The organism is Pseudomonas sp. Pseusp15 (genome assembly GCF_059492165.1).
On the sequence record NZ_CP168523.1, the window covers coordinates 2,920,662 to 2,978,332 of the forward strand.

The 57,671-nt window shown below is 58.5% G+C and carries 48 protein-coding genes, 1 tRNA gene and 2 pseudogenes; 25 read left to right on the plus strand and 26 right to left on the minus strand.

Annotated features, from left to right (window positions below):
* Positions 1–266 precede the first annotated feature (266 nt).
* Together ACEN8R_RS13000 and ACEN8R_RS13005 are read left to right on the plus strand one after the other, a co-directional pair.
* Positions 267–1,925 (plus strand): nitrite/sulfite reductase, encoded by a 1,659-nt coding sequence (locus ACEN8R_RS13000; RefSeq protein ID WP_495624947.1) that lies wholly within the window; start codon positions 267–269, stop codon positions 1,923–1,925.
* Positions 1,909–2,403, plus strand: a complete 495-nt coding sequence (locus ACEN8R_RS13005) for a DUF934 domain-containing protein (protein WP_018927639.1) — start codon at positions 1,909–1,911, stop codon at positions 2,401–2,403. The genes ACEN8R_RS13000 and ACEN8R_RS13005 overlap by 17 nt, the downstream gene beginning before the upstream one ends.
* 42 nt (positions 2,404–2,445) lie before the next feature.
* Here the strand turns inward: ACEN8R_RS13005 and ACEN8R_RS13010 are convergent, their stop codons facing one another.
* Together ACEN8R_RS13010 and sohB are read right to left on the minus strand one after the other, a co-directional pair.
* Positions 2,446–6,276 carry a leucine-rich repeat domain-containing protein gene (locus tag ACEN8R_RS13010; RefSeq protein ID WP_495624948.1) on the minus strand — a complete coding sequence of 1,277 codons (3,831 nt, stop codon included), beginning with the start codon at positions 6,274–6,276 and terminating at the stop codon, positions 2,446–2,448.
* Positions 6,277–6,465: 189 nt separating this feature from the next.
* A complete protein-coding gene (gene sohB / locus ACEN8R_RS13015) occupies positions 6,466–7,488 on the minus strand; it encodes a protease SohB (protein ID WP_018927637.1) in 1,023 nt (340 codons plus the stop codon).
* A 330-nt stretch (positions 7,489–7,818) separates the two neighbouring features.
* On the opposite strand from sohB, the gene ACEN8R_RS13020 reads away from it, so the two are divergent.
* The 7 genes from ACEN8R_RS13020 to ACEN8R_RS13050 all read left to right on the plus strand — a co-directional run bounded on the left by ACEN8R_RS13020 (position 7,819) and on the right by ACEN8R_RS13050 (position 16,344).
* Complete coding sequence (locus tag ACEN8R_RS13020; protein WP_495624949.1) at positions 7,819–8,529, plus strand: histidine phosphatase family protein; 711 nt, start codon at positions 7,819–7,821, stop codon at positions 8,527–8,529.
* A 64-nt stretch (positions 8,530–8,593) separates the two neighbouring features.
* Positions 8,594–8,908 (plus strand): SCP2 sterol-binding domain-containing protein, encoded by a 315-nt coding sequence (locus tag ACEN8R_RS13025; protein ID WP_007941766.1) that lies wholly within the window; start codon positions 8,594–8,596, stop codon positions 8,906–8,908.
* Positions 8,909–9,213: 305 nt separating this feature from the next.
* A complete protein-coding gene (locus tag ACEN8R_RS13030; protein WP_495625014.1) occupies positions 9,214–11,061 on the plus strand; it encodes an amidohydrolase in 1,848 nt (615 codons plus the stop codon).
* 198 nt (positions 11,062–11,259) lie between these two features.
* Positions 11,260–12,978: a hydrogenase maturation protein gene (locus tag ACEN8R_RS13035; RefSeq protein ID WP_495624950.1), complete on the plus strand. Its 1,719-nt coding sequence runs from the start codon at positions 11,260–11,262 to the stop codon at positions 12,976–12,978.
* Between the two features lie 157 nt (positions 12,979–13,135).
* Positions 13,136–13,999 carry a LysR family transcriptional regulator gene (locus ACEN8R_RS13040; protein ID WP_007941771.1) on the plus strand — a complete coding sequence of 288 codons (864 nt, stop codon included), beginning with the start codon at positions 13,136–13,138 and terminating at the stop codon, positions 13,997–13,999.
* Positions 14,000–14,113: 114 nt separating this feature from the next.
* A complete protein-coding gene (locus ACEN8R_RS13045; RefSeq protein ID WP_495624951.1) occupies positions 14,114–15,259 on the plus strand; it encodes an SRPBCC family protein in 1,146 nt (381 codons plus the stop codon).
* Complete coding sequence (locus ACEN8R_RS13050) at positions 15,256–16,344, plus strand: SMP-30/gluconolactonase/LRE family protein (RefSeq protein ID WP_495624952.1); 1,089 nt, start codon at positions 15,256–15,258, stop codon at positions 16,342–16,344. Before ACEN8R_RS13045 ends, ACEN8R_RS13050 begins: the two co-directional genes overlap by 4 nt.
* Positions 16,345–16,480: 136 nt before the next feature.
* On the opposite strand, the gene ACEN8R_RS13055 is transcribed toward ACEN8R_RS13050, so the two are convergent.
* The gene (locus ACEN8R_RS13055; protein WP_018927630.1) at positions 16,481–16,723 is read right to left on the minus strand and encodes a DUF465 domain-containing protein; all 243 of its coding nucleotides are present in this window, start codon (positions 16,721–16,723) and stop codon (positions 16,481–16,483) included.
* 217 nt (positions 16,724–16,940) lie between these two features.
* Between ACEN8R_RS13055 and ACEN8R_RS13060 the strand changes: the two genes are divergently transcribed.
* A complete protein-coding gene (locus ACEN8R_RS13060) occupies positions 16,941–17,462 on the plus strand; it encodes a DUF4142 domain-containing protein (protein ID WP_018927629.1) in 522 nt (173 codons plus the stop codon).
* 94 nt (positions 17,463–17,556) lie between these two features.
* Here ACEN8R_RS13060 and ACEN8R_RS13065 read toward each other — a convergent pair whose 3' ends face one another.
* The 6 genes from ACEN8R_RS13065 to ACEN8R_RS13090 all read right to left on the minus strand — a co-directional run bounded on the left by ACEN8R_RS13065 (position 17,557) and on the right by ACEN8R_RS13090 (position 26,536).
* A complete protein-coding gene (locus ACEN8R_RS13065; protein ID WP_032833956.1) occupies positions 17,557–19,668 on the minus strand; it encodes a hybrid sensor histidine kinase/response regulator in 2,112 nt (703 codons plus the stop codon).
* A 180-nt stretch (positions 19,669–19,848) separates the two neighbouring features.
* Positions 19,849–22,947, minus strand: coding sequence for an error-prone DNA polymerase (locus ACEN8R_RS13070; RefSeq protein ID WP_209435075.1), 3,099 nt, complete (start codon positions 22,945–22,947; stop codon positions 19,849–19,851).
* Complete coding sequence (locus ACEN8R_RS13075) at positions 22,923–24,338, minus strand: Y-family DNA polymerase (protein ID WP_018927626.1); 1,416 nt, start codon at positions 24,336–24,338, stop codon at positions 22,923–22,925. The genes ACEN8R_RS13070 and ACEN8R_RS13075 overlap by 25 nt, the downstream gene beginning before the upstream one ends.
* A gap of 7 nt (positions 24,339–24,345) precedes the next feature.
* A complete protein-coding gene (imuA, locus tag ACEN8R_RS13080; protein WP_018927625.1) occupies positions 24,346–24,963 on the minus strand; it encodes a translesion DNA synthesis-associated protein ImuA in 618 nt (205 codons plus the stop codon).
* Positions 24,963–25,580: a transcriptional repressor LexA gene (lexA, locus tag ACEN8R_RS13085; protein WP_018927624.1), complete on the minus strand. Its 618-nt coding sequence runs from the start codon at positions 25,578–25,580 to the stop codon at positions 24,963–24,965. The genes imuA and lexA overlap by 1 nt, the downstream gene beginning before the upstream one ends.
* A 38-nt stretch (positions 25,581–25,618) precedes the next feature.
* Positions 25,619–26,536, minus strand: a complete 918-nt coding sequence (locus ACEN8R_RS13090; protein ID WP_018927623.1) for a LysR family transcriptional regulator — start codon at positions 26,534–26,536, stop codon at positions 25,619–25,621.
* A 103-nt stretch (positions 26,537–26,639) separates the two neighbouring features.
* On the opposite strand from ACEN8R_RS13090, the gene ACEN8R_RS13095 reads away from it, so the two are divergent.
* Positions 26,640–28,382 (plus strand): amidohydrolase, encoded by a 1,743-nt coding sequence (locus ACEN8R_RS13095; RefSeq protein ID WP_018927622.1) that lies wholly within the window; start codon positions 26,640–26,642, stop codon positions 28,380–28,382.
* Between the two features lie 104 nt (positions 28,383–28,486).
* Entirely contained in the window at positions 28,487–29,224 is a 738-nt protein-coding gene (locus tag ACEN8R_RS13100; protein WP_018927621.1) for a TorF family putative porin, read from the plus strand.
* A 135-nt stretch (positions 29,225–29,359) separates the two neighbouring features.
* Here the strand turns inward: ACEN8R_RS13100 and ACEN8R_RS13105 are convergent, their stop codons facing one another.
* Complete coding sequence (locus ACEN8R_RS13105) at positions 29,360–30,247, minus strand: Dyp-type peroxidase (RefSeq protein ID WP_018927620.1); 888 nt, start codon at positions 30,245–30,247, stop codon at positions 29,360–29,362.
* A 215-nt stretch (positions 30,248–30,462) separates the two neighbouring features.
* Between ACEN8R_RS13105 and ACEN8R_RS13110 the strand changes: the two genes are divergently transcribed.
* A complete protein-coding gene (locus tag ACEN8R_RS13110) occupies positions 30,463–32,088 on the plus strand; it encodes an NADP-dependent glyceraldehyde-3-phosphate dehydrogenase (RefSeq protein ID WP_018927619.1) in 1,626 nt (541 codons plus the stop codon).
* A gap of 86 nt (positions 32,089–32,174) precedes the next feature.
* A complete protein-coding gene (locus ACEN8R_RS13115) occupies positions 32,175–33,194 on the plus strand; it encodes an FUSC family protein (RefSeq protein WP_019578458.1) in 1,020 nt (339 codons plus the stop codon).
* 8 nt (positions 33,195–33,202) lie between these two features.
* Here the strand turns inward: ACEN8R_RS13115 and ACEN8R_RS13120 are convergent, their stop codons facing one another.
* The gene (locus tag ACEN8R_RS13120; RefSeq protein ID WP_495624953.1) at positions 33,203–34,096 is read right to left on the minus strand and encodes a DMT family transporter; all 894 of its coding nucleotides are present in this window, start codon (positions 34,094–34,096) and stop codon (positions 33,203–33,205) included.
* Between the two features lie 135 nt (positions 34,097–34,231).
* Between ACEN8R_RS13120 and ACEN8R_RS13125 the strand changes: the two genes are divergently transcribed.
* The gene (locus tag ACEN8R_RS13125) at positions 34,232–34,669 is read left to right on the plus strand and encodes an Lrp/AsnC family transcriptional regulator (RefSeq protein ID WP_007941786.1); all 438 of its coding nucleotides are present in this window, start codon (positions 34,232–34,234) and stop codon (positions 34,667–34,669) included.
* 88 nt (positions 34,670–34,757) lie between these two features.
* On the opposite strand, the gene ACEN8R_RS13130 is transcribed toward ACEN8R_RS13125, so the two are convergent.
* Complete coding sequence (locus ACEN8R_RS13130; RefSeq protein WP_018927616.1) at positions 34,758–35,429, minus strand: Bax inhibitor-1/YccA family protein; 672 nt, start codon at positions 35,427–35,429, stop codon at positions 34,758–34,760.
* Positions 35,430–35,552: 123 nt separating this feature from the next.
* Here ACEN8R_RS13130 and ACEN8R_RS13135 point away from each other — a divergent pair.
* Positions 35,553–35,640: transfer RNA gene (locus ACEN8R_RS13135), tRNA-Ser, on the plus strand.
* A gap of 205 nt (positions 35,641–35,845) precedes the next feature.
* Positions 35,846–36,047: pseudogene (locus tag ACEN8R_RS13140) on the plus strand (hypothetical protein).
* Positions 36,048–36,140: 93 nt separating this feature from the next.
* Here the strand turns inward: ACEN8R_RS13140 and ACEN8R_RS13145 are convergent.
* The 3 genes from ACEN8R_RS13145 to ACEN8R_RS13155 form a co-directional block, all read right to left on the minus strand.
* Positions 36,141–36,446 carry an NIPSNAP family protein gene (locus ACEN8R_RS13145; protein WP_018927614.1) on the minus strand — a complete coding sequence of 102 codons (306 nt, stop codon included), beginning with the start codon at positions 36,444–36,446 and terminating at the stop codon, positions 36,141–36,143.
* Positions 36,447–37,545: 1,099 nt separating this feature from the next.
* Complete coding sequence (locus ACEN8R_RS13150) at positions 37,546–38,589, minus strand: DUF3592 domain-containing protein (RefSeq protein ID WP_018927613.1); 1,044 nt, start codon at positions 38,587–38,589, stop codon at positions 37,546–37,548.
* A gap of 298 nt (positions 38,590–38,887) precedes the next feature.
* Positions 38,888–39,214 carry a hypothetical protein gene (locus ACEN8R_RS13155; RefSeq protein WP_018927612.1) on the minus strand — a complete coding sequence of 109 codons (327 nt, stop codon included), beginning with the start codon at positions 39,212–39,214 and terminating at the stop codon, positions 38,888–38,890.
* A gap of 108 nt (positions 39,215–39,322) precedes the next feature.
* Here ACEN8R_RS13155 and ACEN8R_RS13160 point away from each other — a divergent pair, with 108 nt between their 5' ends.
* Complete coding sequence (locus ACEN8R_RS13160; RefSeq protein WP_018927611.1) at positions 39,323–40,156, plus strand: helix-turn-helix domain-containing protein; 834 nt, start codon at positions 39,323–39,325, stop codon at positions 40,154–40,156.
* Positions 40,157–40,327: 171 nt separating this feature from the next.
* On the opposite strand, the gene ACEN8R_RS13165 is transcribed toward ACEN8R_RS13160, so the two are convergent.
* Entirely contained in the window at positions 40,328–40,864 is a 537-nt protein-coding gene (locus ACEN8R_RS13165) for a dihydrofolate reductase family protein (RefSeq protein WP_018927610.1), read from the minus strand.
* 167 nt (positions 40,865–41,031) lie between these two features.
* Positions 41,032–41,631: a TetR/AcrR family transcriptional regulator gene (locus ACEN8R_RS13170; RefSeq protein WP_026331592.1), complete on the minus strand. Its 600-nt coding sequence runs from the start codon at positions 41,629–41,631 to the stop codon at positions 41,032–41,034.
* A 149-nt stretch (positions 41,632–41,780) separates the two neighbouring features.
* On the opposite strand from ACEN8R_RS13170, the gene ACEN8R_RS13175 reads away from it, so the two are divergent.
* From ACEN8R_RS13175 to ACEN8R_RS13195, 5 genes are all read left to right on the plus strand, one after another.
* The gene (locus ACEN8R_RS13175; RefSeq protein ID WP_495624954.1) at positions 41,781–42,881 is read left to right on the plus strand and encodes an alkene reductase; all 1,101 of its coding nucleotides are present in this window, start codon (positions 41,781–41,783) and stop codon (positions 42,879–42,881) included.
* A 52-nt stretch (positions 42,882–42,933) separates the two neighbouring features.
* On the plus strand, positions 42,934–43,722 hold the full coding sequence (locus ACEN8R_RS13180; RefSeq protein ID WP_019649210.1) for an SDR family NAD(P)-dependent oxidoreductase: 789 nt from the start codon (positions 42,934–42,936) through the stop codon (positions 43,720–43,722).
* 81 nt (positions 43,723–43,803) lie between these two features.
* Positions 43,804–44,673, plus strand: coding sequence for an alpha/beta fold hydrolase (locus tag ACEN8R_RS13185; RefSeq protein ID WP_495624955.1), 870 nt, complete (start codon positions 43,804–43,806; stop codon positions 44,671–44,673).
* Between the two features lie 67 nt (positions 44,674–44,740).
* Positions 44,741–45,739, plus strand: coding sequence for an NADP-dependent oxidoreductase (locus ACEN8R_RS13190; RefSeq protein ID WP_495625015.1), 999 nt, complete (start codon positions 44,741–44,743; stop codon positions 45,737–45,739).
* Between the two features lie 349 nt (positions 45,740–46,088).
* Positions 46,089–46,250 carry a hypothetical protein gene (locus ACEN8R_RS13195; protein ID WP_018927603.1) on the plus strand — a complete coding sequence of 54 codons (162 nt, stop codon included), beginning with the start codon at positions 46,089–46,091 and terminating at the stop codon, positions 46,248–46,250.
* A 184-nt stretch (positions 46,251–46,434) separates the two neighbouring features.
* Here ACEN8R_RS13195 and ACEN8R_RS13200 read toward each other — a convergent pair whose 3' ends face one another.
* Positions 46,435–47,649, minus strand: a complete 1,215-nt coding sequence (locus ACEN8R_RS13200; protein WP_495624956.1) for an MFS transporter — start codon at positions 47,647–47,649, stop codon at positions 46,435–46,437.
* 98 nt (positions 47,650–47,747) lie between these two features.
* Between ACEN8R_RS13200 and ACEN8R_RS13205 the strand changes: the two genes are divergently transcribed.
* Positions 47,748–48,689 carry a LysR family transcriptional regulator gene (locus ACEN8R_RS13205; RefSeq protein WP_064618400.1) on the plus strand — a complete coding sequence of 314 codons (942 nt, stop codon included), beginning with the start codon at positions 47,748–47,750 and terminating at the stop codon, positions 48,687–48,689.
* Positions 48,690–49,246: 557 nt separating this feature from the next.
* Here the strand turns inward: ACEN8R_RS13205 and ACEN8R_RS13210 are convergent.
* The 3 genes from ACEN8R_RS13210 to ACEN8R_RS13220 all read right to left on the minus strand — a co-directional run bounded on the left by ACEN8R_RS13210 (position 49,247) and on the right by ACEN8R_RS13220 (position 50,912).
* Positions 49,247–49,816, minus strand: coding sequence for a DJ-1/PfpI family protein (locus ACEN8R_RS13210; protein ID WP_192351830.1), 570 nt, complete (start codon positions 49,814–49,816; stop codon positions 49,247–49,249).
* 153 nt (positions 49,817–49,969) lie between these two features.
* The gene (locus ACEN8R_RS13215; protein ID WP_018930324.1) at positions 49,970–50,626 is read right to left on the minus strand and encodes an HAD hydrolase-like protein; all 657 of its coding nucleotides are present in this window, start codon (positions 50,624–50,626) and stop codon (positions 49,970–49,972) included.
* 130 nt (positions 50,627–50,756) lie between these two features.
* Positions 50,757–50,912, minus strand: coding sequence for a hypothetical protein (locus ACEN8R_RS13220; RefSeq protein WP_155944828.1), 156 nt, complete (start codon positions 50,910–50,912; stop codon positions 50,757–50,759).
* Positions 50,913–50,991: 79 nt separating this feature from the next.
* Between ACEN8R_RS13220 and ACEN8R_RS13225 the strand changes: the two are divergent.
* Positions 50,992–51,153: pseudogene (locus ACEN8R_RS13225) on the plus strand (DMT family transporter); the annotation flags it as partial.
* Between the two features lie 259 nt (positions 51,154–51,412).
* On the opposite strand, the gene ACEN8R_RS13230 reads toward ACEN8R_RS13225, so the two are convergent.
* From ACEN8R_RS13230 to ACEN8R_RS13250, 5 genes are all read right to left on the minus strand, one after another.
* Positions 51,413–53,023 carry a gamma-glutamyltransferase family protein gene (locus tag ACEN8R_RS13230; protein WP_018930321.1) on the minus strand — a complete coding sequence of 537 codons (1,611 nt, stop codon included), beginning with the start codon at positions 53,021–53,023 and terminating at the stop codon, positions 51,413–51,415.
* 81 nt (positions 53,024–53,104) lie between these two features.
* Complete coding sequence (locus ACEN8R_RS13235) at positions 53,105–53,884, minus strand: amino acid ABC transporter ATP-binding protein (RefSeq protein WP_018930320.1); 780 nt, start codon at positions 53,882–53,884, stop codon at positions 53,105–53,107.
* A 2-nt stretch (positions 53,885–53,886) separates the two neighbouring features.
* Positions 53,887–54,660 (minus strand): amino acid ABC transporter permease, encoded by a 774-nt coding sequence (locus ACEN8R_RS13240; protein WP_018930319.1) that lies wholly within the window; start codon positions 54,658–54,660, stop codon positions 53,887–53,889.
* Between the two features lie 12 nt (positions 54,661–54,672).
* Positions 54,673–55,479, minus strand: a complete 807-nt coding sequence (locus tag ACEN8R_RS13245; protein ID WP_018930318.1) for an ABC transporter substrate-binding protein — start codon at positions 55,477–55,479, stop codon at positions 54,673–54,675.
* Between the two features lie 72 nt (positions 55,480–55,551).
* Positions 55,552–56,220, minus strand: coding sequence for a GntR family transcriptional regulator (locus ACEN8R_RS13250; protein ID WP_495624957.1), 669 nt, complete (start codon positions 56,218–56,220; stop codon positions 55,552–55,554).
* Positions 56,221–57,671: the final 1,451 nt, after the last annotated feature.

Consider the following 57,671-nt stretch of genomic DNA (forward strand, 5'->3'; position numbering starts at 1 on the left):
GGTGATTGCATAAAGACTCGAGCACAGTTAAGACGATGATTGCCCGCACGACAAATGAGGGTTTTATCACAACGACTTTCATTAGTCGTTTTGGTTCTTTGCATATACTCAAACATCACTTTTGCGCATAACTGCAAACTGGTATCTTGCGTCGGCTCCGTTGGGAGTGCGCGGCCGTGCGCGCAGAATTGCCGAGGCAGAATCGGATGAAAGCTTGCGAAAACGCAGCTGTATCCGACCGGCCCAAGCCTGAGAACAGGACTTATATGTACGTATACGACGAGTACGATCAGCGGATCATCGAGGACCGCGTCAAGCAGTTCCGTGATCAGACCCGACGCTATCTGGCAGGCGAGCTGAGCGAAGAAGAATTCCGCCCCCTGCGCCTGCAAAATGGCCTTTATATCCAGCGCTTTGCCCCGATGCTGCGGGTGGCGGTGCCTTACGGCCAACTCACTTCGCGCCAGACGCGAATGATGGCCAAGATTGCCCGCGACTATGACAAGGGCTACGCCCACATCAGTACCCGGCAGAACGTGCAGTTCAACTGGCCGGCCGTGGAAGACATCCCGGACATGCTGGCTGAGCTGGCGACCGTGCAGATGCACGCGATCCAGACCAGCGGCAACTGCCTGCGCAACGTCACCACCGACCAGTTCGCCGGTGTCGCCGCCGACGAGTTGATCGACCCGCGGCCATGGTGCGAAATCGTCCGTCAGTGGACCACGTTCCACCCGGAATTCGCTTACCTGCCGCGTAAATTCAAAATTGCCATCAACGGTTCGACGTCCGACCGTGCGGCCATCGAAGTCCATGACATCGGCCTCGAGCCGGTGCACAACGCCGCGGGCGAACTGGGCTTCCGTGTGCTGGTCGGTGGCGGCCTGGGCCGTACTCCGGTGGTGGGCGCGTTCATCAACGAATTCCTGCCGTGGCAGGACCTGTTGAGCTACCTCGACGCCATTCTGCGGGTCTACAACCGCTACGGCCGTCGCGACAACAAGTACAAGGCGCGGATCAAGATTCTGGTCAAGGCCCTGACGCCTGAAGTGTTCGCGCAGAAAGTCGATGCGGAAATGGAACACCTTCGCGGTGGCCAGACCACGCTGACCGAGGCCGAAGTGCATCGCGTGGCCAAGCACTTTGTCGATCCGGACTACAAGGCTCTGGACAATCAGACGGCCGAACTGGCCGACCTCGACAAGCAACACCCGGGCTTCGCCCGCTGGCGTGCCCGCAACACCCTGGCCCACAAAAAGCCGGGTTACGTCGCCGTGACGCTGTCCCTGAAACCGACCGGCGTTGCACCGGGCGACATCACCGACAAGCAGCTCGATGCCGTTGCCGACCTCGCCGACCGTTACAGCTTCGGTCAGCTGCGCACCTCCCACGAGCAGAACATCATTCTGGCCGATGTCGAGCAGAGCCAGTTGTTCGCCATGTGGGGCGAGTTGCGCGAGCAAGGTTTCGCCACACCGAACATCGGCTTGCTGACCGACATCATCTGCTGCCCTGGCGGCGACTTCTGTTCCCTGGCCAACGCCAAGTCGATCCCGATCGCCGAATCGATCCAGCGCCGTTTCGACGACCTGGACTACCTGTTCGACATTGGCGAGCTGGACCTGAACATCTCCGGCTGCATGAACGCCTGTGGTCACCACCACGTCGGCCACATCGGTATTCTCGGAGTGGACAAGAAAGGCGAAGAGTTCTATCAGGTGTCCCTGGGTGGCAGCGCCAGCCGCGATGCGAGCCTGGGCAAGATCCTCGGCCCTTCCTTCGCCCAGGAAGCCATGCCTGATGTGATCGAGAAGCTGATCGACGTGTACATCGAACAACGTACCGAAGACGAGCGCTTCATCGACACTTATCAGCGTATCGGCATCGACCTCTTCAAGGAGCGCGTCTATGCAGCGAATAATTAAGAACAACGAAGTCGTCGACGAAACCTGGCACTTGCTGCCGAAAGATTTCAACATCGACGAGATCAGCAACTGCGACGACCTGATCGTCCCGTTGCACATGTGGCGCGAACACAGCCGCATGCTCATGGCCCGCGATGGCGGCCTGGGTGTATGGCTGGATGCCGATGAAGAAGCTGAAGAAATCGGTGATGACGTGGCGAACTTCCAGGTCATCGCCCTGAACTTCCCGGCCTTCACCGATGGTCGCAACTACTCCAACGCCCGTCTGCTGCGTGACCGCTATGGTTTCAAAGGCGAACTGCGGGCAATTGGCGATGTGCTGCGCGACCAGCTGTTCTACATGCACCGCTGCGGTTTCGATGCGTTTGCCATTCGCGCCGATAAAGACCCCTACGAAGCCCTTGAAGGCCTCAAGGACTTCTCGGTGACCTATCAGGCCGCCACCGACGAACCGCTGCCGCTGTTCCGTCGCCGTTGATCGTCACACCTTGAACCCCTTGCGGGGTTCAAGGTTTTTCCCTTACTGCGTGCCTATCGGAAACGGTCGTCCCATGGCCTCCCAGCTCCGATAAAACCGGGCACGGTCCTCAAGTGCCGTGAACAGCGCAAACGGGTTTTCAGGATCGACCTCGGCCGATTCAATATCCTGGACCAGTCTTTCCCAAAGCGCTTGCGAAGCATCGGCTTCACCGAGCAGTCGCCACACCCTCGCCTGAAGCGGCAGATAATCGACCCGGAAGTCCGCCGTCAGGCTCAGTCCATCCATTACCCTCAAGAACCGGGCGCCAAGGGGCCTGGCTGCCAGCCTCTGCCAGATCAATCGTCGCGTCGCTTGCAACTCCCCATCGCCTTCGCGCAACCACTCGATGACATTCCCGTAATTAACCCCGGGATCACTTAACCACAGGTTGATACCCGTTCGCCGCCGATGATCGACAATGCGCAACAAGGTGTCCTCATCCGTCAATGGATTGCCCTGCAGCAGCACACGGTCCCTCGAGATAGCCTGGTTCAGCACTGCTGGCGGCACTCGGGTTATCTGGTTATTACGCAGGTCCAATGACGTCAGATAGGACTGCTCCATGATTCCGACTGGGCAACCAGTGATCCCGGTGTTGCTCAGGTTCAGCCAGCGCAAGTCGTGCATTCCGAGCACCAAAGGCGGGACGCCCAGCGGGTTGTTGCTCAGGTCCAGCGTCTGCAAGTGTGTCAACCCGGTCAATTGAGAGGCGGCGCGCTCATTGAACGTCAGATTCGTCGACCTCAGATTCAGCGAAGAGAGACGCGCCATCTGGTTGATCGAAGGAGGCAGTGCACACTCCGCAAGGCCGCCATGGTTGAAGTGACTCAGGTCGACATTTTCCAGGTTCAGCACTTCAAGATTTGGAAAACACTCGAGAAATCCGTTCAGACTTTCTTCTTCAGTCAGGTGAAAGCCGCGCATCGATAACTCGAGAATATTATTGAACCGGACATTCAACGTGGGTAACCGGTGATAATTCTCGAAGTCGAGATCCAGCCTGACGCCGCGTATCTGATCAGCAGGCAGTAACGGATCCTGCAGCGCCCTGCGTCGTTGCCAGATGGAGACCAGCTCCTCGGCCAACTCATTTCGAATCGCTCGCTCCTGTTGCATTTCGGTCTGCACCAACTGAACGTTATAGGCCTCGATTTGTGCAGCGCTCAATCCCGCTGCTTCGGGATCATTCGGGGCCAGGAAATCGATAGCCATGTCATGAATGTCATCCGCCACCTGATCTACCCAGGCGGTCAGGTCGATGTCGAGTTGCTGCAGCTGTTGCTTCAACCACTCAATGTGCGCCTGCGCGTTTACACCTTCGCGTTGAAGAACCGCATCTGCCTGGGCATCGGTGAAGTCTGGATAGACCTCTTTGAGTTGCAGCCTCATCATCTGGTGCGTCAGCGCCTCGGCCTGGGGCGTTCCCGGAAAACCGCCGCCGCTGAGCCCGCGGGCATCGAATGGCAACCCACCGTCCATTCTTTGCAGCCCGAGTATCACCTGTGATCGGGGCAACGCCTGGTTGCTGATGACGAGTCGTAGTTCGTCGACTGAACCAGGCGACGTCAGGAGCAGCGCTGAACGGTCGTCGTCCGTCAACACACCGAGAAGCGCCGTATAAAAGTCTGTTGGCGAGGCCTGATGCAGATAGTGCTGTCCGACTCTGACCAAGCGCCGGACCTCCGTGGCATCCTGCGCGCCGATGCGGTCCAGCACTCGCCCCGCGACGGATTGATCAAGGACATCGATCCGCAGGTTCCGCGGCCAGCCCGGCAGGTTTTGCAGCGAGTGTAAGGCCAGGATGTCCGAGTCCGGACTCGCCACCGAACGCAGATAAAGACCTTCATAAGCGCGATTGAGCCGCACATGCTGCTGGTACTGCCGCGCCTTGCTGTCCAGACGCGTGAACACTTGCCTGACCTCGGTCACATCGGGGGCTTGCTGGATATCCACGCCATAGCGGTCGAGCATTTGTTCGATGGCACCTTTGGGCAGCGCCGGGTATTGCTGCTGAAACAGCCGCACCCATTCATGTTCCGACTGTTGAAGTGCGGCGTAACGCCTGTTGAATTGCTCAGGCGTGCCGGCCGCCCCCAGATCCTGATCGATCTTGAAGCGACTGATCGTATCCGTCAGTAAAGGCGTTGGTGGACGCCCCGTCTGCATCAGTCGCAGCATGTCATCGTCAATCACACTGACCTTGCCGATCTGTGCCAGGACTTCATCGCTGAAAGACGCCACAGTCGGGCCGATTCCGCGGATCAGCTCCACGCGGGAGGACAGCACGGAAACCGGTGGCTCGGGCGTCGGGGCAACGGCGATTTGCGAAGACGGACGTACTGACTCGACGGCCGCTTCATCCTTCAGCGCCGCCTGTGCGCCGATCGGCAGCGCATTAAGCAAACCGAACACGGTGCGCGACACGCCCTCCGACCGTTCACGTGGTGTTTCACCGTTTACTGCCTGATCAAGACCGTAACCGGCGTCAATAAGCCCGGCCAGCGCCAATATGCCTTCGCCTCCCGGGACGAACAACGCCAATGGCCCGAACCGGTTGATCCATTGCACCACCGGTTCGACCACCGCACTTAAATTGTCACGATTGACCTGTGCATCGGTACGAATGCTTTCGATACTGGCGTGGGCGGCCTGCTTCATCGTCAGCACCAGTTGCGCAAACGGATCGGTCGCCGATGGCGGATTGTCGTAGCCAATGTAATCGGCGGGGTCCCAATAGCCGTCGTTATTGAAAAAACCGGCATTGTTGGTCAGCCGATGCATCGCGGGGTACTGCGCCATGCCGTCCAATGCCGTCAGCACCCCCGCATGAAACGTACCGTCCTCTCGATCATCTTCGGCAAAATGGGCGGCCAATGCCTGTTTTGTCTCGCTGAGCTTGCCCTGCGCGACGACCCATTGGTGCAGTTGAGTGGCATCGGTGAATTCGTGCAGCGGAGAAGAGTTGCCAGGGATGTACAGCAGCACTCGGGTACTGGCAGTGTCACGGAACGCCCAGATATCTGTTGCGGTGTAACGGTATAGCTTCAAACGGCCGGCCCTGACGGACAAAGGGGGGCGCGTCGCCGCTTGCAGTTGTTCGATGGTCAGCGTTTCCCATGCCTGACCGGGCGGCAAGCCAGCCGCCTCCATCGCGAGCTCAAGTCCTTTTTGCGACAGGCAGCGCTCCTTGAACTGCAACCAGGCCGTCATCACAAACGCTGCCTTGACCGATGTCCTCAAGGCGTACGGGCCGGACGCAGCGAGCACCTCGTCAGCGGGCCAGACCTTTTCAAGATAGGTCTCGTACACGTGCTTGAAGTCCAGCTCCCAGACCCATTTCTTGAAATCGGCCGGCCTCAGCTTCAGTTGTGAGGCGGGACCGTAAGTCTGCGGCGTCGTTTGCCGATAGATGCCTTCATAGGTGTCGTGATTGCCGCTGCCGTAATCAGCGAACTCATCGACATGCTCGACAATCCGCACCCTCGGGCCGACGTCCGGCGGTGTGTACAGACCAAAGGCGGTTTCAGCAAAACGGCCGTCCCCAACCGTCTGGTAATTTGAAAGCAGCGCTTGCAACAGCGACCGCGAGTTCGCCACCTGGCCCTGCTGGAAACCGTTCTCTTCAGGGTGGCCCTTGTAGTGGTAATCGAGGGTGACCATCAAGGTCGTCTGCGGGTCGATGTCCTGCCCCCATTTTTCCTTGATCAGGTGTGCGCCCAACTGGCCGGGGGTTTGGGGGAGAGCGATGTCCAGTGCAGCTTTCAGTTCGTCGCGCATTCGCAACGATGGGGCTGGATGAGGTGCGGCAACGTGGTGAAGGAGCTCATTCATGGTGCAATCCATTGCAGTCAATTCAGGCCAGTCACCCTACCCCACCTGACTCCACACTAAAGCGCGACCGATCGACAATGGCATTAGGAAAATTCGTTATTTCTTGAGGGTGAGTGGACACTTTCTGAAGGTCAAAAAAAAACCGTGGGCAATCCACGGTTTTTTTACTGACGGTGATACCTGGTACGGTTACCAGAAGCGTTGCTGGGTCAACCGGCTCCACCAGCTCAGCAATACGCGATCGATCGAACCGCTGGCCGCCATGCCGATGCGCTCCTGCAGGGTTTTACGTTCGGCGTAATGCAAATGATAGAGCTCGGACTGTTTAGCGCGCTCAGCGAGGTATTCGTCGCTGGTCTTGAGCTCGTCCACCAGTTGCTTGTCGAGTGCCGAAACACCGAGCCAGATTTCACCGGTGGCCACTTCGTCGATAGCCAGTTGCGGGCGATAGCGGGAAACGAAGTTCTTGAACAGCTGATGGGTGATGTCCAGCTCTTCCTGGAATTTCTCCCGGCCCTTCTCGGTGTTTTCGCCAAACACTGTCAGGGTGCGCTTGTACTCACCAGCCGTGAGCACTTCGAAGTCGATGTCATGCTTTTTCAGCAGGCGATTGACGTTGGGCAACTGCGCCACCACGCCGATCGAGCCGAGAATCGCGAACGGTGCGCTGATAATTTTCTCGCCGATGCACGCCATCATGTAGCCGCCGCTGGCCGCGACCTTGTCGATGCACACGGTCAACGGCACGCCGGCCTCGCGAATGCGCGCCAGTTGCGAAGATGCCAGGCCATAGCTGTGAACCATGCCGCCGCCGCTTTCCAGGCGCAGCACCACTTCATCCTTTGGCGTGGCGAGGGTCAGCAGCGCGGTGATTTCGTGGCGCAGGCTTTCAGTGGCCGACGCCTTGATGTCACCGTCGAAATCCAGCACGAACACCCGCGGCTTGGCCTCGGGCTTCTTCTTTTGCTTTTTCTCGGTTTTAGCCTGGGATTTGCGCAAAGCCTTGAGCTGGTCCTTGTCGAGCAAGGTTTGCTCCAGGCGCTCGCGCAGCCCTTTGTAGAAATCATTGAGTTTGCTGACTTGCAGTTGGCCGGTCGACTTGCGCCGACCTTTGCTGCGCAACGCCGCAAAACTGGCCAGGACCACCAGAATGGCGATCACCAGTGTCACGGTTTTAGCCAGGAAACTGGCGTACTCGGACAAAAACTCCACAGAGACTCCTTCAACACGATGCGCGGCATGAACACGCGCGGGATACCTTCAGCATACCCATGAGCCGGCCCGGCGACCAGTCGTGAAACCTCGAGTGTCCTGTCTCACAAATACTGTTCCCTTTTTACGGCGTCCGTTGCCGTCATGCTGCGTTGCCGCTCCTCGCCTGACGACAACAGCCACTCGTCAAAAGAGAAACGTATTTGTGAGACAGGACACTAGCAACAGGCCTGTAACGGGCATTTCAAACAAGCGTATGTTTTTTCATTGACAGCTCACCGTCATCCTCATAACCTCGCCAAACCTTCAACGTACCGGGATGACGCGGACGTGGGCAGCATCTATTTGATTCGACATGGCCAGGCCTCCTTTGGTGCAGACGACTATGACGTTCTGTCGCCGACCGGTATTCGCCAGGCAGAAGTCCTTGGCCGGCACCTGGCCGAGCTTGGTGTGAGCTTCGATCGCTGCCTGTCGGGCGACCTGCGCCGTCAGCAACACACGGCCACCAGCGCGCTGGAACAGTACGCCACCGTCGGTTTGCCGGTGCCGCCCCTGGAAATCGATTCGGCCTTCAACGAGTTCGACGCCGACGCGGTGATCCGCGCCCTGCTGCCCGCCATGCTGGAAGACGAACCCGAGGCGCTGGAGATCCTGCGCAACGCCGCGCAAAGCCGTGCCGAGTTCCAGCGTATCTTCGCCCTGATCATCGAGCGCTGGCTCGCCGGTACCTATGACACACAGGGCCTGGAAAGCTGGCTGGGCTTCGTCGATCGTGTGCAGGCAGGCCTGCAGCGGCTGCTCGAACATGCCGACAACACCCAGAAAATCGCCGTGTTCACCTCCGGCGGCACCATCACTGCCCTGCTCCACCTTATTACGCAAATGCCTGCCCGGCAGGCCTTTGAGCTGAACTGGCAAATCGTCAACACCTCGCTCAACCTGCTCAAGTTTCGTGGTCGCGAGGTGGCCCTGGCTTCCTTCAACAGTCATACACACCTGCAACTGCTGAAGGCCCCGGAACTCATCACGTTTCGTTGATTCCGGACTATTGTGACCCTGGCTGTATTCACCCAGCTCTTATTACCCAAGAAAGGATCGAACCATGACCTCCGTAGCTGATGCCGTACAAGCAATGAAAGCCAAGTTCAACCCAGCCGCTGCTGCCGGTCTGGACCTGGTATTCGGTTTCCGCATCGACGACACCAAGAACTTCTCGTTGATCGTCAAAGACGGCACCTGCGAGCTGCAAGAAGGCGAAAACCCGGACGCCCAGGTGACTCTGGTGATGGACGGCGAAACCCTGGAAGGCATCGTCGACGGTTCGACCGACGGCATGCAAGCGTTCATGGGCGGCAAGCTGCGCGCTGAAGGCGACATGATGCTGGCCATGAAACTGTCCGAGCTGTTCCCAGGCTAAGACGACGGCTCCCGCTCTCGGGAGCCTCTCTGGCTGCATGCGAATCCCGCCCCTCGTGGCGGGATTCGTCGTTTTTCACCCTCGGAAAACGGCTATCTGTGGATATGCCGTCTATATTCCTTCTGGCCGCATGCGTCAGACATCGGCTGTTTGCCCTCGCTTCTTTTATGAAGAACTGTGTGGAGAGCACTGCCATGAGCCCACCTGACGAGCACAATGACTTCAGTCGCCGCCGTGTACTGCAAGGTCTTTCGGCAGGCGCCATCGGTGCCTGGATCAGTCCGCTAACCGCAGGGAGTAAAACCATGCCCGACACCCCCGCCGACCTGATTCTGTACAACGGACGCCTGCACACCGTCGACCGCAAGAAACCCCAGGCCAGCGCCGTCGCGATCAAGGACGGGCACTTTGTGGTGGTCGGCAGCGATGCCCAGGCCATGGCCCTGCAAGGCCCCGGCACGCAAATCGTTGACCTGCATGGGCGCACGGTGATTCCCGGCCTCAACGACTCCCACTTGCACCTGATTCGTGGCGGCCTCAATTACAACCTCGAACTGCGCTGGGAAGGCGTGCCGTCCCTGGCTGATGCGTTGCGCATGCTCAAGGATCAGGCCGACCGCACCCCTACCCCGCAATGGGTGCGGGTGGTCGGTGGCTGGAATGAATTCCAGTTTGCCGAAAAACGCATGCCGACCCTTGAAGATCTGAACAAAGCCGCGCCGGACACTCCGGTATTCGTCCTGCACCTCTACGACCGCGCCCTGCTCAACCGTGCCGCGCTGAAAGTGGTCGGTTACACCCGCGATACGCCGAACCCGCCAGGCGGCGAGATCCAGCGCGATGCCAATGGCGACCCCACCGGCATGCTGATCGCCCGCCCCAATGCGATGATCCTCTACTCGACCCTGGCCAAAGGGCCGAAGCTGCCGCTGGAATATCAGGTCAACTCGACCCGCCAGTTCATGCGCGAACTCAATCGACTGGGCGTCACCAGCGCCATCGATGCCGGCGGCGGTTATCAGAATTACCCGGACGACTATCAAGTCATCCAGCAACTGGCCAAAGACCAACAACTCACGGTACGCATTGCCTACAACCTGTTCACCCAGAAACCCAAGGAAGAACTGACCGACTTCAAGAACTGGACCAGCACTTCCCATTACGGCCAGGGCGATGACTTCCTGCGGCACAACGGCGCCGGCGAGATGCTGGTGTTCTCGGCAGCGGATTTCGAAGACTTCCTCGAACCACGCCCCGACCTGCCGCAAACCATGGAGCAGGAACTGGAACCGGTGGTGCGCCATCTGGTGGAGCAGCGCTGGCCCTTCCGCCTGCACGCCACCTACAACGAATCCATCAGCCGCATGCTCGACGTGTTCGAGAAGGTCAACCGGGATATTCCATTCAACGGTTTGCCGTGGTTCTTCGATCACGCCGAAACCATCACCCCCCGGAACATCGAACGGGTCAAGGCCCTGGGTGGCGGCATCGCCATTCAGGACCGCATGGCGTTCCAGGGTGAATACTTCGTCGACCGTTACGGCGCCAAGGCGGCCGAAGCCACGCCACCGATCGCGCGCATGCTCGCCGAGGGCGTTCCAGTGGGCGCCGGCACCGATGCCACGCGCGTCTCCAGCTACAACCCCTGGACCTCGCTGTACTGGCTGGTCAGCGGCCGCACCGTCGGCGGGCTGGCGCTCTACCCACAGGGCTTGAGCCGCGATACGGCGCTGGAGCTCTTCACCCATGGCAGCGCCTGGTTCTCCTCCGAACAGGGCAAGAAAGGTCAGATCAAAGTCGGGCAACTGGCGGACCTGATTGCGCTGTCGGCAGATTACTTTCACATCGAAGACGAAGCCATAAAGTGGATCGAGTCGGTGCTGACCATTGTCGACGGCAAGATCGTCCACGGTAGCGTCGAGTTTGAAAAACTGGGGCCACCGCCAATCCCGGTGGTGCCTGAGTGGTCGCCCGTGGTGAATGTACCGGGGCACTGGAAACCCCTGGCGCCAATGACCGCGCAAGTGCACCAGTGTGTGGGCGCTTGCGCGGTGCATGCCCATAGCCATGAACGAGCGCGATTGTCGTCGGCGCCGGTCAGTGACTTTCAAGGGTTCTGGGGGGCGTTTGGCTGTTCGTGTTTTGCGTTTTGAAAAGAGAAAAGATCGTCCGAAGGCGCGGGACGCGTTCGGACGATCTTTTGATTTTGAGCCTCTGCAACACTCGCTGACACAAGCTTGATCTCGATCAGTTGCCCTCCCCCCCACACTCTCTACTATCGCTCTTCCATCGAAGGCCAAGGACGGCTCATCGGGAGCCTGCGGCCGATCATTCTCAAGGAAGAGTCAATCATGCGGTCATTGAAAATCATTCTGCTGGCATCGGCGTTCAACGGCCTGACCCAGCGGGCCTGGCTGGACTTGCGTCAGGCCGGCCACTCGCCCAGCGTGGTGCTGTTCACCGATGAAGAGGCAGTGTGCGAGCAGATCGAGCATTCCGGCGCCGATCTGGTGATCTGCCCGTTCCTCAAGGATCGGGTGCCACAACAACTGTGGAGCAATCTCCAGCGTCCTGTAGTGATCATTCATCCGGGTATCGTCGGCGACCGTGGCGCCAGTGCGCTGGACTGGGCGATCACCCGTGAACTCAGCCGTTGGGGCGTGACCGCATTGCAAGCAGTGGAGGAAATGGACGCCGGGCCGGTCTGGGCCACTTGTGAATTCAACCTGCCCCAGGGTCTGCGCAAATCCGAGTTGTACAACGGGCGCGTCAGCGACGCGGCAATCACCTGTATCCGCGAAGTCGTGGAAAAGTTTATCGACGGTTTCGAGCCAGTGCCTTTGGACTACAGCCAACGCCATGTGATTGGCCGCTTGCAGCCAAACATGAAGCAAGCTGACCGGATCTTCAGCTGGCACGACAGCGCACACTTCATCAAACGCAGCATCGACGCCGCCGACGGTCAGCCCGGCGTATTGGCCAGCCTGGCCGGCGGTCAGTATTACCTGTATGACGCTCATCTGGATTCGCGCAGCGGCACGCCGGGAGAGATTCTCGCGGTGCACGACGATGCGGTGCTGGTCGCGACCGGTGATCACAGCCTGTGGATCGGTTCGCTGCGACGCAAACCCCGGCCCGGCGAAGAAACCTTCAAGCGTCCGGCCCGGCATGTACTCGCTGAACAGCTTGCGCACGTCCCGACCCTTGATTGGTCGATCGCCTCTCAGCCATTTAACAACGAAAGCTATCAACCGATCCGCTATCGCGAGTCGGGGCATGTCGGCGAGCTGACCTTCGAGTTTTACAACGGCGCCATGAGCACCGAACAGTGCCAACGACTGGTGGAGGCCCTGCGCTGGGCCAAGTCCCGGGACACCCAAGTGCTGCTGATCAAGGGTGGACGCGGCAGTTTCTCCAACGGCGTGCACCTCAACGTGATCCAGGCCGCAGCAGTTCCGGGGCTGGAAGCCTGGGCCAATATTCAGGCGATCGACGACGTCTGCCAGGAACTGCTCAGCGCCCGGCAACTGGTGGTCAGCGGCCTGACCGGCAATGCCGGGGCCGGTGGCGTGATGCTGGCGCTGGCTGCCGATATTGTTTTCGCCCGCTCCGACATCGTGCTCAACCCCCATTACAAAACCATGGGCCTGTACGGCTCCGAATACTGGACCTACAGCCTGCCCCGCGCCGTCGGCCCGGCGATGGCGGAAAAACTCACCGAAGACTGCCTGCCGATCAGCGCCCTCCAGGCCTTGCAGTTAGGCATGGTCCAGGAAATCGGTCCGCGCTGCCCGGATGAGTTTGGTCTTTGGTTATTGCAGCGTGCCAATGGTGCGTTGAGTGATCCGGCGTACCAGGCGATACGTGAGCGCAAAAGTCATCTCGATCCTCAACTGATGCAGCACTGCCGTAATGCCGAGCTGGAAGAAATGCATCAGGACATGGTGCAAACCCGTAAACAGTTCGCCGAGAAGAGCAAAAATTTTGTGCTTAAGCGCAAGGCGTGTGGCACGCCGCAGCGGTTGGTGGCCGATTGGGCGGTGGTGAGGGAGGTTGAGTTGGCGGACTGATTGTTTGGCACGGGTGATCAGGCCGGACAGTGAACTCTGTGGCGAGGGAGCTTGGGGCCGCTTCGCGCCCCAGCGGGAGCAAGCTCCCTCGCCACAGACGGTATCGGAAGACCATGGCTGCTCTTACAATGCCCGCACCTCCCACATCGGCCTGCCCATGGACATCGACCTCGCCCGCACCTTTCTGGAAATTGTCCGCCACGGCAGCCTGGCCGCGGCGGCTGAAAAGCTGCACGTCACCCAGACCGCGATCACTGCCCGGGTGCAGAAGCTCGAAAGTCAGCTGGGCAGCACGCTGTTTGTGCGCAATCGCGCCGGCGCGCGCCTGACGCCGAACGGCGAGGCCTTTGTGGTTTACGCCAATCAACTGGTGCAGACCTGGGAAGCCGCACGCCGGGACTTGCCGCTGCCCGAGGGCTACCGCGACGTGCTGCACATCGGTGGCGAGGTCAGCCTGTGCAACCCGTTGATGCTCAGTTGGGCCGGGGAACTGCGCGAGAAGATTCCCAGCCACGCCCTGCGCATGGAAATCCGCGATGGCGAAAACCTGCTGCGCCAACTGGAATTGGGGGTGTTGGATGCGGCGCTGGTCTATCAGCCCGAATACTGGCCACGCCTGCAAGTCGAGCAGGTGCTGGAAGAAAAACTGATTCTGGTACGCTTGGCCGGAAAACCCGATCCTTACGTGTATATCGACTGGGGCCCGGATTTCCGTCGCCAGCACGATGCGGCGCTGCCGGAAAAAGCCAAGGCAGCCCTGAGCTTCAACCTCGGTCCGCTGGCCTTGCAATACATCCTGGAAAACGGCGGCAGCGGCTATTTCCGCACTCGGGTGGTCCAGAGTTACCTGGAAAACGGCTTGCTGGAACAAGTGCCCAAAGCTCCGGAGTTCAGCTACCCGACCTATCTGGTTTACTCCCGGGACCGCGATTCGGCGACCCTGCAACGGGCGTTCGACCTGCTGCGGGAAGTGATCAAGACGGACGACGACTGGTCCCAGCGCTGGAACCCGCTGACCTGACACCATACGGGCGTCTTGCACCGGAGCGTGGCGCTTGTGTCCTCAAGGTTCGGCCTGCCTGTGCGGCGGGATCGGCTAATCTGCTGGTTATAACAATAACCACAGGTGAACCCAGTGAGGCAGACCACCGAAGCGTTCCGCGCGCGCTACCGTGCCGATATTCATCCGCTCTACAACCCTTGGTTGCACGGCGCTTTTGTGTTGCTGTTCGGGTTGCTGGTCATCGGTGGGTTCTGGAGCACGGTGCATCAGGTGCAACCGCTGGAATGGCTGGCGGTGCCGCTGACCCTGTTGTTTTTCAACTTCGGCGTGTACGTCGTGCATCGGCATCTGGGGCACCACAAAAAGAGCCTGGCGCGGATGTTCTACGCCCGTCACGCCGGTGACCATCACAGCTTTTTCACCCCCGGCCACATGACCTACGACAGCGCCCGGGACTGGCGAGTGATTCTGTTTCCAGCCTGGCTGATCGTGTTGCACACCCTCGTCATCACGGGGCCTGCCTGGTGGTTGCTGGCTCAGATCAATAGCAACGTCGCGGGGCTGTTTGGCGGCTGCATGGTGCTCGGTTACCTGACCTACGAGGTGTTCCATGCCTGCGAACATCTACCGCCCGGCAACCCGGTGACGCGTTTGCCGTGGATCCGCCAGATGCGCCGTCTGCATGAGCTGCATCACCGTCGTGAGCTGATGCAGGAGCGCAATTTCAATATCGTGTTGCCCCTGATGGACTACCTGTTCGACACCCTCTACTGGGAACCGGAGCAAGCGCCCCCGCACCTGACGAGCACGTCCATGACCCGTATGCAGCATGTGATCGACATCGCTGGAAACCCAGTGGCTGTGCTCGCCTACGCCAGCACCGCGACCCATTGGCCGCAGTGGCATCCGTCCTCCCTCAAGGTCGACGGCCAGAGCGGCCCGCTGTATGCCGGGGAGCGATTCGAGGAAGACATTCGGGCCGGCGGGCTTGAGGGGCATTTGAGCTGGGAAGTCGACGAATACCTGCCCGGACGCCGCTGGAGGGCTCGGGCCCGGGGCGATCATGGTCTGTCGTTGGTGGTGACTTACGAGTGTGAGGTTGAGGGCGATGACACGCGGTTTGTCCGTACTCTGGAATACAGCTTCAGCGGCCTGGCAATGCGCATTGCCAATCGTCTGGTGCTCAAGCGGCGCATCGAGCGCGAATCGGCGGAGTCGATGCTGGCGTTACGCGAGATGGCGCAAAAACATCTGGCCCTGGCAGGAGTCAGCGCATGAAAAGACCCCTCAAGTTTCGGCATTGGTTGCTGCTGCTGATCATCGTGATCAGTGCCTTGCTGTTTCTATTGCCGACCAAGGTTCAACCGGTAGCCTGGACACCGCCAACGGCGCCCTCCCTCGTCGAGGGCGTCTACGCCGACAATCAGCGACTCAAAGGCGTGAAACGGGTCGGTGCTGCTGACATCGACGGCCCTGAGGCGTTGCTGCTGGAGAAAGACGCCCTTATCACCGGCCTGCATGACGGCCGATTGATTCGCACCAGCCTCGACGGCAAAACCACCCAGGTGCTGGCTGATACCGGTGGCCGGCCGCTGGGCCTGGCGCGGCACCCCAATGGTTTGTTGGTGATCGCCGACGGGGTCAAAGGCTTGCTGTCGCTCGACGCTCAGGGCCGGTTGATTCCATTGACCACCACGGCCAACAACCTGCCCTTCGGTTTTACCAATGACGTGGCCATCGACAAGCCCGGGCATTACGCTTATTTCAGCGACTCCTCCAGCCGTTGGGGCTACGGCAAGGACGGCGAGGCGATCATCGAGCACGGTGGCGACGGCCGTTTGCTGCGTTATAACTTCCAGACAGGCAATACGGCGGTCCTGCTGGACAAACTGGAGTTCGCCAACGGCGTGACACTGGGGCCTGACGACGCGTTTGTGCTGGTCAATGAAACTGGCGCCTATCGCATCAGCCGCTATTGGCTGACCGGGCCGAAAGCCGGCACCCACGATCTGTTCATCGACAATTTGCCGGGGCTGCCGGACAACCTGGCATTCAATGGCCGCGACCGTTTCTGGGTGGCGCTGTATGCACCGCGCAATGCACTGCTCGACACCACGGCGCCCTACCCTCTGGTACGCAAAATGATCGTGCGGGCGATGACTATTCTGCCCAAGCCCCTGGAGAAACGTGCCTTCGTCCTGGGACTGGACCTCGACGGCAAAGTGATTGCCAATCTGCAGGACGCCAGCAGCGGCAACTACTCACCCATCACCACCGTGCGCGAGTATGGGGACTGGTTGTATCTGGGGTCGCTGAAAGCCCGGCACATGGCGCGGTTGCCGTTGAGTGCCGCATTGAAATAGAGGGTGTAGCCAAAAGATCGCCCGAAGGTTCGGACCGCGTTCGGACGATCTTTTGATTTTGAATCAACGCAGATCTCGTATTGATCCCCGTTCCAATTGTTCAGTCACCGGTCGTCGGTGATTCTGCACAGCGTCCTCAGGACGGCGTCTTAAGTCGCTCAGCGATCTTGTCCTTGACCTGCACACGCTTCTCCTTGAGCTTCTTCAGTACCTCATCGCTGGGCGCATCCGATTGTGCGGACTCGGCCTTCACCACCTCTGCGTCCGCCTGGGTGTACTTGTTGAGCAGTGAATCCAGTAACGGATCCTTGGTGCGTTTTTGCTGGATCTCTTCCTTCGTGCAGCGCAAGTCCTGATAAAGGTCATGGGTCACCGGCATGGAACACCTCCGTTTGTTAATCGGTGGCAAACGTGATCGATGGCGTTCGCCAATTATCAGAATGGCCTCGCTTACCCGGTTCTGTCGACCGTCTATCAGACCAGCGGCGTCCGTTCGTCGTCCTGTCGCAAACGCGATAAAACCTTTGTTCGAACGCCTGCCTCCATTGAATATCGATCACCTGGATCGCCCATGTAAACCTGTATGGAGAATGTCCATGGACATATTCACCCTGCGCCACCTCGCTCTGGCCGTCGCTTTGAGCACCGGTATGGGCACGGCTTTTGCCGCCAGCTCCAACGACTTTGTCGATGACGCAGCCGCAGTCGGCATTGCGGAAGTCGAGACCAGCAAACTGGCCCTGGAAAAAAGCTCATCGGCCGACATCAAGGCGTTTGCCAAGATGATGATCACCGATCACTCCAAGGCCAACGAGGAACTGGCGGCATTGGCGAAAAAACATGACATCGAGGTGCCGGATTCGACGACGCTGGTCAAACAGGCCAAGGAGAAAATTCTCGACCTGCGCGAAGAGTCCTTTGACAAAGCCTATGCCAACAATCAGGTGAAGGCCCACGAAGAAGCCATTGAGCGGTTCAAGAAAGAAGCCAACACGGTGACCGACGACAGAACTAAAGGCGCCACCGAACTCAAGGCGTTCGCGCAAAAAATGTTGCCGACCCTGGAAAACCACTTGGCGTTGGCGAAAAAACTTCAGGCAGCTCATCCCGATAAATAACCCCAAGCCTTGATGCCAGTCAGTCAAGGTGCGGAATTCTGTGGGAGCGGGCTTGCTCGCTCCCACATGGGCTGCATCCCTCGCCACAATAGAATCAACCACCCAGCACGCTGCGGATCATGCTCAATAGCGCCTCGGGACCATAAGGTTTGCTCAGCAGATAAGTGTCAGAGCTGAGTTGGTGATCGCGCGAAATGATGTCGCGGGTGTGTCCGGAGGTAAACAACACCGCCACCGGAGGGTTTTGCACCTTGGCCCAGGCGGCCAGGTCCGAGCTTTTGATCAAGCCGGGCATGACCACGTCGGTAAAGATCAGGTCCACTGTCGTACCGTCGAGCAACATCTGCATCGCCAGGTCACCGTTGGCCGCGGTCAGGACCTGATAGCCCTCTTCGCACAACAAGTCCACGGCCGAACTGCGCACCGCTTCGTTGTCCTCGACCACCAGAATGGTTTCATGCCCGCCCCGGTGCTGCGGAGCATGGCGCATTGTTTCATCAGGCAACGGGCGCAAGCTGCGAGGGAAATACAGCCGCACCCGAGTGCCCCGCCCGACGACGCTGGAAATCTCGATATGCCCGCCGCTCTGTTTGACGAACCCGAACACCATACTCAAACCCAGGCCGGTGCCTTGACCATCAGCCTTGGTGGTGAAAAACGGCTCGAAGGCCTGTGCAAGCACTTGCGGCGGCATGCCGACGCCCGAGTCCGCCACCGTCACGCAGACATAATCGCCAGCGACGATGCCCTTGCCGGCGCAAAACTTGCGGTCGAGGACGATGTTCTCTGCGCTGAGGGCAATGGTCCCCTCTCCGTTCATGGCATCTCGGGCGTTGATCGCAAGGTTGAGAATGGCGTTTTCCAGTTGATTGCAGTCCACGTAGAAGTGCCATGGATCGTCAGGTGCGGACACCTTGATCTGGATCGTCTCTCCCAGCGCGCGCTGCAATAATTCCCCGAGGTCTTCGAAGATCTGCCGTGGGTCGCATACGGCCGGTGACAACGGCTGACGTCGGGCAAAGGCGAGTAATTGCGAAGACAATTTGGCCCCGCGCTCGACTGCGGCAATTGAGGCGCCGACCCGGCGCTGCACGTTGGCGTTATCCGGCTCATGACGCGCCAGCAAGTGCAGGTTGCCGGCGATCACCTGCAACAGGTTGTTGAAGTCATGGGCCACCCCGCCGGTGAGACCGCCAATGGCTTCGAGTTTCTGTGATTGACGCAGCTGCTCTTCGGCCGCCAGCCGCGCCTCGACTTCTTCAGCGACTCGTTGCTCCAGGTTGCGGGTGAACTTGAGCAAGGACTCTTCGGCAATCTTGCGTTCGTGGATGTCGATCAACACCCCTGGAAAGCGCAACGCTTCACCTTGCTCATTGAACTCGCAACACCCGCTGGCGAGCACCCACAGGTAACTGCCATCGGGACGCAGGACCCGATATTCGGCGTTATAGGGCACGCCGGTTTCCACCGACTGATTCATCCGCTCCCGGGCCCAGCTGCGATCATCGGGATGAATCTGCATTTGGGCGATGGCTGGTGGCAAGTTGGCCAGGTCCTGGCCTGGCGGATAGGAAAACGTGCGGGCGAATCGCTCGTCGCCCGATAGCACATCAGCCTTGATGTCCCAGACAAACGAGCCGAGCAAAGCCCCGGCATTGAGGGCCAGGCGAACCCTTTCATTATCGGCACGATAGGCGTTTTCGGCTTCTTGGCGTCGGCGTTCGGAAATCACATGGTCAGTGGTTTCGACCACCATTGCCATGACCCCGGCGGGACACCCGTCATCATTGGAGACAGGACTGTAGTAAAGGTCCATCCAGACGTCTTCGGGAACGCCGTCGCGCAGCAATACCAGGGCTTTGTTGTGATAAGACAAGGTGCCGCCCGCAAGACAGGTGTCCACCACATGCCGATTGAATTCGGCGACCTCCGGCCAGCCCAACTCCACCGGGGAGCCCAGCAGGTAAGGGTGGCGGCCACCGGCAAATCTTGAGTAGGCGTCGTTATAGATCATGTAACCGGGGCGGCCCCACAGCATCACCATCGGCAGCGGTGAAGCGAGCAGTAACTGCACCGCGCTGCACAGACTCCCGGGCCAGGTGTCGATGCGTCCGAGTTCGGTCAGGCTCCAGTCGAACGCACGAATGCGTTCGGCCATTTCGCCGCTCCAACCGGTACAACCGTGGCTATTGTCTAGAAACTGCATCGACTGGCCTATGTCTTGTGAATGACATGTTTTCAGGCAGTGCAACAGCATGAGGAGACGGTGCCTGCCCGTTTGTTTCGAGCACTGCCGACGCCAATGGTTTCATTGAGGTATAGCTGATTCTCGACCGGCCCCTGCGACAAGCTGCTCCTGCGCAGGTGACATATCCACCGCCAAGGCTCAGTGGAAATCCCGACTGCGCACATGGATACCGTCGAGTAATGAACTCAGGTCGCTCAAGCGTCCGGCAATCAGGTGCCGCACCTCGCCCACCTGTTCCCAGCGCCCGTCGACCTTGAGCAATTGCGAGCCGACCAATACCTGCCGTTGCCGTTCGGCCAGGTCGCGCCAGACCACCACGTTGACGTTGCCGAATTCGTCTTCAAGCGTCACGAAGGTCACACCGCTGGCGGTTCCCGGACGCTGTCGACCGGTGACCAGCCCGGCGACGCTGACCGGACGCCCATGCTCGACCATCAGCAATTCCCTGGAGCTGCGACAGCGCCGGGCCTTGAGTTCCCCCCGCAGCAACGCCAGCGGATGCGGGCCGAGGGTGGTGCCGACACTGGCGTAATCGGCTTGCAGGTCCTCGCCCACGGTGGGTTTGGGCAGCTCCACTGCCGGCTCTTCCTGACTCGGCAGACCGGCAAACAAACCGAGCTGCTTCTGCACCCCCGCCACCTCCCAGCGCGCCCGATGCCGGTCACCGGCCAGCCCGCGCAGTGCACCGGCATCGGCCAGTTGTTCCTGGGCGCGGGCATCGAGTCGTGCCCGTTCGCCGAGGTCGGCGATGTCGGCAAACGCCCCTTTCGACCTTGCTATCTCGATGCGCCGGGCATCGTCTTCGCGAAAGCCCTTGATCATCCGCAGCCCCATGCGAATGGCCGGCTGCGCACCGGTGATCGGTTCCAGGCTGCAATCCCAGTCACTGGCCCGCACGTCCACCGGGCGAATCTGCAAATGATGGCGGCGGGCGTCCTGGAGAATCTGGTCCGGGCTGTAGAACCCCATCGGCCAGCTGTTGATCAGCGCACAGGCAAAAGCCGCCGGCTCGTGGCATTTCAACCAGCAACTGGCGTAGGTCAGCAAGGCGAAACTGGCGGCGTGGGATTCGGGAAAACCGTAATCGCCGAAGCCTTTGATCTGCTCGAAGATCTGCGCGGCGAACTCCGCCGTGTAGCCGTTTTTCTTCATTCCGTCCGCCAGGCGTTCCTTGTGCGGTTCCAGTCCGCCGTGGCGTTTCCAGGCCGCCATGGAGCGGCGTAACTGATCAGCCTCGCCGGGGCTGTAGTCGGCGGCGACAATCGCGATCTGCATCACCTGCTCCTGAAACAGCGGCACGCCCAGCGTACGTTTCAGCACCGCTTCAAGTTCTTTCGACGGGTATTTCACCTCTTCTTCGCCCTTACGCCGCCGCAGGTAGGGATGCACCATCCCGCCCTGAATCGGCCCCGGACGAACGATCGCCACCTCGATCACCAGATCGTAGAAGTTCTTGGGCTTGAGCCTGGGCAGCATCGACATCTGTGCCCGGGACTCGATCTGGAACACCCCGATGGTGTCCGCATGGCCAATCATCTCGTAGGTTTGCGGGTCTTCGGCCGGCACCGTCGCCAGGCTCAGGTCGCGGCCCCGGTGCCGACGCAGCAGATCGAAACAACGGCGAATCGCGCTGAGCATGCCCAGCGCCAGAATATCGACCTTGAGCAGCCCGACCGCATCCAGATCGTCCTTATCCCACTGGATGATGGTGCGCTCGGCCATGGCGGCGTTTTCCACCGGCACCAGGCTGTCCAGAGGCTGCTCGGAAATCACGAAACCGCCGGGGTGCTGGGACAGGTGCCGGGGAAAACCGATCAGTTGCTGGGTCAGGCTCAGCACTCGACGCAACACCGGGCTATCGGGGTCGAAACCACCTTCACGCAGGCGCTCGACGGGCGGCGCCTGATTACTCCAGTGGCCGCAACAGTCGGCCAGGGCGTTGACCTGATCCGGCGGCAAACCCAACGCCTTGGCCACGTCGCGGATTGCGCCGGCACCGTGGTAAGTGCTGACCACCGCCGTCAGCGCCGCACGGGCCCGGCCATAACGCTGAAACACATACTGCAGGACTTCTTCGCGCCGCTCGTGCTCGAAATCCACGTCGATGTCCGGCGGTTCGTTGCGTTCCCTGGAGAGAAAACGCTCGAACAGCAGCGTGCTGCGTTCCGGGTCGATCTCCGTGATCCCCAGCACGAAGCACACCGCCGAGTTGGCGGCAGAACCGCGGCCCTGACAAAGGATGTGTTGCTGGCGGGCGAAATTCACAATGTCGTGAACCGTCAGGAAATAACTCTCGTACCCCAGCTCGGCAATCAGCTCCAGTTCCTTGTCGATCTGCGCCAACACCTCGGCCTTGGGGCTTTTTTCCCAGCGCCAGCGAATCCCCTTTTCTGCCAGCACCCGCAGCCAGGACGTGGCCGTGTGCCCCTCGGGCACCAGTTCCCGGGGATATTGATAACGCAACTGACCGAGGTCGAAAGTACAGCGCCGGGCGATGTTCAGCGTCTCGTCGAGCAGCGCCTGCGGGTAGAGATCGCGCAAGTCGTCGAGGCTGCGCAAATGCCGTTCGCCATTGGGGTGCAGACGCAACCCGGCCTCGGCCACGGGAACGTGATGGCGGATTGCGGTCATGGTGTCCTGCAAGGCGCGCCGGCCGCGGGCGTGCATATGCACATCGCCGCTGGCCACCGCCGGGATCCGCAGTTCCCGCGCCAGGGTCAGCAGTGCTGCCAGTCGCCGGGTGTCGTCCTGCCCGCGATGTAACTGAACGCTCAGCCACAGGCGCTCGGCGAAGCTCTGCTTCAGCCAATGGCCCTGCGCAAAATCATCGACGGCGTCCGGCGCCCACAACGCCAACAGCCCCGGCAACGGCTCACTGAAATCCTCCCGCAGCACCTGATACTGGCCTTTCTGCGTGCGGCGTCTGGCGCGGGTAATCAGTCGGCACAGGGCTTGATAACCTTCGAGGTTTTCCACCAGCAGCACCAGTTTCGGGCCATTTTCGATACGTATTTCGCTGCCGATGATCAGCGGCAGCTCCACGGTCTTGGCCGCCTGCCAGGCACGGACGATGCCCGCCAGCGTGCATTCGTCGGTGATTGCCAGCGCTTGATAGCCCTGCTTTTTCGCCCGTTGAAAAAGCTCAAGCGCACTGGAGGCACCGCGCTGGAAACTGAAGTTCGACAGGCAGTGCAGCTCGGCATAGTCGACGCTCATGCGAACCAGCCTTGCAGCCACAACGGACCGTCTTCGCCCACCGCCCGATAGGCCCAGCCCTGCTGACCGGAACGGGTTTCGATCAGGTAGTAATCGCGGCGCACGTCGTCGCCGTCCCACCAGCCGGACTCGATGCGCTCCGGCCCCATGAGGATGCGCGTCGAGCTTTCGTGTACCGCCTGCGGTTCAGTCAGCAACCAGCCTGGACGTTGCACGGCAGGCAGCCCCTCGCAGGCCTGGCTGTCGACAGTGGTCTGCCACGCGCATTCCGGCCGGTGATCGGCCTGGAAGCGCAAGCCCTGCACCGCGTCATCCCCCAGCCGTGCGCGCAAGCGTTCACGCAGTTGCTCCCAGGGCAAGGACTGCTGCGGACGATCGTCGAACAGCTCCTGACGCTGGGGCACGAAGGCCGGCAGATCTTCGGCGCGCAGACGAAAACCGCGCACCGGGGCTTCGACCTGAACCTGTTCCAGCCGCCCTCGGGCCAGTTCGAACAGCATCGCCGGATCGCGCTCGGCGCTGAGCAGGCCGACCTTGATCACGGTGTCCGGCAAGCCGGCGTGTTCCAGGTGCAAGTCGAAACGTTGCACGCCGCTGTCCCGGCCGCAGAGGAACGCCGACAGATCGCCGGTCAATCGCCTTAAAGGAAACAACAATGCCTGATGGGATTGCACATCGAAATTGAGTTCGATGCGCACATCGAAACGGTCCGGCGGCAGGTAAAACGCCAGTGCCAGCCGCCGCTCACCGAACAGGCTGTCCAGATGCTTGAGCACCTGGGCCTCGAAACGCCGGGCCAGGCTATGCCGGGGCAGCGCCTGCACCTGACTCAAGGTGCGCAGCCCCATGCGCGATAACGCCGTAGCAACGCTGGGCTCCAGGGCAATGCGATCGACGGGCAGTTGCCCGAGGTGATGCTGCAAGGCTTGATTGTCCGGCACCACCAGACCGTCATAAACGTTGGCCAGCACCCGCGCCGCCACCGGATTTGGCGCGGCGACAATCCGATGGCGAAACCCCAGCTCAGCGAGCTCGGCGCGCAGCCGCGCCTCGAACTGCGGCCAGGGCCCGAACAAGCCCAGGCTGGATTCGATTTCAAACACCACGGCGCGCGGGTAATGCACGCTGACCTGGGAGCTGAACCGATAGGCCCAGGCGGCCAGGAACTGCTGCCAATGTTCGATTTCGGCGGCATCGTATTCGGCGGTGACGAACCCTTTGCTCAGCGCCTGGGCGGCGGTCATCGACTGACCGGGTCGCAAACCCAGCGCCCGTGCCGCACCGTTGACCGCCTGCAGCACCCGCCGCTGGGCCGGGCCGGTCAGCAGCGCCAACGGCTCATCGGGGTCGGGGCGCTGACGCAGTACCGCGTCCAGCGCCAATTGCGGGAAGACAATGCACACCCAGCGCATGGCAACCTCAATGCCCCACGGCAAAGGCAATCGACGCCGAACGGGCCAGCCCGCCCCGGCACTTGAGCACCCGCAACTGAGCAGGCTTGGCGTCGATGGCGATGCGCAGGGCCGCTGGCGACGGGTTGATGGCTTCACTGAGCGAGCGATAGGCGAACGCCAGGGTCTGCCCGGTTTCGGCCGCCACCTGCAAACGTCGCAACGCCCGGTCATCGGCCTTGTGCGGCCAGCACAACACCGCCCCGCAACTGCCCGAACGCAGGCATTGTTCCGCCGCCCACAGCGCATCGCGCTCGCTGGCCTGGATGATCGACAACTGGCGCAGATCGACCCCGGCGTTCTGCCAGGCCTGGGGATACGGCACGTAGGGCGGCGCCACCAGCACGATGCGCTCGCCCGCCGCCGACAGCCGTGCCAGCGTCGGCCACACCAGTTGCAACTCACCCACGCCCTGCCCGGCCAGGAGGATTTCGCTCAGCGCCGCTTCCGGCCAGCCACCGCTCGGCAACGCCGCATCCAGCGCCGCATGCCCTGTGGGTTGCGGGCTGACGGCCGGTGGCGCAGGTCGGCCCTTCCAGACCTGGCCGCCATTGAACAGCGTATCCAGCGCAACGACGGCGCCCATCACCCTTGCCTCACCAGACCACAGAACACGCCTTCGATGGCCAGCTCCTGATCGGCTCGAACAATGATCGGCTGGTAAGCCGGATTGCGCGGCAACAGGCGAACGGCATCGCCGACCCGCTCGAAACGCTTGATGGTGACTTCGCCGTCGAGCCGCGCCACCACGATCTGGCCGTTGAGCGCTTCAGGATTGCGCCGCACGCCCACCAGATCGCCGTCGAGAATGCCGTCCTCGATCATCGAATCACCCTGGACCCGCAGCATGTAATCCGGCACCCGCGAGAAGATCGACGGATCGAGCAGCAAGCGGCTGTGGACCTCGGCATCGGCACCGATCGGCGCACCGGCCGCCACGCGGCCCAGTACCGGAACGTCCAGCAGCTCGGGCCGCGGCGGCTGGTTCAACAAGCGGATGCCGCGCGCCTGATGCGGATTGACCTCGATGAAACCCGCCTCGGTCAGCGCCAGCACGTGCTTGCGCGCCACGCTACGGGAGGCGAAACCGAAGGCCTCGCTGATTTCAGCGAGGCTCGGGGGCTGACCGTGTTCGGCGATGCGATCGCGGATGAAGGTCAGGATGGCGGTACGGCGGGGAGTTAAAGTCGTCATGGAGTACATTTGTACTCTTTCGGCTTTTTCCTGGCAAGGACCGCCAGTCAGCTCAGCCCGCGAGAGGCCAGAAACCCGGCGATGTAATCGATAAAAGCCACGACTTTGGCGGTCGCTCGCCGATGGCTCGGGTACACCGCCAGAATGTGCGGGCCAAAGCTGTCGGGATCGATGTCGTAGTCCGCCATCACCCGCACCAGTCGACCGTCGGCCAGATACGGCGCAGCGCTCCATAGCGGCGTGTGCAACAACCCGCGTCCGGCCAGCGCATTGGCCAGCAGCAAGTCGTAATTGTCGCTGCGCAGCCGTGGCGCCTGGGGTTGCGGCAGGCTCAAGCGCTGCCCATCGCGCTCGGCCCACCAGAATTCGCGGCTGAGCAAGGGATGGCGATACAGCAACCATTCGTGCTCATCGAGGGTTTGCGGGGTGACCGGCAACGCCTTGCGCGCCAGATAGGCCGGGCTGCCACACAACGCCAGACGATTGCTGCCAACGACGCGGGCGATCAGCCCCGGCAGGTCGTCATGGCCTTCGCGCAGGGCCAGGTCGTAGCCGCTTTCCAGCAGATTGACGAACTCATCGCACAGGTCCACTTGCAGATTGATCTGCGGATACTGCTCCAGAAAACCGCCACACACCTGATCGAGAAAGGCATGCCCATAGGCCAGTGGCGCGGTGATTTTCAGATTGCCGCGCAGGCCATGCTGCAACTGCTCGATTTCCTCACCGGCCTCGTCCAGCCGCTGCAACACCTGACGCGCGGTTTCCAGGTAGAGCCGCCCCACTTCCGTCAGCAGAATCCGCCGGGTGCTGCGCTCGAATAGCCGGGCACCGAGCTCGGCCTCCAGGTGATTGACCGCTTTGGTCAGGGCCGACGGGGTCTTGCCCAGTTGCTCGGCGGCGCGGCTGAAACTGCCCAGTTGCGCCGTGACCACGAACATTTTCAACGCACCCAACTTGTCCATTCTTTTTCCATTCCGGCAAAAACGTTTTTCGTGAGTGAGGCGTTCTGTTGAGCATAAGCAGCCACTAATCTGGCCATCAGACGCAATAACAAGGAAACATTCAATGAAAAGATTCCTCCCGAATCTATTGATTGCCGCTGTGGCTTTTGCCTCGATGGAAGCCATGGCAGCGACCGATCTGGTGCTGCTCAACGGCAAGATATTCACCGCCGACCGCAACCAGCCCAAGGTGCAGGCCCTGGCGGTGCAGGACGGCAAAGTGCTGCAAGTTGGCAGCGATGCACAGATAAAAGCCTTGATTGAATCGCAAACGAAAGTGATCGACCTCGGCGGCAAGACGTTGATGCCCGGCCTGATCGACAGCCATTCCCACGCGATTTTCGGCGGTCTGGAAATGGCCTCGGCCAATATGGAAGATGAGGTGGTCGACCTCGATGAGCTGGAAAAACGCCTGCGCGGATGGCGTGATGACGGCAAGGCGAAACACGGCGATGTGCTGAGCGTGGCCGGCATGAGTTCGGCGTATTGGGCCCAGGCCGAGGCCCTCGGCAAAAAATTCAACAGCGGCGAATGGGCCAAGGTGCCTGTGGTGTTCACCGGCAGCGACCACCACACCGCCTGGGCCAACAACGTCATGCTCGAACGCGCGGGCATCGACGCCATCCTGCTGCAAAACCTGCCGGCCGCCGAACTCGACACCATAGGCAAGCTTGCCGATGGTAGCCCCAACGGTTTTCTGGTGGACGCCGGTTGGGATCGGGTTGCGTTAAAAATGCCCGCGCCCAGTGCCGCCGACATGCTGCGCGCCGCGCAAACCGCCGTGCGCTACAACAACAGCCTGGGCATTACGGCCTGGATGGACCCCGCTGCCAACGCCGCCCCCGGCGAGCCGGTGTTTGCCCTTAAACCCACGGAGAAAACCGTCGGCGTACTGCCGGTGTACAAAGCGCTGTCGCAAAGCGGTGGCATGACCGCCCACGTCGCGGCCCTGCTGGTGGCCAATCCGAAAAGCGTACCGGCCGATCTCGACACGCTGGACAAGGTCCGCCAGCAATTCCAGGGCATCCCCAACCTGACCCTGCCCGGTATCAAGATTTTTGCCGACGGCGTGATCGAATACCCGGCCCAGAGCGCGGCGATGATCGATCCTTACACCAACTCGCAAAAACAGGGCGAGTTGCTGATCGATCCGAAGCACTTCGGCGAACTGGTCAGTGCCATCGATCAACGCGGCTGGCGGGTGCATATCCACGCCATCGGCGACCGCGCGGTACGCGAATCCCTGAACGGCATCGCCCAGGCGCGCAAGGATCGCCAGAGCGGCGTGACTCACTCGATCACCCACTTGCAAATGGTCAACCCGAAAGAGTTTGCGCGGTTCAAACCGCTCAACGTCATCGCCTCCATGCAGTTGCTCTGGGCCTCCGCCGACGATTACACCCTGGACATGATCAAGCCTTACGTCAGCGCCCTCGCCTTCCGCTATCAGTACCCGGCGCACTCGCTGCTCAAACAGGGCGCGACGATCGCCGGGGCCAGCGACTGGCCGGTGTCTTCGCCCAATCCGTGGAACGCCATCGCCCAGGCGATCACCCGAAACGGCCCGTTGGGTGTGTTGAACGCCGACGAACGCATCGACCGGGAAACGATGTTCTACGCCTACACCCTCAACGCCGCTCGCACTATCGGTCTAGAGAAGCAAATCGGCTCGTTGAGCCCCGGCAAGCAAGCCGATTTCATCGTGCTGGACCGCGACGTGTTCAGCGTCGATGAGAAAGCCCTGCACGACACCCAAGTGCTGCAAACCTGGTTCGCCGGTCGCGAAGTCTACGCCCCGACACTCTGAGAAAAATCGCCTGTACACGCTGCCCAACTCCGCGTTCATCGCTGGGGGCTGGAGCAGCGTTGTCTCAAATCTGCCCATAACAATCACAACAAAGGCACTGCACCATGAAATCGTTCACCCTGTTCGCCCTCGCATCCTTCAGCCTGTTGCCCCTGGGCAGCCAGGCCCTGCCCTTGAATGACGACTTCGCCGTGCTGGTCGACCTGACCCTGGCCAGCGACTATCGCACTCGCGGCATCTCGCAAACCCAGAACGACCCCGCCGTGCAAGCCGGTGTGACCCTGGCCCACAGCAGCGGCCTGTACCTGGGCGCCTGGAGTTCGAACGTCGATTTCGGCGGTGGCCTGAAAACCCGCCAGGAAGTCGACTACTACGGTGGTTGGCTGTGGCAGGCGACCGACGCCGTCAGCCTGGATGTCGGCTATCTCAAATACGCGTATCCAAAAGAGAGCCAGTTCAATCAGAGCGAGGTCTACGGGATTCTCGACGTCTATGGCGTGAAACTCGCGGCCTATTACTCTGCCGATGCACCGGGCATCGACAGCAAACAGAGCACGTTGTACCGCTACGTTGGCTACGAAACCGAGTTGCCCTATGGGCTGGGGCTGAAACTGCGCTACGGCGAAATGGACTTCAAAGACCCGCGCCTGTATTCGGCCTCGGGGCATGGCGAGGAGGCTTACCACGAGTGGGAGGCGAAGCTGACCCGCGAAGTGGCCGGGGTGCTGCTGGGGTTGAGTTACATCGATACCGATTTGTCGAAAAGCCAATGCATCAGCAACTGGGGGTTCGACGATGTGTGCAGCGCGACCCTGGTGGCGAGTGTCAGCAAATCGTTCTGACTGCCGCACACGCTCTACGCTGGCTGGGATCTTTTGGCGACGTCAAGGTGACCAGGAGCAAGATCAAAAGATCGCGGGCTTCGCCTGAATCTGTAGGCGCTGACGAAGCCTGCGATCTTTTTCTGGTTTCGCTATTTAGCCGACACGCAATGCGCGCAGGTCGAGGCGACCGTCCTTGAGCGGCGGGCACCAGTAGTAGCCGCCAGTGATCGGTCGGCTGATGCGGTACAAACCGTCGGTGATGCCGTCCTCCAGACCGCTCATGCGTCGCAGTTGGGCTTCGAATGCATCGAGGGAAAAACCGAATGCCAGGAACATCAGGCCGGCGCGATCGCCTTCGATCCACGGCATCGAGCGACGGACCACGAAGGCTTCCGGTGCGAAGCTTTCCTGGGCGGTGCGTTTGACGTGGGCGGAGAGCGGCGCGTCGTCGAGTTCTTCGTTGTCGCTCAGGCGCCGGCCCATGATGTTGTCCTTCTCGTGGGACGGCATCGCGTGGAAGCCTTTCAAGTCATGCTGCCATTGCTGGATCGCGGCGAAGCTGCCACCGACCAGCCCCTCAGCGCCCTCGCCCAGCAGCGCGGCGGCGACAGCGGCTTCATCGTGAGGGTTTTCGGTGCCGTCTTCGTAACCGGTCAGGTCATGGCCAGTCATGTGGCGGAAGGTTTCGTTCATCTGCACCAGACGCAGGGCCGGTGCCAGCGCGGCTTCGATCGCGTGGCTGCGATTGAGCAACTCGCCACGGTCAACACCGTGCAACCAGCACCAGAGCGCGTGTTGGGTCGACGGGTTGTCGACGCCGACACCGACCAGCGCAGGAAAGGCTCGCAAGCCGTCGATCTGCGCGTGCAGCGCCTTGACCAGGGACTCGCCGAAACCCACCACCGCCGATTTTCCGTCCACCAGGCGCGTCAGGTTATCCAGCGCTGCCGGCAGTGCCTCGGCGGATTCGAGGGCGAAGAACATATGACGAGCTTGAGGCGGAACTGGGGTGGCGAGGATGCCCGGCTGGTAGTAACTCATATGAACTCCTTTAGAAAGAGCGTGAAGTTTAACCGGGGGATCATTACTTGTGTGTTCTCAAGGGGAAAAGATCGGCTTTCATGAGCGGATGAGCCGACAGATTCGCGATCCACAACGCCGAGCCCAAAAAACCCAAAGATGAATCATGACAAGCCAGGCCGAGGTCTGCTAAAACGATTCATCAGTGCATCACCCAATCCAGACGGGGTAGCGACATGACCACAGCATCGATCCTTGGCAACCTGTTTCCCACCGCCGACGGCATCCCGGAAAAGTATCGCCTCAACGGCCAGACCGAACAGCGCGAATACCTGGTCGACGGTGAACTGAAAACCTGGTCCGGGCCCCTCGCCCAAGTCCGTAGCCCGGTGTACCTGAGCGGCGCGAATGGCGACGAACAAGTAATCCTCGGCAGCACACCGCTGCTCGATGCCGATACCGCCCTGACCGCGCTCGACGCGGCTGTCCGTGCCTATGACCGGGGCCAGGGTTTGTGGCCGACCATGCGCGTGGCCGAGCGTATCCAGCATGTCGAGACCTTCCTCGGTCGTATGCGCGAACAGCGCGAGGCGGTGGTCAAGTTGCTGATGTGGGAGATCGGCAAGAACCTCAAGGACTCGGAGAAAGAGTTCGACCGCACCTGCGACTACATCGTCGACACCATCAACGCCCTCAAGGAACTCGACCGCCGCTCCAGCCGATTCGAACTGGAACAGGACACCCTCGGCCAGATCCGCCGCGTTCCGATGGGCGTGGCGTTGTGCATGGGGCCTTACAACTATCCGCTGAACGAGACTTTCACCACGCTGATTCCGGCGCTGATCATGGGCAACACCGTGGTGTTCAAGCCGGCCAAGCTTGGGGTGCTGTTGATTCGTCCGCTGCTGGAAGCCTTTCGCGACAGCTTCCCGGCCGGGGTGATCAACGTCATTTACGGCAGTGGCCGCGAGACCGTCAGCGCACTGATGGCCAGCGGCAAGATCGATATCTTTGCGTTTATCGGCACCAACAAGGCTGCCAGCGACCTGAAAAAGCTCCACCCAAGGCCTCACCGCTTGCGTGCGGCACTGGGCCTGGATGCGAAGAACCCCGGCATCGTGTTGCCTGAGGTGGATCTGGACAACGCGGTCAGCGAAGCCGTTACCGGCTCCCTGTCGTTCAACGGTCAGCGCTGCACCGCGCTGAAAATCCTCTTCGTCCATGAAGACGTGGTCGAGGCGTTCATTGAGAAATTCAACGCCAGGCTCGCCTCACTGAAACCCGGTATGCCGTGGGACAGCGGCGTGGCCCTGACACCGCTGCCGGAGGCGAGCAAAGTCGATTATCTGCATTCGCTGGTGGCGGACTCGGTCAGCAAAGGCGCCGCCGTGGTCAACCCCAATGGTGGTGAGTCCCGGGCATCGTTCTTCTACCCGGCCGTGTTGTACCCGGTGACACCGCAGATGCGCGTCTATCAGGAAGAACAGTTTGGCCCGGTCGTGCCGATCGTGCCTTACCGTCATCTGGACACCGTGATCGATTACGTCCTGGAATCCGACTTCGGCCAGCAACTGAGCATCTTCGGCACCAACCCGGTGGCGGTCGGCAGGCTGGTGGACACCTTCGCCAACCAGGTCGGCCGGATCAACCTCAACGCCCAGTGCCAACGCGGCCCGGACACCTACCCGTTCAACGGCCGCAAGAACTCCGCCGAGGGCACGTTATCGGTGCACGATGCGCTACGGGTGTTTTCGATCCGGACCCTGGTGGCGACCAAGTTCCAGGAAAGCAGCAAAGAGCTTCTCAGCGAGATCATCAGCGGCCGGAACTCGAGCTTCCTGACCACCGACTATATTTTCTGAGGACACCAAAATTTTCTGAGGACACCAGACTGAGCATCATCAAAGGCCTTCGACTGCCGCCGCTGTTGCGCCGAATACTGCGTCCATTGCTGGACCCGTACCGGCGCTACCGCCACGCCAAACTGATCCATGCGGTGCGGGTTTCCTTGGGGTTGCTGGCGACGATTCTGCTGACTACCGGCATCCATCTGCCCCACGGCGAATGGGCGTCGGTGACCATGCTGGTGGTGATCGGCGGCTTGCAGCACCACGGTAATATCGGCAAGAAAGCCGCCGAGCGAGCCATCGGCACCTTGATCGGGGCCGGTGTCGGCTTGTTGCTGGTGGCGCAACAGGCCTGGCTCGGGATGCCGTGGCTGACCTATTTCGCAATGTCGGTGGTGTGCGGGTTTTTCTCGTACCACGCCATCGGCAAGGGTGGTTATACGGCGCTGCTGTCGGCGATCACCGTGTTTATCGTTGCCGGGCACGGTGACAACCCGGTCACCGATGGCCTGTGGCGCGGGGTGGATATTCTGATCGGCATCGCCCTGGCACTGGCTTTCTCCTTTGCCCTGCCGCTGTACGCGGTGTACTCCTGGCGCTACAACCTGGCCGATGCGTTGCGCGACTGCGCGGCAATCTATGGCCGTATCATCAACGGCGAGTCCGTCGCCGCTGACGAGCACTTGAAGCTCATGAATCGCTTGAACGCAGTCATGGTGCAACTGCGCTCACTGATGCCCTCTGTGTCCAAGGAGGTGCGGGTTTCCATGACCGAACTCGATGCGATTCAGCGCAACCTGCGGATGTGCGTCAGCATCCTGGAAATCCTCGGCAATAGCCGGCCGAATGCCGATGACTCTGAGGCAATGGCCCACCTGCAATCGGCATTGAAAACCGAGCACCGACAGATCCGGGTGCAACTGATCGGTATGGCCCGGGCATTGAAATCGGGCGCTTCACAACGGCTCAGCCGGCCAGCCGAACCGCCATTGGACTCTACGCTTGATATGCCGGTCTACAGTCCACTGGATGGCTACCGATTGCTGACCCGACAATTGGCCGCGAACATCGGCGAGATGCGCCAGCGTCTGGCGAAAACCGCACCGCGCTGGAACATCTGAGAGGCCGTTTATTGTGTAGCCACCCGCCGAAGCTTCAGGCCCCAACCCTGTTGCATCCCGGCGGCGGCCAGCAGAATCGCGGCGACACCGATCCATTGCAGCGGCTCCAGGCGATGACCGAAAGCAAACCAATCCACGAAAATCGCCGCAATCGGATAGATGAACGACAACGCGCCGGTCAGGGCGGTCGGCAGCTTTTGAATTGCTCCGTAGAGCAGCACATACATCAAGCCGGTATGCACGATACCCAGGGTCACCAGGCTGGCCCAGGTATTGGGCGCTTGCGGCATCGCCGAGAAGTGCGCAAAGGGCGCGAGCAACAGCACGCCGGTGCAGACCTGGATCAACGCAATCAGATGCGGTGGCGTGCCGGTCAGGCGTTTGATGATCAATGCGGCAATCGCGTACAGGAAGGCAGCACCCAGCGCCAGAGCGATCCCCATCAGGTAATCGTTGCCACCCTCGCCTTGCTCGCCATGTGCGCTGACAATCGCCAGCATCCCGAGAAACGAAATGCCCAGCCAGAACAGTTTTTGCAGGGTGATTTTCTCCCCGAGAAACAGCGCGGCCAGCCCCACCAACATGAACGGCTGGACGTTATAAACCGCCGTGCCGATGGCAATCGAGGCGCGAGAATAGGACGCGAACAACAACACCCAGTTACCGACAATCGCCACACCACTCAGTACGGCCAACAAGAAAGTGGTGGACGTCAAAATGCCCGGGCGCAGAAAGCCGAACGCCGCGCAAATCAGCAACAAGGTGGCGGCACCGAACACACAGCGCCAGAACACCACGTCCAGCACCGGTTGCCCGGACACCAGCACGAACCAGCCAATGGTTCCGGAAATCAGCATGGCGGCGGTCATCTCGAATGAGCCGCGACGTAGTGTTCTGTCCATCATCAACCTCCTGTGTTTGAGGCCAAAGTATGCCAATCCGCCGAGGGGCTTCTCCAGCGCAAAAAGCAGGCTAAACTCGGTATCTGCCTTTTTTATCAAGGCTTATCCAGCCGATTGCCTAACAGGGGATTCGCCATGACCGACGACATCGACCAAGTGCTGATCAGCGCATTGATGGAAGACTCCCGCCGCTCGCTCAAGGCCCTGGCACAGATCAGCGGCCTGTCCTCGCCCAGCGTTGCCGAGCGCCTGCGCCGCCTCGAAGAACGCGGCGTACTCAAGGGCTATACCGTCGAAATCGACCCTAAATGCTTCGGCTATCAACTCCAGGCCATCGTCCGCATCCGCCCGTTACCGGGCCAGTTGCAGGAAGTGGAACGGCAGATTCAGGCGATCCCCGAATTCACCGAGTGCGACAAAGTCACCGGCGACGACTGCTTCATCGCCCGCCTGCATGTGCGCTCGATGGAACAACTGGACACCCTCCTCGACCGCCTCAACACCCACGCCGAAACCAACACCGCCATCGTCAAGAAAACCCCGATCAAACGCCGGCTGCCACCGATGGCGTGAGTGCTGTTTGGTTCGCAAAGACGTGGATACCCCGATTCCCAGACGATAAAAAACCCGCCGAAGCGGGTTTTTTACTCAAGGCTGGCGATCAATCATCGCGGCCCATGATGCCGAACAGCTGCAGCAAGCTGATGAACAGGTTGTAGATCGATACATACAGGCTGATGGTCGCCATGATGTAGTTGCGCTCGCCGCCGTGAATGATGGCGCTGGTCTGGAACAAAATGCAGACCGAGGAGAACAGCACGAAACCTGCGCTGATCGCCAGTTGCAGACCGCTGATCTTGAAGAAGAAGCTCGCCAGCGTCGCACCCAGCAACACGAAGAAACCGGCCGTGATGAAACCACCCAGGAAGCTCATGTCCTTACGGGTGATCAGCACATAAGCCGACAGGCCGCCGAACACCAGCGCGGTCATCGCGAAGGCCGAGCTGACCACTTCCGCGCCGCCCTGCATGCCCAGGTAACGGTTGAGGATCGGGCCGAGCAGGAAACCCATGAAACCGGTCAGCGCGAACGCAGAAACCAGGCCCCACGCCGAGTCACGGAGTTTGTTGGTGAGGAAGAAAAGGCCGTAGAAGCCGATCAGCACCACGAAGACGTTCGGGTAACCGACACGCATCTGCTGTGCGACAAACGCCATCACGCCGCTGAATGCGAGGGTGAGAGCGAGTAGGCCGTAAGTGTTGCGCAGGACGCGGCTAACCTCTAGCTGCTCAGCCTGCACGCTGTTATTAACTGCGTAATCCTGTTCGCGCATGGCGACACTCCTGTTGGTTTGAAACGTTCAGTCGCAAAGATCATAACAGACGCTCTGTAACAAGCCATGCAGAGAGTTTGACAGTGTGTTTCATTCAGGTATTATGGCGCCCGCAACGCAAACGGAGGTGTGGCCGAGTGGTTTAAGGCAACGGTCTTGAAAACCGTCGACTGTAACAGGTCCATGAGTTCGAATCCCATCGCCTCCGCCATATTTATACGACAAAGCCCTGATTTTTCAGGGCTTTGTCGTTTCTGGGGTTTGGTGAAAATCTCGGCTCTCGGCATGTGTTCCATAACTATTATGGACGTGTTCCAGAACTCAGCGGCTGAACCCCCTCCTCCGGCGTCCTGCTGATCGTTAAAAATCCTTCACGTAAGGTGATGCTACGCTGTCCTCAAAACCGAGGATTTGCGATGCCACAATTCAAACCTTCTCCCCTCCCAGCCATACAAAATCAGCTCGCTCTCGAAGCCGCCATCCTGGAGCGTTCCAACTGGGTCGAGGCTCATGGCTCGGCTGATGCCCACCGACACTTTGCGTGGCGCCTTGGACACCATCGACAAGAACGAGGAGTTCATCAAGCTTACGCTCACAGTCCCGATGGCACCGGAGTGACGACGGCTACTTTTCCTTGGCTGAAAATGACTGCTATCAGCCAGCCAAAAGCAGCCTCTTTGGTGGCCCGCGTGCGGCCGAAAACACGTCAGTTCAATCCAGAATGGGACGAAGGAAACTGCGCTCATAGCTCAGGATGAATTTTTGCTCGGTAGCCTGCGTCACCAATTGAACACACTCCGGATCAACTCCGGCCTCCCTACGATACTGCTCATAATCTGCCAGGCTGGAAAAGCTGAATAGACAGTAAGCGATGTTGTTGGCGCCTTCCGCTGGTAGAAAGTAGCCATGGTGGTTTCCTCCCATACGGGTCACCACACGAATCCAATGGCGAGAATAGCTTTCGAAAGCCGGGAGCTGGTAGGGATCGATTACATACCTGACGTGGCAAGTGATCACTGGATCATTCCTTTGAAAATGGGGAAGCCGCTATTCTACGCACGCCATAAGCTGAGTCGTCGATGGCAGTCTGGGGGCGATTTCAGCCCATCTCAACAGGCAGCAATCGGCCGAGGCTGTGTAAAAACGGTTTAGAGCAGGTTTGACAGTCAGAACCAGAACGAAAAGCGCGTTCCTACGCAAATTTCAGGTCCGCTGACCCACCAACCATTGCAGATTTTACGTAGCGACGCAGACTTCAAAACCGTGTCTGCGTTTTTACACAGCCTGGGCCAGAAGCAGCCAGTGGAATTGTGAACAAATTCGTCTAGCCTAAGTATCTATGCGGAAACGAATGCTTCTGGCGCATGACTGAGGAGAGTTCGCTTGATACTTGACTTACTAAAATCGACTCTTCACTTGAACAACCATATCAAGGCTGCGTTATTTACCACGTTCGCCCTATTAGTATTTACAGCACTCTATCTCTCCGAACTTTCAAATAAGCCACTGCCCTTCAAAGAAAACGCTTCCGTGACAGAGGGCACACTCGTGTGAGCTGATGGCACTCAAAGAGGGATCTGGCTTATTATAAGAGACAAATCCACTAATGAATTAAGAAAATTTCTCGCCCTCCCAGACTATACAGAACTTCCGAAGGGGCTCACAAAAATTCGAGGGAACCACATCACCATTACACATTATGGAAAATTAGTGACTGGATGCAATTTAGAGTCGGTAGGATTTTGCACACCAAGATGCGGTGAGGCTTACGAGTGCAAAGCTAATAGTATAAAACACTCAGCTGAGGCCTTAAGACATATCAGTATTACCATTTTTGTCTTTTTGGTTGGCATAGTTCTTCATTATTTTTTCTGGGCCAAAAAATCTCCGAAGGATTAATCGCTAAGTTGGTAAAAACTCATGAGAAAAATTGGCAGAACATCGGAGGAGGAAGCTTACCTTCTGATGATTTAGCGCCTGCCATGGGTCGTGAGAGGCAGAAACCCGCCAAAAGCTGCCTGCTGGAACCGGCTGAAATCGACCCGAAGCAGTCTTCGCTAACGATTGAACTCACAGGCTTGGACAGCCGTTCGGGCAGATCCGGCGGCATGATGGCTCAGCCCGTAAAGAAGTACTTACCTTTGATTTTCCTGGGATTGACGAAGACGAAGTCTGGAAAGATTTTTCCTCGGACGTACCAAACAAAAGCCAGGATAACGATACTTATAGCTAATGCGATAGTGGTTGTTGCCGGACTCGATGTAAACCCCTCAAGTGATCTTGGGAATTGGAGAAGCGAAAAGAGTATGTACGCGTTGTAGGCGCCGACGCGATGGTTGTAGAAGCCCCATACCAAAAACAAGGGAATCAAGGTCATTGAAACACCCATAACCCATTTGGCCGTTGGCCCCATCCGGGCGCCGATATCCAATCCCAGAAAGAATGCAATCAAAGCCTGGGCGAGCATTATCGTGATGAGAATATTGACCTTGCGATCGTGCTCGTCACAACGAATTGGATCTGCATACGAGGCTATAAAGTAGGCAAGATGACTGTCTTTTACACCCCGCCCGGAGAGTTGTGAAAACACTTCCGACTTTGCAGTGCCGGCGGCGAGCAGCTCGCGAACTTTTTCCTGAACTTCTTTCTTGCTCAAAGTTGAATGTGAAATGCTTTCTCTTTGCTTGACAGATTTCTTAGCAGGAAACACCAGGACAGCTACGCCCCCGATAAAGGCTAGCGTGCCCAAGAAAACGCCGAGGTAAAAAGCCCCACCTAGTGAGTAAGTACCTGGCTTCACTCTACCCGGCTTCGCAGGGTCGACAAGAATTTCGATCACTTTTCCTTCCCGGAGTGTTGCAACTGATCTTTCGACCGACTCCAGGCTGGTCTTACAGGGCCGCTGCGATATTTCGAGCGGATAAGTGTATTGCTGTCCGTTCAACTCAAAGGTCACGTTAACCAGAGGGCAATAGGTCATACCCTTACTGCGCATCTCCTCAAAAATGGAGACAGTGGCGACAGTGGCATTCAACCTCTGCCAAGTCTTCGTCTCGTCCACCTCCTTGTACGAGGAAAGAGACACGAGAAGACTGAGCAAGGCAAAGGAAAATAAAACAACGAACAGGGCCGTCCTTAGCAAGAGCAAGAAGGTCTTCATAACGCTCCTTGGCCAACGTGAATTGGAGGTCAGTTGGGATATGACACCTTGGCGGCGAGTCCCCCCGCGCGCGGTGTAATGATGCACTGAGGTTAGTCCGTAGATACTCAAATGCAATGCAACTTCTCGCGCTTGCGCTCCTGGCCGGTTTCTGCCGGTTCCCACCGGCAGCTATGGGTCGCTTTCTGCCTTTCGCGACCGGCGGAGAACGGCCAGAAGCGGTCATTGCAGTCCTGAAACTCGTGCGTCTCAGGTAGGTATGAAATGCCTTGATGAATGGATGAACAGTTGCCACTTTCTATAAGGAAAGTTTATGCGTACGCGACTCGGTAATTCCCTTGACCACGATGTACAGGAGTGGGCCTATGGAAACAAAAATGAGCGTAAGCAACAGGTACGGCAATACACCTGGCAACGAATCGCCTCTCGATTTGGTGTCGTTAACCATCCAAAGGCAAGCGAGCGCTGCCATCACATAGAGATCGATGACGACTTGCGCGGTGTCAGGCCGGGACATTAGCTCCAAACCAAAGGCAAAAAGCGACTGCTCTGCCATCAGCAACGTCCAGCCGGTATAGAGTGAAAAAATCAATAGCACGGGTAGTGCAACGTAGGTGCCTTTCATGTCCTTCTCCTTGGTGGGTAGCGCCTGCACAGTAGTGATAATGTTGCTCGTCTCACAATGACCTTATAGGTCATAGACACTCTTCACATGGACAGTCAGAGTTGAAACATGGGCCACCACTTTTTTCATCCTACGTATTCAGTAGCCAGTAATGCTGCTGGCGAGCATCTACGACGACTCCGTCAGCAAGCGGGACTCAGCCAGCTGGATCTGTCCCTGTTGGCAGGCATATCTCAACGTCACCTGAGCTGCGTCGAGACAGGTCGCGCCAAGGCCAGCCCTGGCACACTGCATGCACTATTAACAATCCTCGACGTACCTCTCGAGCAATGCAACGCAGTGTTCACTGCCGCTGGCTACGCGCCGCGCTACGTTGCTTCTGCACTGGACGCTCCGGAGTTGGAGGTTGTCCACGTTGCAATTGATCACATCCTGCAAGCCAACAATCCTGCTCCCGCCATTGTCATCAATAACAAATGGGACATCACCGCAGCCAACGCCAGCGCGGGGTTGTTATTCGAAATGGCCGGTGTTTCAGTGGCTGGTGAGGCAGGTCTCAACTTGCTGGATACTCTGATACGTCCGGGCGGCTTGGGTGATTGCTTGGTAAATGCACAAGAGATACGGGCTATTGCTTGGCAGCGCGCCGCAAGGGAAGCGTCCAGCAATCCCGATTTAGCTCACCTCCTGCGGGACCTTACAGGGCCGAAAGAATTACCACAGGACATACCATCATCGCCCTTGATACTGACTCAAGTGCGCACCGACAACGGGGAGCTTCGCTTTCTATCTACATTCACAACCTTCGGAATGCCGCTCGATATCACGGTAGCGTCATTTCGCATCGAACATCTTGTCCCCGCGGATGCTCATACCTGGCAGACAATGAAAGCAGCATATGATCAGTGGTCGGCGATTAGAGCCAAGACGCCGCATACATAACCTCACCGACACCAAGTGAGTGCGAAGGGACGTCTTTGGCAGTGTCCGCTTTGGGTCGGTTGCAGCCTTGGCGACAGGCAGAAACCGAGCAGTAGTGGTCATTTAGACGACAGTACCGTGGACGAGATGCCATCTCACCCTCGTTTTTGGATCGGGCCTCCCTCCGGAAAATCAAGGAACCAACTGATAGGTTGACTGCACTAGACCGGAAGGAAAACACCGGCTATTTACTAGCTTCAATTCAATGTCCTGCGTAAGGGCCCCGAACAATGGTCTTCCCGACCCAATCAGCACGGGAACAGTGGTGATCACCATATCGGCGACTAACCCGTCACGCAGGAATGACTGCACCAATTGCCCGCCATCGACATAGACTCGATGCACACCTTGCCTCGCCAGTTCCGCCAGCAGGTCTGAAGGAGTGAGGTTGGAAAAACGCACTTTTCCCTCTAGCGCATTAGGCACCTGTGAATCGGCCAACTGTTGAGACAACACGATTACTGGCAGGTCGTAGAACCAAGTGTCGAAGGTCAGCACTTTCTCATAGCTCCCCCTCCCCATCACGATAGCATCCTTATCGGCGATGAAGCCCAGGTAGCCGTGATCCTCACTCTGATCATCGCGCTGCAATAGCCAGTCAATGTCACCGTCGGACCTGGCGATATAGCCATCTAGACTGATGGCGATGAAAACATGTGCAGTAGTCATAGAAGTTTCCTTATTCAGACGACGCATGACTGACCGCAAAGAGGATAGCAAAACTAATATATAGCTAAATTTCTTAGCTGGTTTTCTACAAATCCCGCTCAAATCAAATTGGTCAAAAAACTGTGTAGCGTATTTTGATCGCGCGGATAGGCGGCTCACGCTTTGAATTAATCTTCCTTCAACACCGGTTCAACTTCATCGACCGGCAACGAAGCCAACATTTCAGCGCGACAAACCTCAAGGATCTCATCCGCGAGTGCAGAATCATCCGGGCAGGCACGCGACAAAATAATCGCGCCGACAGCACGAGACAGCAGGTCGATCATTTTCTTTCTCCCCTCTCCCGCCTCGGCATCCGGTCCCGTCGGATATTTCTCTCCCAGCGTTTGCAGGGTGTGTTCAATGCCTTCGGCAAATGTCGTTTTCACATCATCCGATTGACGCGCCGCGTCGCTGCACAACGCGGCCATGGTGCAACCGCTGCCACGTCCGTCCCGATGTTCTCGGGTCACATAGACGTTGATGAAGCCCGGAACATCGAGCGCTTGGGCGCCAGTCAGCGATTTGGCAAGACTGCAGGCCGAGGCTTCGGCCATCAGGTCGGCCTTCGACCCGAAGTGTTTGTAGAAGCCTCCATGGGTGAAACCGGCAGCCGCCATGAGATCCGCCACACCGACGCCGTCAAAGCCGCGCTCACGGAACAGCTCTGAGGCCGTTTCAACGATGTGCTCTCGATTGGCCTGCGCCTGGGCCTTGGTCACTCTCACGTGCAATACCTCGTGTTTACCGGGAAATCATGCGTCCAATCATACATAGATGCTGGTCATAATCAAAACCGTTGACAGTTTAGATTTCGATCATCATCCTAATTGCACGCAACACCGATCTCCATCAACGGGCACGGAAGAAATACCAGATGACCAATCAGAATCTGTTCACCCCTTACACCCTTGGCAGCCTAACGCTGTCGAACCGGGTAGTCCTTGCGCCGCTGACACGTAACCGCGCAGGCCAGGGCTTCGTCCCCAGCGAGTTCGCGGCCACCTATTACAGCCAACGCGCCAGCGCCGGCCTGCTGATCAGCGAAGCCACGCAGATTTCCCGACAGGGCCAGGGCTATCAGGACACCCCCGGGATCTACACGCAGAAGCAGATAGACGGCTGGCGCACCGTGACCGATGCCGTCCATGCCAAGGGCGGAAAAATCTTTCTGCAACTGTGGCATGTCGGCCGCGTGTCGCATGTTGATCTGCAAGAAAACGGCGCCGCTCCTGTGGCCCCTTCTGCACTGCGCGCCGCCACCAAAGTGTTCGTCAACAACCGTTTTGAAGACGTCTCCGAGCCGCGCGCACTGGACATCAGCGAACTGCCGGGGATCGTCTCCGATTTCCGCCAGGCCGCGGCAAACGCGGTCGCCGCCGGGTTCGATGGTGTGGAGATTCACGGTGCAAACGGCTATTTGCTGGATCAATTCCTCAAGGACAACGCCAATCTGCGTACCGACGCTTACGGCGGTTCGATTGAGAATCGTGCGCGCCTGTTGCTCGAAGTGACGGCGGCGGTTGTCAATGAAATCGGCGCGGATCGCACCGGTGTGCGCCTGTCTCCGGTTTCGCCGGCCAATGGCGTATCCAGCAGCGATCCGCAGGCGCAATTCGATTACGTCGTTGAACAACTCGACGCCCTCGACGTGGTTTATCTGCACGTGGTCGAAGGCGCGACCGGTGGCCCGCGCGATGTGGCGCCCTTCGATTTCGGCGCCCTGCGCCAGCGCTTCAAAAACACCTACATCGCCAACAACGGCTATGACCTGGACCTGGCGGCTTCGCAGCTCGCTGAAGACCAGGCCGACCTGATCGCCTTCGGTCGCCCGTTCATTGGCAATCCGGATCTGGTGGAGCGCCTCAAACGTGGCGCGCCGTTGTCCGCATTCAATCCCGCCACCCTCTATGGCGGCGGTGCGGCTGGCTACATCGACTACCCGACGCTGGCTGAATCGAGCGCTATCGCAAGCTGAGCCATCAGTGATCGCGCTTTCTGTTTCTCACATCCTGAAAGAGAGATAACCCATGAGCACTCGCCCTACTGTTCTCATCACTGGCGCCTCCACCGGCATTGGCGCGGTCTACGCCGAGCGCTTCGCGCAACGCGGCCACGATCTGGTACTGGTCGCCCGCGATCAGGCGCGCCTGGATGCACTTGCAGCGCGCTTGCGCAGCGAACACGACGTCGCCGTCGATGTCATTGCGGCGGACCTGACCCAACTCAGCGATCTGACAACCGTTGAAAGCCGCCTGCGCGACGACGCCCGCATCGGCATCCTCGTCAATAACGCCGGCGCCGCGCTGTCCGGTAACTTCATCGACCAAAGCACCGACAGCGTTGCGCAACTGGTCGCCCTCAACACCACGGCGCTGGTGCGGCTCGCCAGCGCCATCGCCCCACGCCTGGCCAAGGCAGGCGACGGCGCGATCATCAACATCGGTTCGGTGGTGGGCCTCGCGCCGGAGTTCGGCATGACGGTCTACGGTGCGACCAAGGCATTTGTGCTGTTCCTTTCCCAGGGCCTGAGCCTGGAACTTTCGCCTCAGGGCGTCTACGTGCAGGCCGTGCTGCCCGCCGCCACCCGCACGGAAATCTGGGATCGCTCCGGCGTCGACATCAATACCTTGAGCGAAATCATGGAAGTGGGCGATCTGGTGGATGCCGCTCTAGTCGGTTTTGATCGTCGCGAACCGGTGACCATCCCGCCGCTGCACGAAGCGGAACGCTGGGATGAGCTGCAGAGCGCACGTCAGGGCCTGCTGGGGCAAATCCGCCAGTCTGCAGTCGCCCAGCGCTACCAGACCCAACCGTGATCTTTTGGTAGCGAGCATTCGCGCCGGATTCGATGCAGGCGCAGGGCACTGCATCGAACCCGGCCACTGTCCGGAGTAGCAATGAATTCAACGCAGACAAGTACGCCCTCGGGTTCACAGACGTCGTTCATCAACGCGACGAACCAGTCGATCACGGTCAACGGCATTCCCTTTGCCTATCGCGATACCGGCCCAGCAACCGGTGTGCCCCTCGTACTGTTCAACCATTGGGGCGCGGTGCTGGACAACTTCGACCCCGCGATCATCGATGGCCTTGCACAAACCAGACGCGTCATTACCACCGACTATCGCGGCATCGGCGGCTCTGGTGGAAGCGCACCACTGACCGTCGGCGAAATGGCTGACGATGCCATCCAGCTGATCCATGCGCTGGGGTTGGAAACCGTTGATGTGCTCGGTTTCTCCCTCGGCGGTTTCGTCGCTCAGGACATCGCCCTGAAGGCACCTAATTTGGTTCGGCGTTTGATTCTGACCGGCACCGGACCAGCCGGCGGCAGCGGTATCGACAAGGTAGGCTCGGTGACATGGCCATTGATGCTCAAAGGCTTGCTGACCTGGCGCGATCCGAAGTTCTACCTGTTCTTTACTTCGACGCCCAATGGCCGTCGATCCGCCTCGCAGTATTTACAACGTCTGAAAGCACGCAAAAAAAATCGAGACAAGGGCCCGACGCCCAGCGCTTTCCTGCGGCAGTTGAAAGCCATCACCGCGTGGGGCAAACAGGCGCCACAAGACCTCAGGCGCTTGCGGACGCCGACGCTGATCGTCAACGGCGACAACGACATCATGGTGCCCAGCGTTAACTCGAGTGCACTGGCAAAGCGTATCCCCAACGCACAACTGGTGATTTATGAGGATGCCGGGCACGGCGGTATTTTCCAACACCACGCTGACTTTGTGGCCAAGGCACAGGCGTTCCTCGATGCCTGACAACACGGCACAGCAACGCCGCAACACACCGGCTACCCTCCTTACAACCGAAAAGAGCTGCACCACGATGAAAGCATTTCTAATTGATCGCTATGGCAAGAACCCCGGGCGGATTGGCGAAGCGCCCGCCCCCGCAGTGAGTGCCCACGACGTTTTGATCGAGGTACACGCCAGTAGCGTCAACGCACTGGATTCGAAGATCAGCAAAGGCGAATTCAAGCTGATCCTGCCCTACTCATTTCCGTTGATCCTGGGTAACGATCTGGCAGGCGTCGTGATTGAGGTGGGCTCGAAGGTGACACGCTTCAAACCGGGAGACGAAGTGTACGCTCGCCCACCGGAAGCGCGGATCGGCACGTTCGCCGAATTGATCGCCGTGAACGAGAACGCGATCGCCCTGAAACCTGCCAATACCAGCATGGCACAAGCCGCGTCCCTCCCCTTGGTTGCACTGACCGCCTGGCAAGTGCTGGTCGAAACCGCCCAACTGAAAAAGGGTCAGAAAGTGCTGATTCACGCCGGCTCCGGCGGCGTCGGCACCCTCGCCATCCAGCTCGCCAAACACCTCGGTGCGTTTGTCGCTACAACCACCAGCACAGCGAATGTCGAATGGGTGAAGGCATTGGGGGCCGATTTGGTGATCGACTACAAACAGCAGAACTTCGAAAGTGTCTTGCACGACTACGACGTAGTGTTGAACAGTCTCGGCGCCGATGTCCTGGAGAAGTCACTCAAGGTGCTCAAGCCAGGTGGCCAGCTCATTTCCATCTCTGGGCCACCCACTGCGCAGTTCGCACAGGAGCAAGATTTGTCCTGGCCATTGCAACAAGTCATGCGCCTGCTGAGCCTCGGTATTCGGCGCAAGGCCCGCAAGCAAGACGTCAGCTACAGGTTTGTATTCATGCGGGCCAACGGCGCCCAACTGCAACAAATAACCGCGCTCATCGAGGCCGGCATCATCAAACCGGTGATTGACCGCGCCTTCCCCTTTGAATCAACGGCAGAGGCGTTGAAGTATGTCGAGCAGGGACGAGCCAAAGGCAAGGTCGTTGTTTCGATCAAATGACTAAGCCGCCTATCGATGAGTCGACCGAAGAGCCCGACAAACTTTTAGCACGCCAGCATTCTTCATCCGGGCTGAGCGAGTTGACGACACTAGAGTTGCCGAAACCGGAAGCGCAGCAAACGGACGTCGTGCCTGTAGCACCAACTGTGATCCTATGGCGCAGTTTGATGCTTAAGCAGTAGATCTCGGCCTCGCCACAGCCACCGTACAAAGCACATTCATAATCAGTTTGGCGACTCTCTCCGTAGCACAATTGACGAACCCGAGGATGAATATACGTTCATCAAAAACATTGTTCTATGCGTCTAGCCTGTGGGTTCCGACATAGTGAATACAGGAGTAACCCACCATGTTCTCGCACGAAAGCATCCCGCTGATCATCATTTTCATCATCCTGCTGCTTGGCGTGCTTACTGCCGTCCTCCATCCGGTACATGCGTTCTATAGCTGGCTTCAGAGGCGCAGGGAAAAATCATCCGTCGAGATCGCGAAAGAGGTGGATTCGCGCTGAATTTTTTTTAACGAGCCCGGCTAAGTCCGGGCTTTTTTTGAAGCTTTCGGGCCAGAAGCAGCCACTCAACGCGACTCGATAATTCCCACCCGACCGTGCATCATCATGCTCGCCACGATCCCGTCGTGGCATCACCTCTGCCCACCCTCTTAGGGTTGATAAATCCTCAACGCCTCGGCAGTAGTTAACGCCTGAAAGCATGCCCCTTGGCTATCGAAACAATCAACAGCGCTGGTAACAACAATGCCAGCGCTACCCAGGGAATAGCACCTGCCCCCCATGTTTCCAGGAAAATGCCGCCGATCACACCACTGCCTGCAAACGCCAGATTGAAGACGGTCACCAACATTGATTGCGCAATATCGGCGCCGTCACTGGCAACATCAGCCAAGGAGGTTTGCAATAAGGTTGGCGCACCACCGAAGCTCATCCCCCACAGGACGATGCCGATATAGATCGCACTGACGGGCAGGTCACCCAAGCCCAGGGCAAACGAAACCAGGATGAATGCTGTCAGGCTGAGCAGTACCAGACTCCGAAGCCTGTCATCAATCAGCGTGCCAATCATCCATAGACCGAACAAGGCCGCAATACCGAATGAAAGGAGGCCCCGATCTATCTGATCGGCCAATCCAACAGAAGCCAGGAACGCAGCAATATAGGTATAGAGGGTGTAGTGGGCCAGGATCCAGAGCATGACCACCGCCAGCACGGGCCGCACGCCTGGGGTTTGCAGGACCCTGCGTAGCGGCAAGCGTCGATCGGAGCGTTGTCCGGGATAATCAGGCACTTTCAGATATATCCAGGCCATCAGCAAAAGGCTGAGTCCTGAGAGAGTCCCAAACACACAACGCCATCCCAGCAGCTTGCCGAGCCAGGCACCTAGCGGTACGCCTAGGGCTAGTGCCAAAGGGATGCCGAGCATGGCCAGCGCCATTGCGCGACCGTGCTGCTGTGGGGCGACCAATCGTCTGGCATAGCCGGCCAGCAGGCTCCAGGCCAGACCGGTTGCGATACCCACCATGAAGCGGGCAGCCAGCGTCAATGAAAACCAGGGCGACAGAGCGGTCACCGCATTACAGACGCAAAACACCCCGACAGCCAGTAATAGCACCAAGCGCCGACGCCAGCCCTGCAACGCGAGAGTCAATGGAATAGCCGCTAACCCTGAGCCCAGTGCACATAGGGTCACCATCTGACCAGCCCACGCTTGCGACACACCAAATGCCTCGGCGATTTGCGGCAAAAGTCCTGCTGGCACCGTTTCGTTGGCGGTGGCGATAAAGCTCCCCATTGTCAGCGCCAACAGGGCCGCCAATGGGAGACGCCCAGTAGCGAGGTATCCGGTATTGCCCGATGTCGTGAAAGAGCCATTTTCAAATTGCGATTTGCCGGTCATGACCTGTGCTCAGAGGAGTGGGAGACGTGAGTGTGATGAATTGCTACGGATTTGATAATTGGTCTACCATTTGATGAACCATCAAATTTGAATTGAATATGGCTACTGACCGATTGGGCGACATGCGTTTGTTTGTCGAAGCGGCAGCACTCGGCAGCTTGTCTGCCGCAGGGCGCAAACTGGCGCTGTCGCCGGCCGCGGCCAGCGCGCGACTTATCAAGCTTGAGGCGGCGCTGCGCACCAAGTTGTTTGATCGCACAACGCGTCAGTTGCGCCTCACGGAAGAAGGTCGGTTTTATTTGCAGCAATGCTGGGTCGCATTGCGGGCTATCGATGAGGCGGAAGCGGGGCTTCAAGCCAGTCAAACAGAGGTGCGTGGCAAGGTACGGATATCCGCATCTGCCGATTTTGGCCGCAATCTTTTAAATGACTGGCTTGAGACATTCAGTACATTGCACCCGGAACTGTACGTCGCGCTGACGTTGTCGGACTCGGTGTCAAATCTGGTGCAGGACGATGTCGATCTGGCAATCCGGTTTGGACAGCCACATGACAGCTCGATGATCGCCAGGCAGTTGGCTCCCAACTGGCGAGTACTGTGCGCTTCGCCTGATTATCTGGCGAGATACGGTGAACCCCAAACCCCTACTGACTTGCCTAGCCACAAGTTCATCGTGCTGGTGACGTCTGCAGGTCCATTGAACACCTTTCACTTTGTGGTGGATGGTCAGGAATGGAACCACACCGTTCCCATGAGCCAGGCATGGGAAACCAACGACGGCGCCCTCGCGCGCGCATGGGCGTTGGCTGGACATGGCATCGCACGCAAGACCATTTGGGATGCGGCAGCCGATATCCGTGCTGGACGACTGAAGGTGCTGTTACCTGACTTTTGTGTCCGAGAGGCCGGCGTCTACGCGGTATTACACGGCAATCGTTACCGGATTCCCCGCGTGCGTGTATTGCTGGATTTCCTTACCGACCATTTTGATCGCGCAACCGATGAGCTGTTGTTCGACCTTAAAGTACCTAATGCCTGATGTTAGGAGGTTGTAAGCCACGCCATACCGGATAAGAGTTGCCGTCAAGTGCGCAATGAGGTTGCCTAGGTCGGGGGCAGACAATTTCCAGTAAGTTGAATAGCCCTCTGGTCTCGTAGACACATCTGACTGGCTGCTGGAGCGTCCGCTATGGGTCCAGGCTGTGTAAAAACGCAGACACGGTTTTGAAGTCTGCGTCGCTACGTAAAATCTGCCAATGGTTGGTGGGTCAGCGGACCTGAAATTTGCGTAGGAACGCGCTTTTCGTTCTGGTTCTGACTGTCAAACCTGCTCTAAACCGTTTTTACACAGCCTCGGTCGATTCTGTTGAAAAAGTCGGTTCTTCCAGACGGCCTGCATACTGACCGCTGAAAACGCCTATTTTGCGCGCTGCTACTCGAAATCCGAGTCCTGAACCTTCTGCCCAAAACACAGATTTAAATCTCAGGCACGTACTTTTCTGCCGTGGAAACCGAAGCCGACTTTTTCAACAGAATCGGCCAAGAGCGGACACTCGAGCACATCACCTGGTTGGCTGTTTTTTCAGGACGAAGCGGTCACCTGTGTTCTGCTGCCAACATTGACCTGAACTGAGAAATGATCTCTGAAGATAACCCGGCAGCTTCGAACACTGCGCAGGTAAAGCTAACGGGTGCAGGACCTGGCGCAGTTATGATGCGGTCAGCAACCACAGCTACTGGACTGCTTCGATAAAGCGAGGACCCTTCATAACCTGCGGCATTCTGTTGTAAAAAGTCAGCGCTGTTCGAGGTATGAGAAACCGTGTCGAGAAGCCCGGCTCTCGCAAGTGCCAGCGTTCCCCCACAGATACCGGCAATTGTCGCGCCACTTGAACGACTAGTATGAAGAAAGTCCCGAATATCCGGTGCATCTGCACGTTCCCAGATCATTCCACCGATGACGACAACAACGTCCGGTTTCCAGTCCAGGCATTGTTGCAAGCTGCAATTCACAGTTACTGCCAATCCACCCTGCGAGCGGAACTGTCCCGTAGTAGAGGCGAAAAACCTAACGTCGATCCCGTAGAACGGGGATGCGGTTCCTGCAATGAAAGCATATTCCCAGTCCGCAAAACCGGGTGTCAGTATCAATCCCACGCGTGCCATCAGTCAGAATCCTCCATGAAAACGAATAACATAAAGCGACAACACATAGGTCTCAACGGCTGCCTTGGGTCGAAAGTTTCCCCTCACCACTGACAGCTTTCGGCCAGAGGCTGATTGTTGAAATCGACTGAAATCGCCACTCAATGGTCAAGCCTATAAACTTGCGGATGACTCAAGGTGCGTATCACTTCCTGCCAGTCGCCGTAATTCGCTCACATCGGCGAACCACTCATGGGACTGAAGACTGTGGAATGCATCATATGCTCCATACCCCCAGGCGACCGCACCAAAGGCGATACCGGCAGTCGCTGCTGCTTCACCATCCGTAGGTTGGTCGCCGATGTAGATAACTTCCTCTTGCGCCACGTCGAATTTGCGCATGACCCGGCGCAAGCGAGACGCCTTGCCGAAAATGGAGGCGCCGCACTCGAAGGCCCGGATATGTTGACAGCTGGAGCCCAAAATTTGCTTGATATTTTCTTGGGAGTTAGAAGATACCACCGCCAGAATCAGTCCTCTCTCGTCAAGATGGGCGAGGGTATTTGCAATGTTATTGAACAGTGGGATCGAGCTTCGATGTTTCTTCATCAAGCTCATGAAGGTTCGCGCCACCAGAGGCAACTTCCAGCGAGGCATTCCGATATGAGCCATGATCTCCCGAGCCCCCTGCTTGCGCAAACCGTCCAACTCTTGCGGGTGAATTCGACTGAATGCGTGTCTGTCAGCAACCTGGTTGAACACTGAAACAAAGAACGGAAAGGAATCAGCGAGCGTGCCGTCAAAGTCGAAAATGGCAAGCCGGTATGACATGTAAAAGCTCCTTCCTGTAGTGGTGGCAGCCGAGTCCAGGCGACTGCTTGTGGTGGGCGATTGATTCACCCGATTGGTGGGAAAGGCGCATTATCCCTGCTCCGGAATCTGCCCGGAAGGAGTAAGTGGCTTAACGCTGTTGCCGTATCTGACTACCTTCAAGGCCTTGACTTGATTTATCGAGCTCGCCGAGCATATTCCGATGATTGCCAAGGCCAAAGTCGTTTTTCTCGCCACCCGCAATCACCTCAACCATCCGCTTCAGCACTCCTTCACGGCGATGCATGGGAGTAAACGTCCCATCGATGTGGGGCGGCATTCTATCGAACGACAAATCAGCGACAGGGATCGTCATCAATGCAATGCTGACCGAGCCGTTGTTCGCCGCGCTGCTGACGTTTGTGGTGCTCAATGAAGTACCGCGCGAAAGCCTGTACGCAGGGGCAGTACTGATCATCGTCGGCCTGTGTTTTTCCAATGAGCTGATCCGCTTGGGCAGCAAAGCATCCGTCCCTTCGACCGAGTGAGCTATTTTCGGATCCTGATTGCTTTAGCAATCAGTGGTTTTGAAGTGTTTTCAGGGCTTTGTCGTTTCTGGGGATGCGAGCGAGCAGCCCCTCTAAGCCCCAGCAATCTCCACTGAACCTACCGCGCCCCAACCACGTCCAGTCGAAGAAGGCTAGAGAACACGCGAGGCCACGCTGTGCATCAGTTCCGCGCACGGATGCACAGCGTATTTTTCACGCAGAAGAGACCGAGTCGTCTTCGTTTGTTTTCAGCTACCCGTTACCACACAGCAATATGGGAATCGGCCCGCGGCTCGGTGCCGCCGCACAACACACCGGTGTCCGGGTCGCGGATGATGATCTGCCCTCGGCCATAGTTGATCAGGTCGCAATCGACCTGAACCTTATGTCCGCGCCGGGCCAGCGAAGCGGCCAAGTCCCTCGACGCCCCCTGCTCGATGCCGACTTTCATGCCTCCCAGCCATTGCCATCGCGGTGCATCCAGCGCAGCTTGAGGATTGAGACCAAAATCCACCAGGTTCATGACCATCTGCACATGGCCTTGGGGCTGCATATAGCCACCCATGACACCGAACGGTCCCACCGGCGCGTCACCTTTACTGATGAAGCCAGGAATGATGGTGTGGAAGGTCTTTTTGCCCGGTGCCAGGCAGTTGGCGTGGTCAGGGTCGAGACTGAATTCCTGCCCACGGTTCTGCAAGGCGATGCCGCTGTCTGGCAGCACCACGCCAGAACCGAAGCCGTGGTAGTTACTCTGGATGAAGGACACCATATTGCCCTGCGCATCTGCCGTGGCCAGATACACCGTACCGCTGGCGTGAGGATCGCCGGGATCAGGTTGCTGAGCCTGATCAACGATCTGTTCACGGCGTTGGCTGCTATAGGTGTCGCTGAGAAGATCAGCCACCGCCACACGCATGTGCAGCGGATCGGTGATGTAATGCAGGCCATCGCTGTAGGCCAGCTTCATGGCTTCCAATTGACGATGCCAGGTCTGCTGGCTGTCTCGGTGATCGAAGTCGAAACCCTGAAGGATTTTCAGGGTCATCAGGGCCACCAATCCTTGCCCGCTTGGAGGGATTTCCCACACATCGTAGCCGCGGTAATTGATGCTGATCGGGTCCACCCATTGGGCGCGATAGTCCTGCAGGTCGCTGGCTCGCAGGTAGCCGCCGGTGGCGCGGGAATGGGCATCCAGCCGCTGAGCCAGAGCGCCGCGATAGAGGCTTTCGCAAGCGCTGTCCGCCAGTTCTTCCAGCGTTCGGGCTTGCGCCGGGTTGCGGAATAATTCACCGGCCTTTGGCGCACGGCCATCAATCAGGAACGTGTCGAACCAGGCGTCTAGCACCGGGTCTCGATGGGGGCTGAATTCATCCAGAGCAGTCTGCCATTGTCGGGCGACCACCGGCGACACTGGGAAGCCCTCCCGGGCCAGAATGATCGCGGGCTGCAGCAACTCGGCAAAGGGCAGCTTGCCGAACCGTCTGGACAACTCCGCCCAGGCCGAAGGACAACCGGGCACCGTGACCGGCGTCCAGCCATAAAGCGGCATCCGCTCGTGACCACACGCCTTGACTGCATCGATCGTCAGTGCCGCCGGCGCTTGGCCGTTGCCGTTCAGTCCGTGCAATTGGCCTTTGCTCCAGACCAGAGCAAAGGCGTCGCCGCCCAAGCCGCAGCCGGTGGGTTCAACTACCGTTAGCGCCGCCGCTGTAGCGATCGCGGCATCAATGGCATTGCCGCCGTTGCGCATGATTTCGATGCCGGCCTCGGCGGCCAGTGGCTGTGAAGCCGCGACCATGCCACGGCGGGCAAACACACTCTGACGTTGCGACGGATAGGGATATTCGTGGGCAGAAAATTTCAACATGGCAAAAGCTCTTCCAAACAAAGATTCAATGGCCGCAGGTATCCGGTTCCATTGCCGGGTAAAAAACCCTGACTGAGAAGGTCACAGCACGCGGCTGAGAAAGGCCCGAGTTCGCGGGTGTGTCGGTCGACTGAAGATCTGCTCCGGCGGACCCTGCTCAATCAGTTCGCCCTGATCGAGAACCACCACGCGATCAGCGACTTCCCGGGCAAAACCCATTTCATGGGTGACCACTACCATTGTCATGCCGTCATCGGCCAACTGCTTCATCACCTGCAGGACCTCGCCGACGGTTTCCGGATCCAGGGCGCTGGTGGGCTCGTCGAACAGCATGGCTTGAGGTTTCATCGCCAGCGCCCGGGCGATCGCCACGCGCTGCTGCTGTCCACCGGACAACATCGACGGGTAATGCATGGCCTTGTCCGCCAGGCCGACCCGGGCGAGCAAGGCCCGGGCCTGTTCCAACGCTTCGGCGCGTGGCACGCCGAGCACCTGGATCGGTGCCTCAATGATGTTTTCCAGCGCGGTCATGTGGGGGAACAGATTGAAACGTTGAAAGACCATGCCGATGTCCCGACGCTGGCGAGCGATGTTGCGCTCGGAGTCGCGCACCAGGCTGCCGTCGGCGCGCTCGCGATACCCCATGGAGCGACCGTTGACGCGTATGCGCCCGCCTTGAATGTCCTCCAGCAGATTAATGCAGCGAATGAAGGTGGTCTTGCCTGAACCCGATGCACCGATCAACACCACCACTTCACCGCGCCGCACCTGCAAGGAAATCCCCTTGAGAATCTCCAGGTCGCCAAAAGACTTATGAATGTCCAGGGCCTCGATAATCAGTTCTTCACTTTTGTGCGCCATGCTTAACGCCCTCTCAGCAATTTGAGCGTGCCGCGGCCAAACATGCGACTGCCGGCCGCTGGCGGTGCGGGTCGATCGGACTGTCCGAAACGCGCTTCCAGCCAACGCTGGAAGAAACCCCAGAGGGTGGTCAGCAGCAGGAAATAAATCGCCACCACCAGGTACAGTTCAAATACCCGGAATGTCGCCGACGTGACCATTTGCGTACTCAGCAGCAACTCCTGCACGCCAATCACGCTGACCAGCGTCGTATTCTTGAGCATCACGTTGAATTCGTTGCCCAACGGCGGAACGATGACCCGGAACGCCTGAGGCAAAACGATACGCCGCATCATTTTGGCGAAGGTCATGCCCAGCGAACGCCCAGCCTCATACTGTCCCTTGTCGACAGCGCCGATCCCGGCACGAATGATCTCGGCCATGTAGGCACCTTCGTTCAGGCCCAGGGCGATGATCGCTGCCTGAATATTGCCCGGCACCACCAAACCAAACAGTTCCACGTCCTCGAAACGGAAGATGCCGCCGGCCGCCAATGCGGTATAGAGAAAAACGATTTGCACCAACAGCGGAGTGCCGCGCATCAGCCACACATAGAACCGTACCGGCAGGTTGAGCAACGGGTTGCGCGACAGACGCATCAGCGCCGCTGCCAGCCCAAGCACGCAGCCCAACACCATTGCCAGCACACTGATCAGGCAGGTCAACCAGAGCCCAGTGAGGTACACCCCGCTGGGCTGCAAAAGGTATTGCCAGAACACATCCCAATTGAAATTCATCGAGCGCTCGCCTCAGTCGAGTGTGTCGCTGGAAACATGCCATTTGCTCAACAACTGCACATAACTGCCGTCACTGCGCATGTCACTGATGATCTGCTGTACTGCGGTGGTGAGCTGGGAATCATCCTTGCGGGTCCCTAAACCCGTGAGAATCCGGCTGAAGGCTGGCACCCCCTCCTCGAATAAATCAGGCGCCATTGCGGCGTAGTAACCTGCTGTTTCTACGGTGGTGCCGTAAGCGTCCACCTGACTGATACGCAGCGCCTGGAAGGCGTCAGTATCACTGTTGTAAACCACCAGTTTCATCGGTGTCTTGCCAGCCTTGGTGAGCTTTTCATTCTCGGCGTCCAACAAGGTTTTGATCGTGGAGCCATTGAGCACTGCCACCTTGTGCCCAGACAGTCCATCCAGGGTTTTGATGCCCTTGGGATTGCCTTTGGGAACGACCACTGACTGGCTGGAATACATGTAGTTGACGATGTCGATCACTTCCCGGCGTTCGGGCTTGTCGAACAGCTGATCAACGATCATGTCGCACTGCTGGGCGAGCAATGCCGGCAGCAACCCGGAGAATGGAATGACCCGCCATTGCACCGGTTTGTCTCCGAGCCGTTTGGCGATTTCCAGCCCCAGATCGACAGTCAGGCCCCTGGCTTTTTGCGCCTCATCGAAAGACACCAAGGGTGGCGAGTCCATGCCCGAGCAATACGTGAGTTTTTCGGCCTTTTGCAGTCGTTCCGGCACTTGGGGCGTGGCGAACGCCCACTGTGCGCAGAGTCCCAGGGATACAGCAGCAAGCAACACACGGCGTTTATGCATGACCAGACACTCCAGTTGTTTAGTAACGGGGCAGTACTCAAAGTCAACACACGGTCGGGCTCGAGCCCGATTCTATTTTTCCGATTGCAGGAACTGAATCAGCGCCGGCACTGTGCCCTCGATGTGCTGACGCACCACCGACTCGGCCTGGTCGGCATCGCCTGAGCGAATGGCATCAAGGATCACCGCGTGTTCCTGGCGGGCACTCAAGGGCTTTTCACCGTGTTGCAGCCACAGGCGCATGGGCGCCTCGATCAACGAGTACAGGGCCGAGATTTGCTTCATCAAACGCGGACGGCCGCTGAGGCTGCACAGGTATTCATGGAAAGCCCGATGACGGCTGACCCATTCCGCGCTTTCGTCGCGGTAGTCATCCATCTCGTCCAGCATGCGTTCCAGAGCCGCCAGCTGACGCTCACCGATCTTGGCTACGGCGACGCGGATGGCCAGGCCCTCGAGGGCACTGCGCATCTCGAAGACTTCGTGCAGTTCGTCGATGTTCAGGCCGCTGACTATCGCCCCGCGGTTAGGCCGCAAGGTCACCAGGCCTTGAGCATCGAGGCGTCGGAAGGCTTCGCGCACCGGCATGCGGCTCATGCCGATCTCAGTGGCGATGTCCTCGGCGATCAACCGGTCGCCTTTGCGGTAACGACCGCCGCAGATCGCTTCCAGCAGAAAGTTGTAAGCCTCCTCCTCGGCGGTCAGGGGCAGACGCTCAATGTAAGCGGGAGCGAATTGCATAAAGTCACCTTTTGCAGTTTTGTATCCAATTATCCATGGATTCAAAAAAGCAGAAACCGTGCCAGGCTGCGTAGCACTGCTTCAAGCGCTTAATTGGAAAGGATTTTCGACTCAAGAGATGCTGATCTATAGATCAGCGTGGTACTCACCGTGCGCTACGAAATGGCCCAGTGCGCCCCAAATGGGTGAAAAATGGTACCCAGGTAACAAATCATTTCGCCGAATACCCCCAAAGCCCTTGGCGCGTTCTCTGAGTAATTGCACAGACTTGCCCACCCATTTACATTCGGCCTGACCTGTCATTTGCAACGGATCTGACCAGCGCATTTCGCGGACATGACCGGCAGAGAATGGCCCAAAGCTGACCCCTCAGGATTTCGTACTCTCAGACCCCATCCGCGAATTTGCACACCACTGATGACATATTGGTACGTCTGGAGAGGGGCATGACCACCACGCAAAAACTGACTCAAACAATGCTATGTGCATTGTCAGATCAAACAAAGGTTATGGTTTGTCATGAAATGAAAAAGCGCTGTCGCCAAATGAAAGGCTGGCGCGCGCCCTGCCTATAAACTCCTCCTCAAGCCTGCGCAGCAAGCCCAGGGCTCTCACGGGTGCGAAACACCTATGGAGAAATCCACGCATTTCCCACGAATGGAGAAGAGACAATGAGTGAGCGGTCGATCAAGCCACGGCTGATCGATACATCCTACGATTACCTGCTTCAACGTTGAATCTGGATAATTAAGAGTTTTAAAAAACTAATTCCATTAGTAAGCGCTTAATGTCCAACCTACAAATATATTACTGAAAACCCACGACCTACCGTGCACTCACCCTAATAGAACTCACACTTAAAAATACGCCCCTAGAACTACATTGCGGAAGACAAAAATAAGTAATGTTTTTGCGATTTGTTTTTTGTTGCATTCATGAATTTTATAATCAGAAACCATGACAAAATTTGCAGAGACATCACTTCAACGCCCTCAATGCTGGAAGCTCGATATAAATAATAGAATATTATTCGACGACGTCATTCAAATACACTTAACAAATATTGAGGGCATCATTGTAAAAAACATGCTCCTCAAGGAGGAACGCGTAATCAGTAGAGCAGAGCTAATTAGCAGTATTGGGAGAGATCCTGAACTCTATCGCGGTCTGGAGATGAGTTTGAGTAGACTGCAAATAAAATTCAAGAAAAACGCAGGAGGACGGCATCTCTTTCGCGCAGTCAGAAATCGCGGCTACTGCCTCACTCAAGCCATACATATTAATGGGGAGCCGTCTCGGGAATTTACGTGAGGTAAGCGGCAATACACCCCTCGCATGGTCATATGGCTGATGATGACTAACGAACTTATGAATTTAGGGGTGGCCGTGGGCGCAGCGTTCAAGATGAGTGAGTTCACTTTTTACGATTGACCTTGCGCTTTGATACTGGT

Bases quoted from the DNA above. Each gene is read 5' to 3' on its own strand.
- ACEN8R_RS13000 (WP_495624947.1), top strand. From the start codon at position 267: ATGTACGTATACGACGAGTACGATCAGCGGATCATCGAGGACCGCGTC.
- ACEN8R_RS13005 (WP_018927639.1), top strand. From the start codon at position 1,909: ATGCAGCGAATAATTAAGAACAACGAAGTCGTCGACGAAACCTGGCAC.
- ACEN8R_RS13010 (WP_495624948.1), bottom strand. From the start codon at position 6,276: ATGAATGAGCTCCTTCACCACGTTGCCGCACCTCATCCAGCCCCATCG.
- ACEN8R_RS13025 (WP_007941766.1), top strand. From the start codon at position 8,594: ATGACCTCCGTAGCTGATGCCGTACAAGCAATGAAAGCCAAGTTCAAC.
- ACEN8R_RS13030 (WP_495625014.1), top strand. From the start codon at position 9,214: ATGCCCGACACCCCCGCCGACCTGATTCTGTACAACGGACGCCTGCAC.
- ACEN8R_RS13035 (WP_495624950.1), top strand. From the start codon at position 11,260: ATGCGGTCATTGAAAATCATTCTGCTGGCATCGGCGTTCAACGGCCTG.
- ACEN8R_RS13040 (WP_007941771.1), top strand. From the start codon at position 13,136: ATGGACATCGACCTCGCCCGCACCTTTCTGGAAATTGTCCGCCACGGC.
- ACEN8R_RS13050 (WP_495624952.1), top strand. From the start codon at position 15,256: ATGAAAAGACCCCTCAAGTTTCGGCATTGGTTGCTGCTGCTGATCATC.
- ACEN8R_RS13055 (WP_018927630.1), bottom strand. From the start codon at position 16,723: ATGCCGGTGACCCATGACCTTTATCAGGACTTGCGCTGCACGAAGGAA.
- ACEN8R_RS13060 (WP_018927629.1), top strand. From the start codon at position 16,941: ATGGACATATTCACCCTGCGCCACCTCGCTCTGGCCGTCGCTTTGAGC.
- ACEN8R_RS13065 (WP_032833956.1), bottom strand. From the start codon at position 19,668: ATGCAGTTTCTAGACAATAGCCACGGTTGTACCGGTTGGAGCGGCGAA.
- ACEN8R_RS13075 (WP_018927626.1), bottom strand. From the start codon at position 24,338: ATGCGCTGGGTGTGCATTGTCTTCCCGCAATTGGCGCTGGACGCGGTA.
- imuA (WP_018927625.1), bottom strand. From the start codon at position 24,963: ATGGGCGCCGTCGTTGCGCTGGATACGCTGTTCAATGGCGGCCAGGTC.
- lexA (WP_018927624.1), bottom strand. From the start codon at position 25,580: ATGTACTCCATGACGACTTTAACTCCCCGCCGTACCGCCATCCTGACC.
- ACEN8R_RS13090 (WP_018927623.1), bottom strand. From the start codon at position 26,536: ATGGACAAGTTGGGTGCGTTGAAAATGTTCGTGGTCACGGCGCAACTG.
- ACEN8R_RS13095 (WP_018927622.1), top strand. From the start codon at position 26,640: ATGAAAAGATTCCTCCCGAATCTATTGATTGCCGCTGTGGCTTTTGCC.
- ACEN8R_RS13100 (WP_018927621.1), top strand. From the start codon at position 28,487: ATGAAATCGTTCACCCTGTTCGCCCTCGCATCCTTCAGCCTGTTGCCC.
- ACEN8R_RS13105 (WP_018927620.1), bottom strand. From the start codon at position 30,247: ATGAGTTACTACCAGCCGGGCATCCTCGCCACCCCAGTTCCGCCTCAA.
- ACEN8R_RS13110 (WP_018927619.1), top strand. From the start codon at position 30,463: ATGACCACAGCATCGATCCTTGGCAACCTGTTTCCCACCGCCGACGGC.
- ACEN8R_RS13120 (WP_495624953.1), bottom strand. From the start codon at position 34,096: ATGGACAGAACACTACGTCGCGGCTCATTCGAGATGACCGCCGCCATG.
- ACEN8R_RS13125 (WP_007941786.1), top strand. From the start codon at position 34,232: ATGACCGACGACATCGACCAAGTGCTGATCAGCGCATTGATGGAAGAC.
- ACEN8R_RS13130 (WP_018927616.1), bottom strand. From the start codon at position 35,429: ATGCGCGAACAGGATTACGCAGTTAATAACAGCGTGCAGGCTGAGCAG.
- ACEN8R_RS13150 (WP_018927613.1), bottom strand. From the start codon at position 38,589: ATGAAGACCTTCTTGCTCTTGCTAAGGACGGCCCTGTTCGTTGTTTTA.
- ACEN8R_RS13155 (WP_018927612.1), bottom strand. From the start codon at position 39,214: ATGAAAGGCACCTACGTTGCACTACCCGTGCTATTGATTTTTTCACTC.
- ACEN8R_RS13160 (WP_018927611.1), top strand. From the start codon at position 39,323: ATGGGCCACCACTTTTTTCATCCTACGTATTCAGTAGCCAGTAATGCT.
- ACEN8R_RS13165 (WP_018927610.1), bottom strand. From the start codon at position 40,864: ATGACTACTGCACATGTTTTCATCGCCATCAGTCTAGATGGCTATATC.
- ACEN8R_RS13175 (WP_495624954.1), top strand. From the start codon at position 41,781: ATGACCAATCAGAATCTGTTCACCCCTTACACCCTTGGCAGCCTAACG.
- ACEN8R_RS13180 (WP_019649210.1), top strand. From the start codon at position 42,934: ATGAGCACTCGCCCTACTGTTCTCATCACTGGCGCCTCCACCGGCATT.
- ACEN8R_RS13185 (WP_495624955.1), top strand. From the start codon at position 43,804: ATGAATTCAACGCAGACAAGTACGCCCTCGGGTTCACAGACGTCGTTC.
- ACEN8R_RS13190 (WP_495625015.1), top strand. From the start codon at position 44,741: ATGAAAGCATTTCTAATTGATCGCTATGGCAAGAACCCCGGGCGGATT.
- ACEN8R_RS13195 (WP_018927603.1), top strand. From the start codon at position 46,089: ATGTTCTCGCACGAAAGCATCCCGCTGATCATCATTTTCATCATCCTG.
- ACEN8R_RS13200 (WP_495624956.1), bottom strand. From the start codon at position 47,649: ATGACCGGCAAATCGCAATTTGAAAATGGCTCTTTCACGACATCGGGC.
- ACEN8R_RS13205 (WP_064618400.1), top strand. From the start codon at position 47,748: ATGGCTACTGACCGATTGGGCGACATGCGTTTGTTTGTCGAAGCGGCA.
- ACEN8R_RS13210 (WP_192351830.1), bottom strand. From the start codon at position 49,816: ATGGCACGCGTGGGATTGATACTGACACCCGGTTTTGCGGACTGGGAA.
- ACEN8R_RS13215 (WP_018930324.1), bottom strand. From the start codon at position 50,626: ATGTCATACCGGCTTGCCATTTTCGACTTTGACGGCACGCTCGCTGAT.
- ACEN8R_RS13220 (WP_155944828.1), bottom strand. From the start codon at position 50,912: ATGCATCGCCGTGAAGGAGTGCTGAAGCGGATGGTTGAGGTGATTGCG.
- ACEN8R_RS13230 (WP_018930321.1), bottom strand. From the start codon at position 53,023: ATGTTGAAATTTTCTGCCCACGAATATCCCTATCCGTCGCAACGTCAG.
- ACEN8R_RS13235 (WP_018930320.1), bottom strand. From the start codon at position 53,884: ATGGCGCACAAAAGTGAAGAACTGATTATCGAGGCCCTGGACATTCAT.
- ACEN8R_RS13240 (WP_018930319.1), bottom strand. From the start codon at position 54,660: ATGAATTTCAATTGGGATGTGTTCTGGCAATACCTTTTGCAGCCCAGC.
- ACEN8R_RS13245 (WP_018930318.1), bottom strand. From the start codon at position 55,479: ATGCATAAACGCCGTGTGTTGCTTGCTGCTGTATCCCTGGGACTCTGC.
- ACEN8R_RS13250 (WP_495624957.1), bottom strand. From the start codon at position 56,220: ATGCAATTCGCTCCCGCTTACATTGAGCGTCTGCCCCTGACCGCCGAG.